This is a genomic window from Alloacidobacterium sp., assembly GCF_035631355.1.
Taxonomy (GTDB): domain Bacteria; phylum Acidobacteriota; class Terriglobia; order Terriglobales; family Acidobacteriaceae; genus Alloacidobacterium.
This window is the reverse complement of the sequence record NZ_DASQIX010000041.1, coordinates 1-57,671: the sequence shown is the minus strand read 5'-3', so window position 1 is coordinate 57,671 and position 57,671 is coordinate 1. Positions and strand designations below refer to the sequence as shown.

Genomic DNA, 57,671 nt, shown 5'->3' with positions numbered 1-57,671 from the left:
CGTCAGGTCGCGTGAGGTTGCGATCCCAACCGAATAGGTCTTCCGGTTCCACTGCGTGTAAGTGAGAACATAAGTCCCATCTTCCGACTCGACAATACGCGGGTCTTCCACGCCGCCTGGCCACTCGCGGTCCTTCTGCGCGTCCTCTGTCGGATAGAAGACCGGCGTTGCGCTTCGCGTGAAGTGGATACCGTCATTGCTCTCGGCCAGTCCCAGGCGCGAGGTGTGCATGCCAATCTGCATCTCGCCTGTATCGTCTTCGGCGCGATACAGCACATACACTTTGCCGTCGCGAACAATGGCCGCTGGATTGAACGTGTGCAGCGCCTCCCAGTGCACCGGAGCGTGACGGATGGGATCGTCGAAGCTCGATGCTGGATTCGGCGTAATGACCGGATTGCCGGAAGACGGACGAGCAAACGGACCAATCACCCAGCTTTGTGAAAATGCGCCAGCGTTGAGAGCACCAAACAGAGCAACTGCAATCCCCAGTTTGCGCAGCAAAAACATTCAGGTCACCTTACCGGATTATGTGCGCGCAGCTCGGCCACAATCTCGGCCGCCGCCTTGCGCGCCACTTCGTTCTTGTCCGGAGGGAAGCTGATCGCGCCAACGCGCGCATGTCCGCCGCCGCCGTAGCGCTCACAGATCGTCGCCAGATTCACCATCTCTTCAGGCGTTGCCTTCGTCCAGGGATTCGAGCCGACAGCAACCTTGGTGCGGAAGCTCGACTTAGAAAGGCCGATGGAATAGGTTGCCTCGGGATGCAGATAGTACGGAATGAATTTGTTATAGCCTTCGAGCTGGTGATCGCTGATATCGAAGAAGATCGTGCCATCCCGCGACTCTGACCGCTCACGGATCAGTTTCAATGCTTCCTGGTGACGTTCGAGCAATGGCGGCAACAGTTCGGCCACGAACGGCTGCTTCAGCACTTCCGCCAGCGACATCTCGGTCAGCAGCGGAATCAATCGCGGAACGAAGGTCGGGTCCTGGGTCGATTCAATAATCAGCGTCAGCTTCATCGCTGGTTCCGCCATCTCGACTGCAGCCTGCGGGCTTTCATACAGCGCGCCGTCCACAATGTCCGCCCACTTCACCAGCTCCGCGACGGGCTTGGCGTCGAAGCCGAAGCGCGTCTCGGCAATATATGACAGAAAGCTGGTGCACGACGTGTAATCCGGATCGTAGAAGCGACGGTTGGCGTAACTGCCGTCAGCCATGCCGTGCAGATAGTCCTGATGGTCTTCCGGCGTAAGGAAGGCGCTGAGATGGTGATCAAACCACCAGGTAATTTTCGGCGAGGCCGAATACTTGAAGTCGACAATGGCGTTCTCATCGCCAACAAAATCAGCCTCGTTGAACAAAGCCCCGGCGCGATGCACCAGCCCGTGGTACGAGTATTCAGCGCCAGCGGTGATGCGCTCGCGGTGAAAGCGGGCGAAGAGCGAAGCCGCACAGGCTCCATCGAAACACTTGTCGTGATAGAAAACGCGTACCTTCAAGGTCTGGGGCGCTCCAAGTTCAAAAAATCAAAGGTATCAGGAATCTATTAGGATTGCCGGGTCTGCCCTTTGTGTCAAGGTGCTGGCCGCACGGGCGACCGCGCTTCGCGCCAAAAAAGCCTTTGCACATGCTCATAAACAGCCGCCCTCAGTTTCTTGTACTCGGTTCGGACCATTTTGCGTACCATAGGTCAACATCAGAGGACTGCATGGCGGAAGAACTCATACAAACCGGTGCGCCGGAAGAGCCAAAACGCGGAGCACACTGGATTTTCATGGGAGATAGCGGCATTCGCGCCGGATGGAGTGTGCTGATCTTCGTTGCCGTCTTCATTGCGCTTGAATTCATTGCCGCGCTTCCCTTCTTCACTTTTATCCATTTCAAGGTCACGCGCGGAGATCCGCAGCCTGCCCATGTCGCGCTGGTTCAGGAGATGGTGCAGGCATTTCTGGTTCTATTAGCTACGTTCATCATGTCCCGGATCGAAAAGCGCCGGTTTGGGGTCTATGGATATGCCGGAAATGCGCGGTTTGTCCGCTTTTTCGGTGGAATTGTTTGCGGTTTTGCCGCCATTTCTCTTCTAGTCGGAGGACTGTGGAAGTCGCACCTGTTGGCGTTTGACGGGTCGCCTCTGGGTGGCTTTATCGCCTGGAAATATGCGATTGCGTGGTCGGTGGCGTTCCTCTTTGTCGGAATCTTCGAGGAATCGCTGCTGCGCGGCTACATGCAATACACGATTGGGCGCGGCATCGGTTTCTGGTGGGCGGCGATCATCCTTTCCACTACGTTTGGGGCCATTCACGGCAACAATCCAGGCGAGTCGCCGGTAGGACTGTTTGCCGCGGCAGCTATCGGGCTGGTCTTCTGCTTGAGCCTCTGGTACACAGGCTCGCTGTGGTGGGCCATTGGTTTCCACGCAGCCTGGGATTGGGGTGAAACCTACTTTTACGGTACTTCCGACAGCGGCATGGTCGCCTCCGGGCACCTGCTGTCCGAACACCCGACCGGCCATCTGCTCTGGACCGGCGGAACAACAGGGCCGGAAGGCAGTTTGCTGATTGTGCCCTTGATTATTGTCATTGCGCTGCTGATGTGGCTCTGGTGGGGACGACGGACTGTGTTTCCTTTCAGCAAACAAGCGAAAATAGCAGCGCAATTGTGAAATTTCCGGCGAAATCAGGCACATTTGCTTCGAATTCGCCGTCAAAGCAAGAGTAGAATTCGAGCAAATCGGCAAAGCGAGAGGAGACCCAGATGAACCGCAGAGAATTCCTCACCGGAGCAGCCGCAGGGCTGGGCGCTGCGTATCTTAAGCCGCAGGCATTTGCCTCTATGCCGGCGAAGTTCAGCGCTACGGATACGGTTGTGCTCGGCAAAACCGGCATCCGCACCAGCCGTCTTGCCATGGGCACGGGAACCATCGGCGGCGGCGGCGCTTCCAACCAGACGCGCACGAATGCTCTGCCTCGCCTGCTGATGAATGGCTACGACAACGGCCTTCTCTTCTTCGATACAGCCGATTCCTACGGCAGCCATCCTGACGTGGCCCAGGCGCTCAAGCAAATTCCGCGCGACAAGGTCGTGGTGATGACGAAGTGCGACGACCGCGACCCGAAGCGGGCCCAGGCCGACCTTTATCGCTACCTGAAAGAGCTGAAAACCGATTACATCGACATCTGCCTCATTCACTGCGTCACGGAAGAGGACTGGACGACCCGTTATCGCGGAGTGATGGACGTCTTCTCCGAAGCCAAGGAGAAAGGCATCATCCGCGCACACGGCTCATCCTGCCATACTCTTGAGGCGTTGCAGGCTGCGGCGGCTTCGCCATGGGTGGAGGTCGACCTGGTGCGCCTCAACCCCATCGGCGCTCACATGGACGCGCAGCCTGCCGTCGTGATCGACGTGATCAAGCAGATGCGCGCGCAGGGTAAGGGCATCGTCGGGATGAAGATTCTCGGACAGGGTGCCATGCGCTCGCGCCAGGATGAAGCCATCAAGTTCGCGCTGCATAGCGGAGTGTTGGACGCCTTCACGATCGGCGCAGAGAATACCAACGAGCAGGCCGATCTGATCCGGCGTATCGCGGCTGCTTAGTTTAGGGGAAGCTGCCCACTCAAGCCAAAAGATGGCTTGAATGGGTCACCCCCTGTTTTTTATAAGTTCTTCTTTCTTAATCTGCTTAGGGGGCGCTTAAGCATCTTGCGGTTCCGGCTTGTTCGGATCCTCGGGAGTCGCTTCACCTTCGGTTCCGCTCGTGCCTACAGCAGTGAGGTGCGACCTTCGGCCTAACTCTTATTCGGTGGGCTAAAGCCCACCGCTTCTACCCTTTCAACCTTCCCGCTGTTTTTTTGTAAGTTCCTCCAAATAAAGGTGGTTGCGTCTATTGAGTTCTTAGGATGAATTGATACCCGCTTCGCGCGGTCCTAAGGCCCACCCATCGACAGGCTCAGGGCAGGATATGAGGCACTCGTTCGCTCCTGCCTCAATTTTCAATGAACAGAGAATCTTTGCCTCTTAGAGGCCCCCGATACATTTCTTCTATATTCTTCTTTGTACAACTACTTGCATAGCTCAATAGAAAAGCCCGCCATGAGCGGGCTTTATGGTCACTTCCTGTATTCAGAGTAGCATCGCTGTCAAGCCTTCGTTCTGCAAGAAATGGCATCAGTTCCGGTTAAAGCTAGATGAAGAAAAGCGTATTTGCGAGGAGCAGTTTGGAAAATTCAGAGTATCGGGCTCTCAATGAGTGCATTGGCCTGTTCTCGCCATTTGAGCTTTCGCTGCCCAGAAGTTAAGAGACGACTTGTACGTTTAGGGCTTCGGATGAGTGACAGGCTGGCCCTCGTTGGGCCTCCGCGATGTGCGTGTAAAAACTGCCCGCCGAGCGTGTTCTTCATATCGACCACCTGTTTGCGCGCATAGATCGTCTTAATCCATACGAAGCAAAGACGAACGACATGACGAGAATCGGATCAAATTTATCCCAGGTACTGCCACCGCCATTCATTTGTGAATAGAACGCGAGTATAAGATCGATCGCGATACCGGCATAAACCCACTCAGTCAATCGAGGCGCATTGGGAATCAGAAGGCCCACGCCACCGAGGATGTGGGTTACGCCAATCAGAGGGATGATATAGAGCGGGTATCCGAGCTGCTGATTGGCGATCCTCCATTCCTCGGGATCGTGAATTAGATATAACCTTCCGAAGTACACCCAGATGAAGGCGACGAGGACGGTTACTACCATCGCGGCTATTTGAGTTGCTCCACCCACCCGCGCGGGTTTATCGATTGTGTGTTCAGCTTTCATACTTAAAGCGATCCTCCTCTTGCGGTCTAAAACGGTTTCAATCGTTCTGCAATAAGTCGGCCATGACCGAACCGAATAGGCAGGAACAGCCGGTCGAACACGAAGCCACAGTGGCCACACGTAGCTGTCCCCGCCCCCAAGTGCGCTGATGCTGCTTGCCCCCGCTCTTAGGCCTTGACGGCATTCCGTGCACCCGCAAACACATCGCGTGCGGACGTCGTACTCGCTACGTGCTCCGTACCCGCGACTCCGAGGACCATCCATCCCGCGTTAATGCTTTCAAACATTTCTTCGGCAGCTCCGGTGTGGCCCTTCGGGACGCCGAACTGCTCGAACGCTTCCGCCCAACCTTCACGCGGGATTGCAAAGGCTTTTACGTCGAGTTTCAGGACTTCACCCAATTGTCCGGCCACTTCATCCGCGCTTACCATCGAACCCAGCTCGATGATGCGACGCCCTGACCACGCCGGCCCGATCAGAAGCCTTGCCACCTCGGCACCGATATCGTCTGACGCAACCATGGTCGATTTTCTGTTTGTAGGGTTGTAGAAGACCGGTAGTGTTCCGCGCTGGGCGACCTGTAAGCCGAAAAGAAAGTTCTCGAAAAAGCCGCCTGCACGGACAAATGCGACCGGAGATGGCAGGTTGCGAAAACCTTGCTCCAGGAGTGATAAGGCCGTGATCATCCCCACCCCGCTTGCTCTATGTGCACCCATCGACGAGAGCGCTACCACCCGCGGGGGCGCTACCTTGGTCAGCGCCTCGACATAGTTCGCAATCACACCCTTTGCTTCTCTGAAATCAGGCGAGGGGGCCCATACCGCCGGCAACATAACAAACGCGCCGTCAACACCTTTGAGCGCCGCCGCTATGGCTGTCGCATCGTTCCAGTCTCCATCCACCAACTCCACGCCCTGATCTGCCCACTTCGCCGCTTTAACGCGATTGCGCACAAGCGCTCGCACCTGTTTGCCTTGCTTCAGCAGATGCCGCGCGGTGGCGCCGCCAACTTTTCCAGTAATGCCCATGACTAAATACATGCTCGTTTTCTCCTTTTACCTCGTATTTGGCCGCCCATCCAAATGCGCGACCTGTCCATTAGAGGCTTTGAAGAACCAAAGGTCGCAAAATAACCAATGGTTAATAACCTCTGGTTGTAAATAAACAAGCGGTCGCCAAAACGTCGAAAGGGACTACGCTATTGAAGTGACATCCACATCACCAAGTCGTCGGGTAGAGCGCAAGGAGAGGTTGCGAGGCGAAATCCTGGCAGCTGCCAGCAAAATGTTTGCCGATCGCGGCTACGAAGCCGTGACGCTTCGCGAGATCGCTAAAGAGATCGGCTATACGCACGCGGTGATTTACCAGCATTTCCCCGACAAATGGCACATACTTGTCGAGTTGAGCAGCGAGACAATCGGGCTGCTGATTCAGAACTTCGACGCGATTGCGGCTGAATATCCTGTACCGAAAGAGCGTCTTTTTGCGACTTCACGCGGCTTGATTCAGTTCTGCACTGCCCATCCACAGCAGTTCCGCAACGTCTTCTTCGGGCCGGAGAACCGCAACGGCATCCGCGCTGGACAATATATCGACAACATTGGCAGGCCCTTGTTCCAGCGTTTCGTACAGCTTTTCTTCGAAGTTGCCAAGGATGAAGGATTACCAAGTAAGGATGACATTGTGGTAGCCCACACCTGGTGGTACACGATCTTCGGCCTCGCCACGCTCATGGTCATCCAAGGGGTTGTGCCTGATCGGCCTGACCAGACTCTCGTGGTCGAGCAAACGATCGCCACGCTTTGGGCGGGCGTTCAGGCTGTTCCGCGATTGCCGAAGAGCGCAATCACTAAGCGATCCGGCCGGTCCAATGCCTCAAAGCGATAACACCTTCTGCCTACTCAGGAGTTGTTGGAGGTATGCCGTGGAGTGCCAGGTGTCAACCCCGTCTATCCAAGGCCGTAGACCTACTGGTGGCACGACAGGCCGGTGGACGTCGAGACTTTGGGCGAAGGAAAGTTCCCTGCCGCCTACCGAAGCCTCCTGAAGTCCATTCCCAAACACCCACCTCAAGGCCAATATCTGGTTTGCCGGATCTGACCCAGCATGGAACACGGCATTTCCTGCGAATGCGCACATCGCCGGGAGAGTTCTCGTTTTGCGCCAAATCGCCCATGCACTCACTGAAGCTAAAACAGTATCCAGAAGACGGCTTTTCGCCAGTCAAGTCATTTGACTGTCTTCTTCATGATCTCGCAGCTTTCTTTTGGGCAAGGAGGAATTGGGATCACAGCCATGCCACACATAGGAACAGCAGATCCTTCCCTTCTTTCAGGATCACAAACTTTTCCACAACCTACGAAGATTTTCGTTGACAACTACGAAATACTTCGTATAGAGTTCCCATTATGAAGTTCAAGCGGCAATCTTTACCGAAACCAACTGAGGCGGAACTTGAGCTGCTTCGCGTATTGTGGGAGAAAGGGCCGGCCACGGTGCGCGAGCTGCATGATGCTATCAATGTGCAGCGGTCGGTCGTCTATACCTCCGTACTCAAGATCCTGCAGATCATGACGGAAAAGGGCCTAGTCGAGCGTGAAGAGTCGGGTAAGGCCCATATCTATCGCGCGGCGGCGAGCCAAGAACAGACGCAGAACCAGTTGCTCCGCGATTTGAGCGAGCGGCTCTTTTCCGGATCAGCGGCGCAACTGGCCATGCACGCGCTGGCCATGCAGCCGGCGAGCGCCGAGGAGCTGGAAGAAATTCGTACCCTGATCGAGCGAAAGAGGCAGACACGATGACACATCATTGGGAAGCCCTGGGCTGGACATTGATCCACTTCTGCTGGCAGGCCGCGGTAATCGCGCTGCTGTATAAGCTTGCCGATCTTGCGATGGCGAAAGAGAAGTTACAGGCACGCTATGTGCTTGCGCTTGCGGCGTTGCTGAGTATGCTGGCGGCTTCCGTAGGCACGCTTGCCTATGAAGAATCGATGTACCGCCAGACGGCGATCCTGACTGCGACCGGAGTTCCGGGAGCAAAGTCTTCCCTGCAAATCATTCCGCGCCCGCTTGCGGTTTTTGACATGCCGGCCGCACCTCGGGAAACGGCCAAGGTGCTGGCCAGCGATGTGATGCGGTATCTCGATTTCTTCTGGCTGGTTGGCGTCGTCTGCCTTTCCGTTAAGACAGTTGGCGGATGGTGGCTGATCCGGCGGCTGCGCCACAGCGCGCTGCAGAAGGCACCGCACACTCTGCGCATCGGGCTTGACCGCATCCGTTTGCAGATGGGCGTGCCGCGCTTTGTTGACCTGCGGCTTTCCAGCCGTATCGCCGGGCCGCTTACCGTGGGCGTGATCCGGCCATTGATTCTTCTGCCGGTCACGGCGCTTACGAGCCTCAGTCCGGAGCAGCTTGAAGTGGTGCTCGCGCATGAACTCGCGCACATCCGGCGCGCGGACTATTTCTGGAACATTCTGCAGACCATGATCGAGACGCTGTTCTTCTTCCATCCCGCGGTCTGGTGGCTCAGCCATCGCCTGCGCGAACAGCGCGAACTGTGCTGCGACGACATTGCCATCGAAACATGCAAGGACCCGGCTGTGTATGCCACCGCGCTGCTGCGTCTGGAAGAGGAGCGGAAGACGCACCTGCATCTTGCGATGGCGCTGGATGGAAACCAGTCGCGCATGAGCCTGCGGGCGCGGATTCTTCGCATCCTGGGCGATCCGGAAGAGCAGCCGCGCGACCTGAAGCCGCTCTCACTGGCGGGAATGGCGGCGCTGCTTGTGCTCTTTATCTGCCCGCTGCCGCAGGTCTTTGCCAGCTTCAAGGCCGCGCCTAAAGTATCGGCGAACATTATCCATGCGGTGCAGAACAAGGTCCGGCCTCATGCCGCGGTGAAGGCGTTCCCGTCAGCACATCCCTCGGCTGCTCCCACGCCAATGGTGAAGGCTGTGATCGCATCTGCCGATGGCGCGATGATTGAAGCCACGGAACAGGCCGCGCCGCCTGCGACACAGGGGAAATCCGACTACATCGACAAGATGCGGGCCGCTGGGTACAACGTTGATCTCGACAAATACATCGCGATGAAGACGCAGGACATTACGCCGGAATATGCCGAACAAATGGTGAAGGCAACCGGAGAGAAGCCCAGCGCAGACGAACTGATCGCGCTCAAAGTGCAGGACGTGACGCCGGATTACATCTCGGCGATGCGCGCCGCCGGTTACAGCGGCGACCTGAAGAAAGTCATCGCGATGAAGGTGCAGGACATCACCCCGCAATATGCCGATCAGATGGCCAAAGCTACGGGCGAGCATCCCAGCATCGATCAGTTGATCGCGTTAAAGGTCCAGGACGTGACGCCTGATTACATGTCGCGCATGAAGGCCGACGGCTACAACGCCGATCTGAACAAAATCATTGCGATGAAAGTTCAGGACGTGACGCCCGAGTATGCGGACGCAATGGCCAAGGTTGGCTTCGGCAAGCCCACTGTAGACGACTTGATTGCGCTCAAGGTGCAGGGAGTGGAGCCGGAGTATGTGGCGAAGCTGCATTCCGAAGGCATTGAAGCTACGAGCTTCCACGACCTCATCTCATATCGCATCTTCAACATCACCCCGGAATTTATAGCCGGAATGAAGGATGCAGGCTTTGGCTCCATCCCTACGAAAAAACTGCTCTCGCTGCGCGTGCAGGGCGTTACACCTGAGTTCGCGAAGGGTGTTAAGGCGCAATTTCCGGATGCGACTGTGGATGACCTGGTGCAGATGAAGATTTTCAACATCAATGGCGATTTCATTGCCTCAGCCAAGCGCCACGGCTTCGAACCGCTCACGATCCAGAAACTGGTGAAGCTGCGAATCTCCGGCATACTTGACGACAACGACAATGCCAACGCTAACGAGAACAAGCAATGAAAACGCGCGTCCTCTTACTCAGCACTCTTCTCGTCGCAGGCTGTTCGTTGCTTTATGCGGATGACCAGCTTCAGCCTCTACATGGAACGTGCAGCATTGCGCCTTCGACCGAAGGCGATCGCGTCCAGTTCAAGCTGGAGCGTGGCGACTGCGGCGAAGGCAAGCACCACTGCAACATGAACGATAGCGACATGCCTCTGAGCAATTTCAGCGGTTTTACGCTGGCCGACCTGAAAAACGACGCCGCGCATGTGGATGCGGTAATTGCCGCGGAAGCGGGCAAGCTGACCTGTTCAGGCACAGTCCATGACCTGACGTTGAGCGGCGATTTCACCTTTGTTCCCGATGCGGCTTTCGTGGCCCACATGGGCAAGATGGGGTTTACCGGCTTCGATTCGGAAAAGCTTGAGGCCTATACGCTCTTCCATGTTGAGACTTCGTGGATCCAGGCGCTGCAGTCTGCCGGAGTAAGCGGCATTACCACGGACAACATTATTGCGCTGCGTATCTTCAAAGTAGACCCGCCTTATGTGAAGAGTATGGCCGACCTCGGCTATGCGAACCTTCCGGCGGAAAAGCTCATCGCCTTCAGAATCCACGGCGTCAATCCGGACGACGTAAAGCAGTACCGCGCGATGGGTTATCAGCCCAACGCCGATGAGCTGATCCAGATGCGCATCTTCAAGGTCACGCCGGACTTCATTAAGCGCATGCAGGCCCGTGGCCTAAACGACCTGACCATTCAAAAGCTCGTGCAGATTCGTATCTTCAAGCTGGCTGATTAGCGCCAGGAGTGGCAGCAAATGCCGCTCGATTCGATCCGGGGTCCCCGGCGCGCGGTGTTCGCGTGCTGGGACGGAATGAGACAATGTCCTCGGGATGACTCTCGGCAGAAGCGTGCAACTGGAAGAAGAAAAGCGCCGGCATCCCGTCCTGCGCTTTTTTGTTGGCTTCATAATTTTGCTCATCATTGCACTAGCCGCAGGCGTGCTGGCGGGAGCGTGGTGGCTTCGTCATGCCATGCGCGATTCCCTGCCACAACTGGACGGAGATTTGCGTCTGCCCGGACTCTCCGCGGCTGTGACCGTGCGCCGCGATCAGCATGGCGTCCCGCATATGGAAGCGGCAACCCTCGACGATCTTTTTGAAGCGCAGGGCTATGTCACCGCGCAGGACCGTCTCTGGCAGATGGACATGGCGCGGCGCTCCGCAGCGGGGGAGCTTGCCGAGTTGTTGGGGAAAAAGCTGGTGGAGCACGACCGCGTGCAGCGCGTTCTGCAGATGCGCGCTACGGCCGAACGCATGACCGCAAGCCTGTCTGAACGCGACCGCCGCTTCTTTGAAGACTATGCGCGCGGCGTGAATGCCTATATCGACTCGCACGGCGAACACCTTCCCGCAGAGTTTCGTCTGCTGATGTATAGGCCAAAACCATGGCAACCAGTCGATTCGGTGCTTATTGGATTGAGCATGGTGCAGACGCTCGACGAGCACTGGCAGGACAAGCTGGGACGGGAAAAAATCGAGGTGCGACTGGGGCCGACGCTTGCTGCCGATCTTTATCCGACCGGCTCATGGCGCGACCATCCCCCGACCGTGACGCCGCCGGACCTGACCGCGCCGCAACAGAATATTCCCGACGTGCCACTCGACGAATCGCAGTCATCGCTGCATGATTTGCGGCATCTGCGCGAAGTGATTCACGGAACGACAGACATCTGCCGCGAATGTATTCCGGGATCGAATGAGTGGGCCATCTCCGGCGCACACACAGCGAGCGGCAAGCCGATTCTGTCAAACGATATGCATCTCGATCACGGTATACCGGACATCTGGTATGAGATCGATCTCAAGTCGGGCAATTTCCATGCTGCGGGAGTGACCATTGCCGGAGTGCCGTTTGTCATCGCCGGCCGCAATGATCACATCGCCTGGGGCTACACGTCGCTCTACGGCGACACGCAGGATGTCTACGTCGAGCAGACTAATAATCAGAACGAATATCTTGGCGCCAGTGGCTGGCATCCGTTTGAGCGCACGACAGAAACCATCCACGTGCGCGGCAGCAGCGATGTAACGGTGGATGTCGAACGAACCGACCACGGAATTGTTCTCAATCCACTCCTTCCGAATGAGAAGCGCACGCTCTCGCTGCGCTGGGTGGCGTACGAGCCACAGGCATACAGCATTCCATTGTTCGATCTGGACAGCGCGACGGACTGGGAGTCTTTTCGACAGGCGATGAGCACATGGTGGGCGCCAACACTGAATGTTATCTACGCGGACGATCAGGGCAATATTGGATATCAGGCGGTCGGCTATATTCCGAATCGGCCCACGGGCATCAAAGGAACACCGATTGCTGACACGCAGCATGAGTGGCAGGGCTTTGTTCCATTCGACCAGATGCCAAGTACGCTCGATCCGGCAAATGGCATCCTGGCCACGGCGAATTCGCGAGTCACTCCAGATAACTATCCGTATCAACTCACGCTGGAATGGGCCAGTCCATACCGCAATGAGCGCATATGGAAATGGCTCTCTGGTAAGGACAAGCTCACGCCGGCAGACATGCTCACCCTTCAAACCGACATCTATTCAGAGCTTGACCAAGAGTTCGCGCAGCGCTTCGCATATGCCATTGACCATGCGCATAAAACCGATGCGCGCTTGCGCCAGGCTGCTGACCTGATGCGCTCATGGGACGGCGTGGTTGGGATAGATTCGGCACCTGCTGCGATTGTCGCAGCGGCCAAGCACGTTTTCTGGCAAATGCTGCTGCAACCAAAACTGGGCAACGACTGGAAGGTTTATGAATGGGCCGAGAGCGCATTCGCGCAGGAAGAAATCATCATGCACGCCCCCGCGCAATGGCTTCCGAAAGAGTATGCGACGTGGGATGATTTTCTGGCGGCGTGCGTGAGTCGCGGGTTTGTGGATGGCCGTGCGCCATCCGACCTGCGTGAGTGGCGCTACGGCTACGCGCATCCAGTAGACATTGAGCATCCGCTTTACGGGCTGCTGCCATGGTTCAAGAAATGGACAGGCACCCGCGCACAGCCACAGTCCGGCGACACGAGCACAGTGAAGCAGGTGGGCCGCACCTTCGGACCGTCGCAGCGCTTCACTATGGATTGGAGCAACATCGACGGCTCGACAGAGAACATTGTGATGGGCGAGTCGGGCGATCCAGTCAGCCCGTACTACCGCGACCAATGGACGTACTGGTACAGCGGAACAACATTCCCTCTGCCCTTTACGGACGAGTCGGTTGAGGCTTCCACTATGCATACGCTGCGCCTGTTACCGTGAAGATTTCGTTTCGTTTCCCACATAGCTTGTCAAGCAACACTACGCGGAGTCATCGGCGCAGATCACTGATTCTTGCCTGCGCGGCAATCGCTGTGCTGCCGCTTGCATGGCGCGGGACTTCTTGCGGTCATGACTTTGATTTTCATCTGCAGTCGTGGCTGGAAGTTATTCACCACTGGCGCGAAGGCGTTCTTTACCCACATTGGGCTGCGTCAGCCAACTACGGGGCAGGCGAGCCGCGTTTTGTCTTTTATCCGCCGGCGACTTGGCTCCTGGGAGCCCTGTTAGGCGTGGTGCTGCCCTGGACGTGGACGCCCGTTGCCTTCACGCTGATCGCTTTTATAGGTTGTGGTCTCAGCTTCTACACGATGGCGCGCGAGTGGATGGCAGATGATGCTGCCGCTGTTGCCGCCTGCGTGTATCTGCTCAATCCGTATATGATGTTCGTGGCATACGAGCGTACGGCGTATGGCGAGCTGCTTTCGGCCATTCTGCTGCCCGTCCTCGTGCTCTACGGATTGCGCAAGAAGCCGGCGCTTCTGCCGTTGTCTCTGATCGTTGCGGCGCTGTGGCTGACCAATGCGCCGTCAGCGGTCATGGGCTGCTATCTGCTGGCACTCATTGTTCTGGTTGCCGCAATTCGAGACCGCAGTTTTGCGCTTCTCCTGCGCGCTGCCGGCGGGACCGCCCTGGGACTGGGTCTGGCTACTTTTTATATTGTGCCTGCGGCTTATGAAGAGCGCTGGGTCGAGATCGCGAGGGCCATCGGGCCGGACATGCGCGTGGAAGACAGCTTTCTCTTCGGACGAACGGGGGCCGTCTTCCACGATCAGGTACTGCGCACAGCGTCGTGGATTGCAGTTGCCATGTTGATCACATGCGTCATTACTGTTGTTTTCTCCTTGCGAATCAAACAACCCAATCGTCTGCGCGCACCGTTCATCGCAACACTGATTGTCATTTGCATTCTGCTGTTGCCGTTCAGTAACGCGATCTGGACACACGCGCCCGAGTTACGGTTCCTGCAATTTCCGTGGCGCTGGCTGCTGGTGCTGGGAATCATCATGGCAATGCTGATTGGACTTGCCTTGCGCGGCAGCTTTCTTGAAGCGAAGACACGGAAGACTATCCTCATCCGCGCTGTAAGTATGCTCGCGCTTGCGGCCATCATGTCTTCGCTGGCCGCATTTGTCTTTTGGCAGCCCTGCGATGATGAGGACAACATCGCCGCGCAGCGCGCCACATTCAGCGACAGCGGCTTTGAAGGCACTGATGAGTACACGCCGGCGAATGCCGACAATGGCGCGATTCAAGAAGACCTCCCGGAGGTGCGTGTGCTTCCATTGGCGGATGCTGACCAAGCGGACAGCTCGATTGAGCTAAATCCGGAGTGGGACGACAGCAGATCCGGCGAAATAAACGCGCCGGTAACGGTCCGCAGCTGGACAAGTGAAAAGAAGGAAGTGCAGCTAAACCTGAATGCGCCCGCATACGCCGTTTTCCGGCTTATGGATTATCCGGCATGGCAAGTCGTAGTGAACGGCAGGCCAATTCCAACAAGGCCTCATCGTAATGATGGTCTCCTCACGGTGCTGCTACGTTCGGGACCATCTGTTATTACCGTTCGCTATACCGCGACGCGCGATGTCGAATTTGGACGCACCCTTTCTCTGCTGGCGCTGTGCATAGCGGTTGCACTCGTCACCCAATCAAAAAGACGACAGAATTCTCAGTTATCATGAAGTGAATGCAAGCCGAAGTAAAAGACCTGCTGCTCTCCGGCCAGGAAATGGCCGATGGGGCCCTCGAACGCCTGTTACCTCCTGAAACACAAGTCCCGGCTTCCATTCATAAGGCGATGAGGCACAGCACTTTCGCTGGTGGCAAGCGGCTGCGCCCTGTGCTCGCAATGGAAGCAGCACGCATGATTCGCGGCGACAGCGGCCTGCCTGAAGGCATTGCAGATCTCGGCGCGGCGATTGAAATGCTGCACACCTATTCGCTCATTCACGATGATTTGCCTGCTCTCGACAATGATGACCTGCGACGAGGCAAGCCAACCTGCCATGTCGTCTTCGGTGAAGCCATTGCGATTCTCGCCGGCGATGCGCTGCAGACGCGCGCCTATGAAGTGCTGGCCAACTTGCGCTGCCCCGCTCCGGCAACTGTTGAAATCATTCGGCTCATCGCCCAAGCTACAGGCACAGTTGAAGGCATGATCGGCGGACAGGTGCTCGACCTGGAGGGCGAAGCCACGAAGCCTACGGCCGCATCCGTTGACGCCATTCACCGCGCAAAAACGGGAGCGCTCATTCGCGTCAGCGTAGTCACGGGAGGCATCTATGCCGGCGCAATACCGGAAGATGTGCATCGCCTGACTGAGTTCGGACGCAAAGCCGGACTCGCCTTCCAGATAGTCGATGACGTGCTCGACGTAACCCAGGATTCTGCGCAACTCGGCAAAACCGCAGGCAAGGACATTGCCAGCGACAAAGCAACGTGGCCCGCAGTCTTCGGTATTGAGGCTTCCCGCCAGCATGCAAGTAAGCTCATTGGCGAAGCTTTCGCCGAGCTTGCGCCTTACGGTTCAGCCGCTGATGGTCTCAAATCCGTCGCGCGCTATCTGGTCGAGCGCACGCATTAAGGATCTCCCCGCGACTGCGCAGCCGTGGGTGTTTGCGGGCGTCAACCTCCGATGGAAGAACCCGTTGCAGCCGGAGACACGGCAAACTGTAATTCCGTCCCGGTTGAGAGCTTGACGTTTCTTCCATTCGCGCTCAACGTTCCCGAATTTGCGCCTTCAACATTGCTGGTCAGACGAAGTCCGTGAGAACGGGAAGGCTCCTGTAGAGTCTGCAGCGCCGGGTTAAGCTGCGGTGTTGTTAGCATGGTTCCCGCCGGATAGATGCCTACAAGAGTAGCTTTGATCGGCATCTGTTTTCCATCTTCCAGCCGCGCCTGATCAACGCTGCGGATCGAAATCTGTCATAAGGGGCATATTGGTTGCATGTGAACTCCGGGGTAAAAGATGAATAATCTTCGTCGCTTGCGAAGTTATGAAAGCAAGTTGCGGAGGCTGCTGGCGGCAATACACTTTTGGGCGCTATGAGGTTTTCGATAAACTAGAGAGAAGATGCCTTTAACTGAAAATGACATCCTTACCGCACTGCGTGATGTCTACGACCCGGAAATTCCGGTCAATATCGTCGATCTTGGACTCGTCTATCGCGTTGTCGTCACACCTGATGCGGATGCACCGGGATTAATTCCCAAACACCGTGTGGAAGTAGATATGTCGATGACCTCTCCCGGATGCCCTGCGCACGGCACGATCATGGACAATGTCAGCAACCGGCTTGCCTGCCTGCAGGAAGTTGGAGAGACGCAGGTGAATCTGGTATGGGAGCCAACCTGGGGACCCGAACGCATCAGCGAAGCTGCGCGTAAACAGCTTGGTATTGGCTAGCCAATCGAATTGCGCAGCTTGTTGCCTTGCCTGGCTACTTCGTTCATGAAGTCTTCCACGCGCACCAGCACATCCTGGCCCTTGCGGAGATACTGCGGCAGAGCTTCCCATAATTCACGCGCGGATTCTGGATGCTCAAGCAAACCTACTGCCGCTCCCGCCGCAGCCACAGCCAGCGCCGCTTTGCGGCGGCCTGAAAGAAACAGGCAAGCTCCCGCGATCAGCGATCCGGCGGCAAGAGCGCGCTGCCAGCTGAATTCCGGCATATTGTCGGGAAGCCTATCTTGAATTTCATGCGAAAGCTTTGTCAGGCCCATCAGTGCTCCTCAAATCTCAGATGCGGGTGCGAGCGCCGCAGGTCTAAAAAACGACCTGGGAATATTCAATCCAGATCAAAATCACGCAATGGCTTGCCGGTATCGGGTGTTTCTTTTGCCTTGCGCAGCGCCTCGGCAAACTTCTTCTCCATCAGATCATCCTTGTTTTTCTCTGCGTCCACGGCCTGGCGAAAGAGGCTTTCCTTTCTCTCATCCTGCTCACGCATGGCGCGCGCCGCTGTTTCAAAATCTTCGAAAGTCCGCTTGCGCGGAGCGGGTGTATGTGCGATTACGGCGCGCGTTGCAGGGTCAATCTTGAGCATGGCGCCGCAATCCGGACACGCTACTTCAAATGCGGGTTGTTGCTTCGACGGCATATTCAAGATGAGATTGTAGGACAGTGATGGCAGCTTTTGCCAGCCAGGCAGTTATAGATAGATCCCCTTGTGTCCGGGACACTCTTGCGCTGCATTCTCAATCAGGAGATCAATCAATCCATCGCCATATCGCGACAAGAAGAATGCGGCTCCCACAACGCGTTCCTGTGGGTGATTGTCAGGGCAAAGAGCCAGAAAGAGCGCATCCACATGGCGCTGGATACTCGCTTCTTTCTGAAGCTGGAAATTCGCGGACAGCTGCCGGAGACGATTCATCTGGTAGCGCATCTTTGATGCGGCAACGTCTGCCGAGCGCCCCAGTCCGGCATCGACAGCGTGCATCCACTCCGTGAGCGTTTTCAGCTCCGCATCGAGCGCATTTCCCGCTGATGCCAGTTTTCTCTTGCCTTCAACCGGCATCGACCGCGCACCCAGTTTGTGCGCGAGTTCATCGGGACGCGAGGGAAGCAGATCGGTAAGGGCAATTTCGTGCTGCGCCATCACTTCGGCAATTGCGGGTTCAACTAATGTAGCGCTCAGTCGGGGCAGAATCGGCGTGACGCGCCCAAGAACCTTTTTGTAGACCACCTGTGATTGTGCGAAATATGCGACCTCTGAAGGTCCGCCAATATACGTCGATGTCGGCAGAATGAAATCCTGAAAGACAGCGCGGAGCAAAGCGTTGGGGCTGAGGCGTTCCGGTTCCGTGTCAAGAATCGCCAGCAATTCATTCGTGCTGTAAGCCCGCTTCCCTGCCGTCCATTCATGGCCGTTTTTGCGGCGCAGCGGGAGACGCGCCTTTGTATCCGCATCAATGAGAAACAGGAGGCTGCTTTGCGGCCCAACCAGCACCTGCGAGTGATATCCGGCGTCGGCCAAATCTCTGTCGCGCTGTATTAATGCCTCGTGTAGCTCGTCGGCCTTTAGAATCGCCTTGCGGAGTACGGGAGCGCCAAGCGCATGGACCTCACGTCCGGCTGCGTCAATCACAATTAATCCATGCGCGATGAATATACGCGAAATCAGCTTGCCAAAGGCTTGCGCAAACGTGGCGTCGGGCGTGTAGCACTCTTCCAGCGCATCGAGCAGTGGGCCTGGGCCGAGCAGCTCCATCGCCTGGTCCAGAACGGCGCGCACGCCATCGCCAAGCTTCAATTCACCAACGGAAGCATGGTATCCACTGTTTTCGAGCGCCAGTTTCAGCGTATGCAGTTCGCGCCGCGAAGGCAGCGCCACATGGTCGGCCTCTTCGAGGTCGTGGTCCTCTGTCGCCAGCCAGAAAATCGGCACATGTGGATGGCCCGCCGCGGTCGCATCCTGCGCCTTGCGAATGACTGTCGCGGCCTTCAGAAGCGTGAACAGCGGCCCGCCAAACAGAGTTACCTGTTGGCCGGTGACAACCGCATCCGCACCATCCTGTAGATGCTTAATGTTGGCGAATGTCTTTTCGCCCGCCCCAAAACTGCGGTTCTGTTCAAGAAGCAGATCAGCAGTGGATTCGCGGACCGCCGGATCAATTGAAGAAGGCCGCGAAGCCCATTCCTGTGAGTAAGGACTCAGCGCATAATAGGGCAGCGCGGCGTGGCTCTCCGCATAGTCGGTAAACAGGCGCGAGAGATGCGGCAACACGGTAATTGGAAAACAGTCTGTGTGCAAAGTCGCTCGTTCTCCAGCGGGGTACCCGGTAATGCTCAGTGTCTCATGCCCAATCGCTCATCATCCGCCTGCTAAACAGCAATCGAAGTTCGTTCTTCCGCTCCACCGACAGGGTTTCAATCGCGTGCCGGGCAAGCGAACGGTAAACGTCCGTGACCATCGGATGCTTGGCCAGCGTCCGAAGATGCAGTCTTATTGTCGCTGTGTCGCCGCGTGCAAACGGCCCGCTGAAGCTCTGCGCCTCCCCATGCTCGAAAACATTCCGTACTGTCGCTTGCGCCAGCGCGCCGATAAGATTTCGCGCTTCGACAGCGGAAAGGCCTGCCAGCCGCGCTGTGGCCATCGCTGCCGAAAGCTCGCTCACCAGCAATGGCGAGGCCAGAGTACCCGCAGCGTGGTACAGCGCCTTCCTGCCCGACTGTATGGCAAAGGGCCTGCCGCCAATTTTGCGGATCAACCCGTAAAGCGTGCGCTTTATCACTTTCTCCGGCGCTTCGACACCAAACATCACGTCATGCGAAGGCACAATCCGCCGCGTCGGGAAGCTCATCACCGGATGCACCGAAGCCACTGCCGCGCCAGCCTTGCGGGCTGCGTCCAGGGCGGCAACAGTCAGCGCACCACTCGAATGCACCACAATCTGGTCAGTCAGATTGCCTCGCCGTTCCACAATCTTCGTTGCCACTTCGGCAATGGCGCCATCCGGCACGCATAGCCACAAAATTCGGCCATTTAATTGCGCGTTTTGCAGCGTTTTTGCACCATTTTTTCGCGTTTTAGCGACAATTTCGCGCACTGGAATTCCGGCCCGCTGCAAAGCCGCGATTAGAGAGCTTCCCCAGTTCCCGGGACCGATTACCGTGACATCGGTTTTCATCGTTGATTCGGATGATACGGTAAAGAAAACGCTGCAAAAGAAAAGGTGAACGATGCCGTCAAAAAAGATAGCCGCAAAACCGGCTCTCAAATACAAAAAAGCGCAGGTTGAAGTCCTTTCCTCGGAAATTGCATTTGACGGTCCGCTTTTTCGCGTTATGCGTGAAGAGGTGCGCGAGCCGGGCAACAAAATATCGCGCCGCGACATCATCCGCCACAACGGGTCGGTCGTGATTCTAGCTGTTGACGATTCATCAAAAAAAGATCCGCTCATCATAATGGAGCGCCAGTACCGCCACGCCGCCGGGCAATATCTCTGGGAGGTTCCGGCGGGGAAAATGGACGAGGGTGAAGATCGTCTCGCCGCCGCCAAACGCGAGCTGAAAGAGGAAACCGGCTATCGCGCAAAGAAGTGGACACAGCTTGTGCGGTACTTCGCCAGCCCAGGATTTCTTGGCGAATGGATGCAGGTCTTTCTCGCAGAAGAACTCGTGGCCGGCGAAGCAGAGCCGGAAGAAGATGAGTTGCTCGAAGTTGTGCTCGTCCCGCTCTCCGAGGTGCTGGGCATGATCGACGCGGGAAAGATTCTCGACGGCAAGACGCTGGTTGCCGCGCAACTCTACGCGCGGCATTGCGCAAAAAAGAAGCAGCGCTAAGTGACTGATTTTCTGTAAAGCAAAATTCTTCTCCATCAAGTAGGAAAACCAAAGCAGCCTGAACTGCGTCTTTATCTTCAAGCAGGTTGGTGTTCCCAACCGCGCCGCAATCTGCTTAAGGAAGGTTAAAGGCTCGTGGCAACATACAAAGGCAAAGTGAAGTGGTTTAACAACGCAAAGGGTTATGGATTCATTGGCCGCGATGATGGGCCGGATGTCTTCGTTCATTACAGCGCGATACAGCTTGACGGCTACAAGAGCCTGAAAGAAGGTGACGAAGTCGAATTCGACATTGTCCAGGGCCAGAAGGGCCCACAGGCCGATCAGGTAATCCGCGCGCGCGAAGTTGCCTGACAGGAGAAGCGGCAAGACCTACTTCTGCTTCATTTTCAATCTTGAAATCAGCTTGCGCACAAGCATCGCTTTAAGTGTGCAAGCCTGAAAAGCAACCCAGCTGCGAGGTGCGTAGCTGGGTTTTTGTACTTTCAGCGCGCTGAGAGATAATCGTCTCTCGAATGGACAATCGCTCAATCGCGCAGCTTCTCTCTGAAACCGCCGACCTGCTGGAAATCAGCGCCGGCGACCCTTTTCGCATCCGCTCCTACCGCCGCGCCGCCGAGGCCGTGGAATCAAGCACCGTCCAACTCAGCGAAATTGCCAACGACACGAAGAAGCTGCTGGAAATCCCCGGCATCGGCAAGGGGATGGCCGCGAATATCCAGGAGATGGAGAAGACCGGCACGCTGCCGCTGCGCGAAGAGCTACTGGCAAAGTACAGGGTGTCGATGCTCGACCTCCTGAGGCTTCCTGGAATGGGGCCCAAGTCGGTCGCGCTTTTCTGGGAAGCGCTGCAGGTCGCTTCTATTCCCGACCTTGAGGCGGCCATCGCCGCAGGCAAGCTGGAGACGCTGCCGCGCATGGGCGCAAAACAAATCGAGAAGCTGAAAAAAGGCATTGAGGAACAAAAGAAGAACAGCGGACGCTTCCTGATTGATGAAGCCGAGCTTGCCGCCGAAAAACTCATCGATTATCTACGAAAATTTGATGGCATCGAAACCATTACGCCTGCGGGTTCACTGCGGCGTGGGCGCGAGACCGTCGGCGACCTCGACATTCTCGCTACCGGTCCCGCGTGCGCCAAAGACAAAGTGCAACCGGCTGTCGAATACACAGCCTCTTACCCTCCCATTGCCGACCTCATCGCAAAGGGCGAGAACAAGGTCAGCTTTCGTCTGCGCAGCGGCCTGCAGGTTGATGTACGCCTCTTACCCGAAGCCTCCTACGGCGCCGCACTGCAATACTTCTCCGGCTCGAAGATGCATAACGTCACCGTTCGCCAGCGCGCGCTCAAACTCGGCTACACGCTCAACGAATACGCGCTCGCCCGCCTGGAAGACGGTTCGGTTGTGGCCGGAGCAACGGAACAGGAAATCTACGCCGCGCTGGGTCTCAACTGGATTCCGCCTGAGCTGCGCGAAAACAACGGCGAGATCGAGGCCGCCGAGCAGCACCGCCTGCCTACATTGATCGAGCAGCGCGACATTCGCGGCGACGTGCACATGCACACTGACGCCACCGACGGGAAGAACACGATCCGCGAAATGGCCGAGGCTGCGGCGTCACGCGGCTACGAGTACATCGCCATCACCGACCACTCAAAGAACCTGGCCATGACTTTCGGCCTCGATGACGAACGCGCTCTTGAGCACATCAAGCACATTCGCGAAGTGAATGACGAGATGGAAGGCCGCATTCGCATCTTCACCGGCATCGAAGTGGACATTCTCCATGACGGCCAGCTTGATCTTTCCGACGAAGTTCTCGCGCGGACGGACGTCGTCATTGCCAGCGTGCATTCACTCTTCAATCAGCCTGAGGAGCAGATGACTGAGCGCGTCCTGCGCGCCATCGAGAACCCGAACACGCGCATTCTCGGCCATCCCACGGGACGACTGCTGCTGCGCCGTGAGGGCTTCAAGATTAATCTGCAGCAGATTCTCCGCCGCGCGGCAGAATTAGGCGTTGCTGTTGAGCACAATGCCTATCCCGACCGACTCGACCTTTGCGACCGCGATCTCCGCATGGCAAAAGAGCTGGGCTGCAAAATCTCTATCAATACCGATTCGCATCACACCAGCCACATGGAAAAGATGAGCTATGGCGTACGCCAACTGCGACGCGCCTGGCTCGCCAAACAGGATGTACTGAATACTTTGCCAGCGAATGAGTTTCTAGCGGCATTGCGCCCGCGAGTTGGTTGAAACCAGACGTCAAATATGTTTCAGGTGCTCGATCAGCCGATTTCTTACCAGCCTTATGTGTTCGCGCATGGCGGCCTGCGCTGCCCTGGTGTTGTTTGCGCGAAGCGCGTCGAGGATGGCCCTGTGCGCGGCGGGCGCCGTTGTTGAGGAGAGGCGGTAGGTCTTACATCGGAAGAGCCAAATCTGGTTCTGTATATTGGCGAGAACACGACAGAGTTCCCGGTTGCCGCTGGCACTGGCGATGGCGCCATGAAAGCGCGTGTCTTCTTCGATGTGCCGCAGCTTGTCCCCCGCCTTTAGCCATTTTTTCGTGTGAATGATGCTGCCCTCAAGCCAGGCGATTAACTCGGGGGTTACTTTTGCCGCAGTCACGGCGTGCACTTCCAGCGCTTCACGAACGTCGTAAAGATCCTGCACTTCTTTAATGGTGAAGCGTCTAAGATAAGCGCCTCGCCGGGGCTCGATGCGAATGAGTCCCTCGCCTTGCAGGGTGTTGAGCGCTTCGCGCACAGGCGATTTGCTTATCCCAAGCTGCCCGGAGAAGAAATCCTCGGTCAAACGCGAACCTTCGTCGAGTTCACCCTCAAGGATGTATCGCTTGATGCTCGCATACGCAAGTGTAGTGAGATTTTGCGGCGGCGCCAGTTTTTCTATGACAGACATTCGGAGTTCGATATTCCCGGATTTTTCTTTGTTTTAAATGCCGCGTTCCTGCAGATCTCATGTCTGAAATGCAATGAGAATTGGCATAATTTACCTCAGTCAATGGCCTTCAGGACAACGGCGTTTCTGTTTCGTGCTTAATTCATTGATTCCCCAAAAGTGTTCCAACCGAATCATTGCCAACAACAACTGCTACGAACGGCTGTCAAACGCGGTTCCGATCATACATGACAGGCGAGGTTTCGCATCCACCATCCTCTAGCGAATCTGCTGCAATCCAGTTGTTTTGTAACTAAAACTAGACAAATTTTTTGGCACGAGGTTCTTTGATATCTGATATATTACAGCCCAACGACAATCACTTTGCCAGCACTTTTATGGTTCGCAGTTTGAAATTGTGTTGAGCAATGTAGTCTCTGTAGCCGCTGTTAAAGATAGAAAACAGTTGTCGAGGAGGTTTCATTGAAGCGCTTTCTTCAGGCCATGTTCGTCGCAACTCTCATGATTTCGGGCGTCCGCGTTGCACGCGCCCAATCCACAGCTACTGTTTCCGGCACAGTCACCGATCCTTCTGGCGCACTTGTTCCGAATGCGCAGATCACTCTGCGTGGCAATGCCACCGGCATCACCAGAATTGTTTCTTCCGACAAAGACGGCAACTACACGATCCCGTCTATCGACCCCGGCGACTACAGCATCGAGGCTTCAGCCGCCGGATTCAGCCGTTATGTCATCAAAAGCATCGTTCTTGAGGTCGACCAGAAATCGACGATCAACATTCAGCTTGCGATTGCCGCCGCCGGTGAGGTAGTGCAAGTGCAGAGCACCGCCCCCGTCATCGATTCGCAGACAGCAACAGTCGGCCAGGTGATCGACAAGGTGACCGTGCAACAGATTCCGCTCAATGGACGGCACTTTCTCGACCTGACGCAGCTTGTGCCCGGCTCTGTGGTGCCGCCGGTCACGGGCAATCTTACATCCGCCAGCCGCGGACTGGGATCGAACTCGTACATTACGGCCGGCAGCCGTGAAGATTCCGCGAACTTCATGATCAATGGAATCAATCTCAACGACATGTCGCAGAACCAGATCACGTTTCAGCCGTCGATCAACACGACGGCGGAGTTTAAGATTTCGAACTCGACTTACAGCGCTGAATATGGACGGAGTTCCGGTTCGATTGTGAACGTGGCCACGCGTTCCGGTACGAACGGCTTCCACGGTGAAGCATTCGACTACATTCGCAACAACTACTTTGACGCGCGCAATTACTTCAACCGCAAGCCGAACCCGATGAATACGCTGCGGCGCAACAACTTCGGCGGAGCATTCAGCGGGCCCATCTGGAAAGACCGCACGTTTTTCTTCCTGAGCTATGAAGGACTGCGCCAGTCGCAGGACATCCTGCTGCGCAGCAACGTGCTGACGCCGGCACAGCGCACAGCATTTTCAAACAGCCCTGCGGGACCGGCCTATGCCGGCCTGCTCACCTTTATTCCGCCGGGAAATAACAGCAACGGCAGTGTGTTCGCTGGATCCTCTCCGGGACCGGTGAAGGTCGATCAGTTCAGCGGTGATCTTTCTCACAAGATTTCAGACGCGGACAGCCTTCACCTGTACTATGCCTGGCAGCAGGACGCCCGCACGGAGCCGAACCTGCAGGGCAATACGATTCCTGGATTCGGCGACCATCGCACGGCCCATCGCCAGATTGGCACCATCAATGAAGTACATGTGTTCTCATCGAACACAGTCAACGAGGCGCGTTTCGGGTTCAACCGCATTGCCATCTCATTTTCGCCGAACACTCCAGTCGATGCTGCGAGCTACGGAATACAGAATGGCGTCGTCAACCCCATCGGACTGCCCCAGATTACCGTCTCCGACATAGGACTTAATTTTGGCGGCCCATCCGGATTTCCCCAGGGGCGTTTTGATACGACGCTGGCCTTCTCCGACACGCTGACCAAGATCGTTGGCAATCACACCTTCAAAACGGGAGGCGATTTCCGCCGCTTTATCGGCAGCAGCTTCGCCCAGACACCCGGCACTCTGACCTTTACCACTACGAACAACTTTATTGCCGGTCAGGCAAACTCCTTTACCGTCACCCCGACCAACGTCACGAGCCGTGTCTTCATCTCCTCTGTCGACGCCTTTGTTTCCGACAACTGGAAGCTCACGCCCCGTCTGATTGCCGAGATCGGTTTCCGCTTTGAGTGGAACGGAACGCCTGCGGAAGGCGGTCAACGCTTCGTCAATTTCCTTGCCGACTCAAGCACGTTGCAGCATGTCGATCAGCCCTATAACCAGAACTACAACTATGAGCCGCGTGTCGGCTTCATATGGGACGCGTTCGGCAACAGCAAAACAGTCCTGCGCGCCGGCTTTGGACTGCTTGCCGACCAGCCCACTTCCAATGCAGTCACCGGACTGGCCAGCAATCCTCCGAATGCCAATCCTGTAAGCCTGACCGCGGCGGGCGCTGGTCTCCCTGTGGGAACGCTTTATAGCAGCGCATCGGCGACAGGTCTCGCGCCAGCGGCGGTGAACCCGTTGTACAGCAATGGCTATTCCGAGTCCTACAATCTGAACCTGCAGCAGGACATCGGCTGGGGCACTGTGATGGAGATGGGGTATATCGGCTCCGTGGGCCGTCACCTGCGCATTCAGCGGAACCTCAACCAATTTATCTATCCCAACGGCAAGCAGTCGCGTCCCTTCCCCACCGTATCGACGGCAAGCGGAATCAAGCCTGGTTCGGCCCTCGGCAACATCGCTTATCAGGATTCCGATTCGTATTCCGACTACAACGCGCTCTGGTTTACGGTGCGGAAAGCGTTGTCGCACGGAATCCAGGTGAACTCGACCTATACCTGGTCCAAGTCGATGGATGTGAACTCACTTGGATCCCAGGGAACGTACGGTCTGCAGAACAATTTCGATCCGCATGGAAACTATGGTTTGTCCGATTTCGATGTGCGCAATCACTTCGTCTTCAGCGGGACGTGGGAGCTTCCATTCCGGGGCAATCGTTTAAAGGAAGGCTGGCTGCTTGCCAACATCACCCAGTTGCAAGGCGGCAATCCTCTGAACGTCACCACCACCTCAACTTACAACGGCGTCACGAACACAATCCGTCCAACTGTGATTGGGCCATTCTCGACCAGTCGGAGCGCGGTCCTTGCTTCGGGCAATGTTCCGTACATCCATGGTTCAGCATGCACCACAATCATTGCTGGATGCTCCTTCTATGCGCAGCCGGCGGGCTTCGGGAACCTGGCGCGCAATGGTCTTACCGGACCCGGTTTCGCGGATACCGACCTTTCGCTTCAGAAAACCACCAGACTTCTCGAGTCTGTCTCGCTCGTCCTGCGCGTGGATTCCTTCGATCTTCTCAACCATGTAAATTTCGGCAATCCGAACCTGTCAGCGACAGGCGCAAGCACGAGCACATTCGGTCAGATCACAGCAACCAGAAACATTGTTGGCGATGCCGGCTCTTCGCGGCAGCTACAGTTCGCGGGCAAGATAGTTTTCTGAACTGGACGATTATTGACTTAAAAGGCCCGGCGGTTTGAAACTGCTGGGTCAAATCTTTTTGAGAAGACGATGAGATTGTCGCGCTACCTTAGGCGCTAAAATCCGTTTTTGGTATTGCTGCGATCTCATAAAGAATTGTCATTCCGACCGAAGTCATTGCGCAGCAATGACGTAGTGGAGGGACCCTGCAGTTTTCTTCAACTGAACTATCCCTACATCTGCTCTAACTGCTAATTCAAGCCGTGGTCTAACCACTATGGCTTTACTAACTGTCCGGCAGGCTATTTTGCCGCTTCAGACGCAAGAAGTGACCCGGCCCCATCTTACCTGTAACTTAGCTCCGTTTCGGCGCCATCTAAGCATCCATGCCAAATCATGGATATGACCGTTATATGAGGCCCGATCATTGCTGATAGAACGATTGAGCAGGACCCGGCGTTCTTCTGGATCTCATCTTGTGGGGCCGGACTCCCGCCGCTGCTTCTTTGTCTGTCCCGCCAGGCGCCGAAAAACGCCGCAGATTTCTATTGACAGTCCTGCGCCTTCTTCACAACACTATTCTCGCCCTTAAGTGGTCGGACCTCATATCGTTTTTTCACGGCCACCATATTGTACGGGGACAAGGGCACGGAACTATTCGACCAATAAAGCCGCCGAAGCTACATAACAGGGCATCAGAACGCGGCGACAAGTAAATGTACAGATCGATCTTGGAGGCGTAAATGCACATACAGCGCATGACTAGAGTCTCGCCAGGAGGTATACGCGCGGCCTGCATCATGATGGTTGCCACACTCGTTTTCGCCATAACAGGAAACGCCCAAATTGCCGGTGCAGGCAGCATTCAGGGCACAATCGAGGACCAGACCGGGGCAGTTTTTCAAAACGCCGCAGTCACAATCACCGACACTGCTACCGGTGTACAACGCAAGGCTGTAAGCGGCTCTGACGGCCTCTACAGCTTTCCGAATATTCCAGTCGGTGTGTACAACCTGGACGTGGTAGCCCCGGGCTTTCAGCACTATACGCAGGCCCAGATTGTTCTTGAGGTGGGCAGCAGCATCAGCGTCAACGTGAATCTGACCGTCGGCGCTACCAGCCAGAAAGTCGAAGTTCAGGCCAACGGAATCGCGCTGCAGACCGAGGACGCCACCTTCAAGCAGACCATTGACCAGCGCGCTATCACGGAAATGCCGCTTAATGGCCGGCAGATGACCAACCTGATCACCCTTTCGGGCGGATCGACGGCCGCGCCCGGCGGCGACTTTACTGGCAGCAAGTACTCCTATCAGACGATTGCCGTCTCCATCGCCGGAGGCATGGGCAACACAACCATGTGGCGTCTGGACGGTGGCGACAACAACGACTACATGGCCAATGGAAACCTGCCATTTCCCTTCCCTGACGCGGTCGGGCAGTTCAGCGTGGAGTCCGCGGCTTTGAGCGCGCAGAACGGCATGCATACCGGCGGCATGGTCAACGTGGTCACCCGCTCGGGCACCAACCAATATCACGGGTCGGCCTTTGAGTTCATCCGCAACAATTTCATCGACGCTACGAATTTCTTCTCCACCAGCAAGGACACGCTGCATCAAAACCAGTTCGGCGGCACCTTCGGCGGACCGATTCTGAGGGACAAGCTCTTTGCCTTCGCCGGGTACCAGCGGACTGTGGCAAAACAATCGCAAGCTTCAACGCAGGCCACAGTGCCAACCGCTGCCAATCTTGCAGGCGATTGGTCCAACACCGATCCTCCTCCGGGCGCCGCGCTGACGCCGTGCATCACTAAAGCGAGCCAAGAAGTCCAGCTATTGGATCCATTCAGCGGTGCAAAGCTGACGGGAAATAAATATCCGAGTCAGCCGACATATAACGCGCAGTCGCTCGCTCTCGAAAAATATCTCCCCGCGATCAATCCGGCCTTCGACATCAACAACTGCGGGCAGGTTTCCTATGCGATCCCGTCGCAAACTTCTGACAATCAGTTTGTTACCCGCGTGGATTACACCATCAACCCGAAGAACAATCTCTATGCGCGCTACTTCCTCGATGGCTATCAGGCGCCTGCCTTCTTTTTCCCCGACAATATCCTTGTCACCACTCAATCTGGAAACTCGCAGCGGGTGCAGACCTTCACCATAGGCGAGGCGTACACGATCAGCGCCAATACTGTAAATTCCGCCCACCTCAGCATCTCGCGGCGCCGCAATAATCGCGGATACGCGAACAACGACATCAATGCCGCCACACTCGGCGTGAATCTCTATCAGGCCGAGCCAAACGGTCTGCAAATGACCATTAGCAACAAATTCAACATCGGCGGCGGAACGAATTCGGTTTCCCACTTTAATGACAACACTCTGGCCGTGGACGATGACATCACCATGCTGCGCGGCAAGCACCAGTTCGTATTCGGCGGGCAGTGGGTGCAGAACCAGCTCAACATTTCCAACGCATATGAATCGAACGGCACCTTTACGTTTGATGGCCGCTACGGCCTGCATGGGCCGAATGGCGGGACGGCAGGCGGCGAGCCGCTTCTTGACCTGCTTATGGGCGCAATGAGTGCCTTTCAACAGAGCAAGTTTCAGCAGAATGCGCTGCGCGCTCCCATTCCGAGCCTCTATGCTCAGGACACGTATCACGCCACCACGCAACTGACCATTACCGCCGGTTTGCGCTGGAGCCCTGAATACATGCCCATCGATTACTTCAATCGCGGCACGGTCTTTAATATGGACGCATTCCTGGCGAACACGGTCAGCTCGGTGTATCCGAATGCGCCTGCGGGCACGTTCTATTACGGAGACAAGGGTGTTCCCCGTCAGTTCACAAAGAGCTCGCCGTGGCAGTTCTCTCCGAACGTCGGCCTGTCGTTTGATCCTTTCGGCAATGGCAAAACAGTGGTGCGCGCGGGGGTGGCTGTCGGCTATGATCAGGTCAATTTCTTTACCGGGCAGCGCACGCAGCAGAATCCGCCTTTTGCCACCGCCATCAGCCAGACCCAGACCACGACCTCTGGCCCTATAAGCTTCAGCGACCCGTGGTCCGCCGGGCAGATCACAACCAGCCCTTTTCCTCAGCCCAGTGTTCCGACTCCGAGCCAGGCACAGTTTTTCCCTCAATCCCAGTACATTGTGCTGCCCACGCAGTTTCATCCGTCTTACACCGAGCAATGGACAGCCAGTGTCCAGCGTGACATGGGCCGGGGATGGCAGCTTCAGGTGCAGTACATCGGGAGCCATACTGTCCACGCGCCCTCAGGTACGCCTCTCAGCCCAGCTGTCTTTGTGCCCGGAGTATGGGGCGCGAACGGCGCTGGCTGCCCCGGCGTCGTCCTCTCTGGGCCTGCCGGAAAGCCCGCTGGAAAACCGGGGACACCATGCTCGACGACGGCGAACCAGTCGCAGCGCTTTGCTCTGACTGCGGCGAATCCCGCGCAGGGCAACCAATACCTGGGCGGCGGCGGCGGCTCCGTACTGGTAAATTCTTTCGCCATGGCCAATTACAACGGCCTGATTACTAGCGTCCAGCATAGAATGTCGTCCACCTTCAGTCTGCTGGCGAATTACACCTGGTCAAAATGCCTGAATCAGGTGGACGCACAAGGAGACTACGCCGCAACAAACGTCCAGAATCCTTACAACCCGGGACTGGATTATGGCCCGTGCGGGTCGGATTATCGAAATGTCGAAAACATAGTCCTGGTGACCAGAAGCCAGTTTTCCTCTCTTCCCCGCGTTGCGTCGGCTTTCCTCAACAACTGGGAATTCGCGCCGCTAGCGCATATTGTTAGTGGCGCTCCATTCACGGTGACGGCTGGTCAGGACAATTCCTATACGGATATTGGCAATGATCGTCCAAATCTGTTACCCGGAGTTCCCATTTATCTTCACCATGCAATCCGGTCCCTGCCTGGCGCGGCGAATCGCGGATATCTGAACCCGTCCGCCTTCGCACAGGTCTGTCCGACGGGTGCCACACCATTAACATGTTCCGCGTATGGAACGTATGGAAACATCAGCAGAAATTCTTTCCGCGGCCCTACGGCGTATCAGTTTGACGCCCAAATTTCACGCATCTTTCCGATCCATGAAAGACTGAGCGCGACTTTCCGGCTGGAAGCATTCAATGTGTTAAATCATCCGAATTTCAACCTCCCAACCGGCAATACGACGGGAACACTCGGCGGAACAACAGGACAAGCCGGAGTCTTGACCTCGTCAACTTTTGGTCAGGTCTCAACAACGCAAAATCAAGCCAGAATCTTTCAGGGATCAGTAAAGCTCAACTTCTAAATCAGCGCAGTTGGGCTGAAGCCAGAATGCTCCTACTCGTTCAACACGGATAGGAGCGGTAACCAGCGCATCAGGTAACTCGGTTTGACATGCTAGGTGTCCGTATCCTTATATCGATCTAATAACCAATTCACGGAGTGAGTAATGACAGTAGACGGCAGTAACCGCAGAGACTTCCTGAAGATGGGGGGGGCAGCGCTGGCAGGAGCGGCGGTCTCATGGAACGCAAAGAGCTATGCGCGAGTGATTGGAGCCAATGACCGTGTCGGCGTCGGCGTTATTGGCTGCGGCGACCGCATGAAAGGCGCTTTGATTCCCGCCTTCCATCTCAATGCCAAGGACATGAATTTTGAGTTCGTTGCGGTCTCAGATATCTGGAACCGCCAGCGCGAGGAGGGCGCCGCCTATATTCAAAAAGTATGCGGCTGCACTGCTGATCCAGTGCGTAATAACGATGAATTGTATGCCCGCAAAGATGTCGATGCCGTTCTGATCGCGACCGCCGACTTTCAGCATGCGCTCCATGGCGTGGAGGCCGTGAAGGCCGGACGTGACGCCTATGTCGAGAAACCCACGGCGCACACCATGGCTGATGCGAAAGCCTTCCGCAATGCCGTCAAAGAAACAGGCAAGATCGTGCAGGTAGGCACACAGCGCCGCAGCACACCGAGCTATCAGAGGGCAGCCGAATACATCAAGTCTGGTAAATTCGGCTACATCGTCATGGTCGAGATGACCTGGAACGTCAACCAGCCGGGCCGCTGGCGGCGTCCGAACCTGGTACCTCTTTTAAAGGAGCAGGACACAGACTGGAAGCGCTATCTGATGAACCGGCCTTACGAGCCGTTCAATGCTCGAAAGTATCTTGAATTCCGTCTCTTCTGGCCATACTCCTCCGGCATTCCCGACCAGTGGTTGGTCCACCAGATTGATACGGTGCACTGGTTCACGGGATATCCTCATCCGCGCAGCGTTGTTGCGAACGGCGGTATCTACGCGTGGAAGGACGGTCGAAAAAACTGGGACACGATGACTGCGGTCTTTGACTACGGCCCGCTCGATGATCCCTCCAAAGGGTTTCAGGTTCTGTACACCTCGCGGCAGACGAATTCGGCAGGCGGCGTGAAAGAGCTCTACTACTCCGTCGGCGGAATGCTCGACATGGATAAGCAGTGTGTAAGCCCTGAAGGCGGCCTCAAAGCGAAGGCAGCCGCTGAGATGGGTATGAAGGAAGACCTGCTGCCCAGCTTCTCTCTGGGCGAGGCGCAAAAGGCGGAAACATCCGCGAACACCGGCGCCGACCCCATGACCTCAGCCAATGTGCGTAACTGGATGGAGTGTGTCCGCTCGCGCAAGACACCAAATGCCAACATCGATGCGGGTTACAGCCACTCCGTTGCGCTTTGTATGAACGTGGCCGCAATTCAGACGGGCGAGAAAGTCACCTTCGACGACAAAACGGAGCAGGTGCTGGTCGGGGGAAAGCCCTATGCCGGCTAGAAACTCCGTGTTTGTTCTGTGTCTGTTTTTGGCATTCAGTGGAGCCATTCTGGCAAAGCAATCAGAAAAAGGAGTGCAGGTAACACCGAATGAGGCGCAGCGGCGCGTCGACATAACCATCGATGGCCAGCCGTTCACTTCGTATGTATGGCCCACTTCGCTCAAGAAGCCTGTTCTGTTTCCTCTTATCGCTTCGGGCGGAATTGAAGTGACGCGCGGCTATCCGCTCAATCCTCATGCGGGTGAGCGCGTCGACCACCCGCACCATGCCGGAATGTGGTTCAACTACGGCAATGTCAATGGCTTCGATTTCTGGAACAACTCCGATGCCATCAAGCCGGAGAACCGCGGCAAGATGGGTTCCATCTATCAGGAAAAGATTCTTTCAACCAAAAGCGGACGCGACCGGGGAGAGCTCGTCGTCCAGTCAGTGTGGGTTGCCGGATCAGGTGAAAAGCTTCTCGACGACACCACGCGCTACATCTTCTCAACACAAGGGGGCGCGCGCGTCATCGATCAGATCACGACACTGAACGCGCTCGACCACATCGTCTTCAATGACGACAAAGAAGGTCTGCTCGGCATACGCGTAGCAAGCTGGCTTGAATCGCCAACGGAAAAAGGAGGCGTCTTCACCGACGCGAGCGGAAATCCCACCAAAGTCGCCAACGCCGGCTCTCCGGGAGCGAGCGGAATCTATTTGACCAGCGAAGGCAAGCGCGGCGACCAGGCATGGGGAACACACGGACGCTGGTGTACGCTGACCGGCTCCAAAGACGATAAGACTGTCACCATCGCCATCATCGACAATCCTGATAATCCCGGCTATCCAACCTACTGGCATGCGCGCGGCTACGGGCTGTTCGCCGCAAATCCTCTGGGCCGAAAGATTTTCGATCCAACCCAGACAACTTTCGACTACAGCATCGACAAAGGCCAAAGCGTGACATTCCGGTATCGGGTAATTCTGTATCCGCGTACCGTAACACCCGACGAAATTAACCGCGAGGCCGACAGTTTCGCAACAGCCTATCATTAGGCAATGCCAGGTTTCTTTACGGGACCACGCTTAGTCATCCTGCTAATTGCTTGCTCCGGAGTAGCCCCGTTACTTAACGCCCAGAATCGCAAGGAATTAGCAACCAGCGACACTCATTTAGAAGTGACAGCCGGACCGACCGCGCCGCAAGTGTCTTCGGTCAGAGGACGTGACGGGGCCGTATGGAATAACGGAACACCGGAACACCTGCCAGCCTATGTGGAGGCAGATGGCGCGCGAATACCCCTTGTATGGCGCTTTCAACAAGCGACGGGCGGGACAGAACCGATTCGTGTCACTTTTGTCTACGAAACCAGCGAGCCGCATCTTCGGCTCACATGGGAGTGGGATGCGCGGGCCGCATTCGGTCCTCTGGAGCACCACGTCACGATTGAGAATTTGAGCAGCCGCGAACTATGGCTGCCTATCATCGCCAGTCTCCAGATGGATTGGAAGGTCGCCTCTTCGATTCCACTTCAACATCTCTTCATTGAGAAAGGCGCCGGCTCTCCTTCTCCTGTAGGCACGCATCGAGTAAATGTTGCGCCGGGATACCGCTGGACAGGCTGGTCCAGTACGTATGCGCTGCCGCTCCCTGACGGAGGCCGCGAGATCATTCCGTTTGAAATTATTACCCAGCAGGACGCAGCACAAACCGGCTGGTACGCGGGCATTGAGTTCAGCGGTCGCACGCGAATCACGCTTGACCGGACAGAGTCCGATCTAAGCAGCTTGTTAGGGCTTAATCCAGATCCCGGCCCAGCCGTAACACGCCTTGTTCCAGGCGGAAGCTTTGAAACTCCGACTGTTTTTCTGGGAACTTATGCGGGCGGCCCTGATGGAGTAGGCAATCAGTTGCGTCCCTGGGTGCGAGCAGTTCTCAATTCTCCTGGCACATGGCGCGATCCCAAATATCCGCTCCTCGTGAACAACAGTTGGGGCAGCGGAATGCAGGTAGATGAGGCATTGGCGAAGCAAATGATTGCCAACTCTGCTGCACTGGGACTGGAGATGTTTCATCTCGACGCGGGCTGGTTCCGCGGCGTTGGTGACTGGTATCCCGATCCAAAGAAGTTTCCGCATGGGCTGGCAGTGCTTGCCGATGATGCTCACAGCCATGGACTGCGCTTCGGCTTATGGGTGGATTGGACCCAGGCTGCGCTCGATACTGAACCCGGCGCGTTGAACGTGCGCGATCCGAAAGTGCGCGACTGGCTGGTGGCCGACGTTCCTCCGGGATGGAAACCGGAAGAGTTTAAGGGACAGACTATCGACATCGGTGTTCCCGCAGCGCGTGACTATGCCGGTCGCGAGGTAAAGCGGATCGTTGAGGATTACCACCTCGACATGCTGGAACATGATGGTTATCTCGTGCCACAAGGCTGCACTCGGGACGACCACCCTCACGCACCTCCGGACCGCTCACACATGACGGTCACGCATACATACGGCGGCGATTTCGTATTCAGTTCCAACTCAACTGATGTCAGCTACCACGCCGTGCGATCTTACTATGCAATCTACGAGCAGTTGCGCCGCGAGCACCCGGGACTGTTGCTGGAAATCTGCAACGATGGTGGACGCATGGTTGATTTTGGCAGCGCTGCTCACGGCGATTATTTCTCAATCACCGACACGTATGATCCTTTGTCAAACCGCCGCGCCTTCTATGACACGAGCTTTGCTCTGCCGCCGGCAATGCTTGAAAGCTATATCGAAAAATGGCCTACGCCCAATCTGGCAAACTTCCTGTACATGCTGCGCAGCGGCATGATGGGATGGACCACGATCATGCAGGACACCAATGCGTGGACTGCGGAACAACAATCCACTGCACGCCAGGCATTTCAACTCTATAAGAGCAGCTTGCGTCCGTTGATTCGCGATGCGGAACTGTTTCATATATCCGACCGGCCAGATGGCATTCACTGGGACGGGATGGAGTACTGGGACCCAGCGCGAAAGAAAGGCGTCGTCTTTGCCTTCCATGGCACAGACCCAAGTGAACCCGAACATCGCTTTCGCGTGGAAGGGCTTCAGCCGCAGAAACAGTACAGCTTACATTTTCAGGATGGCAGCTCAACCGACAGCGTTTTAGGCGGTCAGGAGCTTATGAGCATAGGGCTGTCGGTGCATCTGCCACTGCCGCAAAGCTCTGAGCTGATCTTTATTGAAGAGAGATAACCCCCAACATGAAATGAGACGGTTCCCCCGAAGTGTAGGGTGAACATAAAAATCCGTGGGAGCTTTCGCCCCCACGGCAGGAGTACCGCATCGTTCAAAGCAGGGAGGGTTAGAAGTCGACGTTGAAGCGCAATTCAATGGCGCGTGGTGAGCTCTGTTCGGTGCCCGTGCCAAAGCTGTTGCTCTGAATGTTTCCGTTGTAATACCACCCTAAGATGCCGCCATTGCCAAAGAAAGGATGGTTCCACGCATTCAGGAACTCGCCCTGGAACCTGACGCGGATGTCCTCGGTAATGGGAAAGTTCTTTGTGATCGACACATCATCCGCGAACGTGTGCGGCTGATAGAGATACTGAATGCGGCCAATCGTTCCCGGCGTCGTGTTCGGCGCAATGTATGCAGGATTGGCCCCGCCCGTTGGACTCGCCAGATATTTTGAATCCACGAGATCAACGAACGTAGCCGTGCTGCCTCCATTCTGATCCGGAGTAAGATGATGCGTGCCGATGGAACTCTGTAACTGCGATGACGTGACGCCGTTCAACACGATGCCGCCGTCGCCGTAGTCGTTGAAGGTGCTATAGCCGCCGATCAACCGCCACGGCGCTCCGCTCTGGAAGGTGAGGATCGTTCCCGCCGTCCAGTTGCCCAGCACTTTACTCATGAAGTTCCCCGAGTTCAGGAACTGCTTGCCTGTGCCGAACGGCAAATCGTAGGTTCCGCTCAGGTGAAGCACATTATGCAGATCGAAGATCGAGGGTCCATAGCTTTTCGCCAGATCGCGGAGCGTATATGCGGCGAAGTTGCTCTGCCAGTCATTAGTAGTGGCTACTCCAAGCGAGTGGCTCCAGGTATAGTTGGCGTCAAACTGCAGTCCAGCCCATGCGTTCTGGCGGAAGTCGATCTGCAGCGCGTTGTAGTTGGAGTACCCGGCCGCCGTCAAATAGCCGGTGGTTGATCCTGCGGCAAATGGGTTGGCCTGGAAGAAGTTGATGGGATAGCCAGCGCCCCCGCCCGTATATCCAGCATTGTTCACGCACGGAGCAAAGCTCGAACCTACAAGATTGCAGAAGTACGGAACTGTGCCATTGACGCCCGCCAGGACATTGGCCATGGCTCCGGCCTGCCCGGTCTGCAGATAGGTGATGAACTGGCTGTTTGCGTAGTCTTGCAGCGGCGCACCCGGCCCTCCTGAAGATTCGCCCGCAAACGCCGCATCAAAAATCGGCAACGGTTTTTGCCCGGCAATGCCGTTATCTGCGAAGGACGTTCCGCCATTGAGTTGAAGGTTCGTCTGCGCGTTCTTGAATTCGTTCAGGAAGCCGTTCTCAAAGATGTTGACTTCGTTCGGATTTAGATTGATCCACTGGTGAATGGTGCGGTTGCCGTTATAGCGAATCTCGATAGCGCGGGAATTCCCGATCTGACGCTGGATGCCGAAATTCCACGCCTCACTGTATGGCTGATTGATCTTGGGATTGATGCCGTTCGTTCCAACGGAATTCTGGAAGGTGAAGTCCGCCAGGGATTCTGATTTCTGATAAGTTGCCGGCGCCAGACCGTAGGGAGGCAGACTGTCTCCCAGCGAAAGGCTGCCGGGTGCATATGTGCCGGACGCCCCGGTGTTGTTCGCATTCAGGAAGAAGCTCTGGTAGAAGAAGGCTGCATAGTCCGAGGCAGCATCCCAGAAATACTGGTACGGCTCGGTGAAGCGGCGCAGGTTGAAGCCGCCGCGAATGACGGTCTTGCCGTCACCGAAAAGCTTGCCTAGCGCGCCTTCACCTATCTTCGGGTTCCAGGCGAATCCTATTGCGGGTTGCGGAGATACATTCCATGGGTTGTAGGCGTGTGGCTGCGTCGTAATCTGCGGGTCCATGTCTCCCTGCAGCGAGCCGGGATTGAAGAGATTGCCGACTCCTGAAGGCCCGAAGATGCCGCTGGGTGAAACCGAGTGATAAGCGCCGGTCAAATCATGATTGTCACCGGTAAAGTCCCAGCGCAGGCCGTAATTGAGGGTGAAGGTCGGTCTTACACGCCACGAATCCTCAAAGAACAACCCCCAGGCTTTGGAGAGCTCGTCGAGGTTGTATGCGCCAATTCCATTGAAGTAGGAGCCGGTCTTGGGGTTGTAGGCAAAAGTGCCATTGACATTGGATATTCTTCCCGTAAGCACGGCGTAGAGTTGTCCAGCCTCACCCTGCGTCCTGGTGTTAGAGCCGGGCAGTGTGGAAGCGTTGAAGGCCTGCAATGCGGGATCGCCTGTGGCAAGTCCGAGATTGTAAGTGGGGAAGCCCAGCGGGCCGTTCCAGTAATGGTCCTGCTCGCGGTACCAGGAGAAGCCGAAATCAAATGTGTGCGGTCCATGCTGCCAGGTGATCGAGTCCGATGCGTTGAACACCGGGTAGTAGGGGCCAATCGGTGTGTTGTAGCACTGGCCCGACATGCCGTTGCCGAAACAGGTGGAACTGTTAGCGCCATAATTGTTGAAGTTCCAGGAAACGCTTGGCTCCGTGGCATAAAGGGGCGCCGAGTTGTAGCCGAACTTGGTTGCGTTATAGAGAAAACCCGCCTTGAACTGGTTAATCAGTGCCGGCGAAAAGATATAGTTCAGCCCGTAGGACGCGATGTAGCTCCGCGTCCAGTTCCCGGCAACCTGGTTGCTGAAGTCCGAACCGGGAAAATTTGGGGGATTGACGGTCGGCTGAGTCTCCTGCGTCATGTTCCACGCCATATACATGCGCAGCTTTTGCGACACGTCGTAATCCACGCGCGCCGTCGGGAAATAGTAGGTGGTTGGCGACGTCACATTCCAGCGGACAGTATTGAAGTTCGGATCAGAACTCGAAGAAACGCTGCCGTGTTGCAGTGAGTTGTTGATGGTCTGGAGCTGTGACGCCACTGCCTGGTTCTCTGAAGTTGGCAGGCTGGGATTGGTCTGCTGCGCAAGCTGGTACACGTTCACCGTGTGGCTTTGCCCGTCGCTTCCGATGTAGGTAAAGTCGCCCGACTGCGCGCCCTGTGTGAATACGTCATTGAAAGCCGTAATGGTAGCCGGCTCCTTGGTAAACGCAAAGCTGCCGAAGAAGAACAGCTTATTGTGGAGAATCGGACCGCCGACGCTGCCTCCAAAGCTGTTCTTGATGAACTTGTTCCTGCGGACGTCCGCGGCATTGTTCGTCCAACTGTTCGCGTTCAGTCCTGAGTTCTGGAAGTCGCCGAAGGCACTGCCGTGATAGCGGTTGGTTCCGCGCTTGGTCACAAAGTTGATCTGCATGCTGGATTGGCCAAAGCCGGAGTTCAGGCCAAGCTGGTCCGTCTGGATCGTCATCTCTTCAATATCTTCAAGCCGGGGAGTAATGGCGGGAGCATCGTTGCCGCCGAACTTCATGCGCGAGGGGCTGCCCATGATGCCGTCGATGTTGCTGCCCTGGTCAATGGAGGGCAAACCGTTATAGGTGCCGCTGTATCCCGCGGTCAGATGCGATAGCGAAGACAGATCGCGGTCGGCCACTGGGAGATCCTGAATTTGTTTCAAGTCCACAACCGTGCCAATGGCGTTCGACGAAGTTTGCAGGACAGGCGTCTCGCTCTCTGAAACCTGGACCGTCTGGCTTGCCTGTCCGATTTTCAGCGAGGCGTTGACGTTCGTGACTTGTCCCGCATGAACAATCACGGATTCAAATGTCTGCTGGGAGAAGCCGCTCTTCGTGACCGTAAGCCGGTAAGCGCCGATGTTCAGATTGACAAACGTATAGCTGCCCCGGTCCTGTGTCACGGCCATGCGGGCGTCATTGGTAGAGAGATCCACCAACTCAAGCTGCGCCGCCTGCACTACGTCTCCGCTCGGATCCTGAACGGTTATGGCGACGCTGCCCTGCGACCCGCTTTGTGCGTAGGCCGCGCCGCTTATCAGCAAACCTGCTGTTGCCGCGCAGACGGCACTCAATAGCCTTCGCCAGGATTTCCTCTGCTTCATAAATGCCTCCTTCAAATGCGTGCGTTGCTTGATCGATCTGTCTTCATTCCCGTTTGGAAGGTCACTTCCATCGGAGCAAGGCGACGGCGAGATCTTCTCAATCGGCATATTTGGCGGGATAACGTATTCTCGAAACCGCGTAAAAATTAGACGACTGAAATTATGTATTCATTTTTGCATTTATTTCAAGACCTAATTTTGTATTTTTAGTTTCATGTCTTGGAAACGGCAGAATCTGGCAGGAAATCGAGATTTGGAGAGATGCTTAAGCCGAATTGCAGACCCTGCGCGAAAACGGCTCTTTTTGCATCAAAAATGCGCTTATTTCTGCACTAACTGGCCCAGAATGGCCAGCATTTCCCGCGCCTTTTGCTTTTCACCAAGCCGCTGGTAAGCATTTGCTAAATGACTGTAAACAGAGGCGTTCCGCGGCTCCAGACGGCGCCCAACCTCGAGATGAGTCACGGCGTCGTTCAGCTTGCCAACCATGAGATATAAATTCCCCAGCGCAATCTGCGCAGTTGAATAATCAGGCCGCTCGGCTACGGCCGCTTCCAGCGATTTCCTCGCTTCAGCAAATTCAGGTTGGCCGGGAACCGCGCCTGCATGGAGCAGCACAGTCCCCAGCAGCGACAGCAGAACATAGTCGCCGTGCCCTGACGCAATGCCCGCGCGCGCGAAACGCTCGGCATCGGCAAACCTGTCCTCGTAAAGCGCTTCCTGCACCATCGCAAGATAGGCGACATCGCTCTCGGGCTGGAGTTTCGCCGCCTGATCAAATTCAGGCTTGGCTTCTTCATAGCGGTCCATCTGGGCGAGAAACATGGCGCGTTCGTAATGGAGCCGGGACGACTGAGGAAGCTCAGTCAGCCCAAGATTGACGACCTGCAGGCCGAGATCATATTCCTTGTAGTCCGTGCACGCATCCGCGACGTGGGCGTAGAGCTTTTCGTCTTTCGGCGTCTGCGCCGCCGCTGCTCGCAGCGCATCGAGAGCGGCGCGCGGATTTTTTTCCCCAACATATGCCTGCGCTAAAAGATTGTTCATGGCGGCAGTGTTGTGGCCGCTCGCGCGAAGACCGTTCAACACAGAGACGGCTGCATCAAGCTGGCCCGTTCCCACATAGCACAGCGCCAGATTGAACTCCGCCGCATATTCGTCTTTTACATGCCCGGCTGCGGCCTTCAGATGCGGAATGGCTTGCTCCAGCTTACCGGCACGGGAAAGATCAATGCCTGCGCGCAGCTCTGACTCAGGATCCGTGATTGTTTGCTGGGTGGGAGAAGCGGTAGTAGAAAGCTGTGCTATCAACAGGCTTGAGTGCGGCACGATAGCAGTCACAAGAGCGCATAGAATAAGAGAAAAATCTTTGCCGCAAGCGCGCCCGAAGGACATTCTTACCAGCTTCCGCGTTCTCCAAAGAGCTCGATGACATGGGCCAGCCGTTCTGAGCCGTTCTTCCAGTTCGTTTGCAGTCCGCGCTCAGTCCGGTCCGCGTCGCCCTCATCGATGGCACTGATGATCTCGTCGTGCTCGGCCACTGAAAGATGGAGATCATTGATGATCGAGCTGGCATACAGCCGCCAGTATCTCTCCGTTTGCGGTTCGATGGCCTTGTGCAGCGCAAGCAAACGCGGACCTGCGCCAGCTTCAACAATCGCCCGATGAAAATTGCGATCCAGGTCAAATATCCCGGCAGCGCGCGCCGGTTTTGTCGCAACAATGTTGCGCAGCTGCTCATTGAACAATCTCAATTGTCCGACGATCTGCATCCGCTTGACTTCAGGAAGGGCAACCGTCTGCCGCCCGGCGAGACCTTCCACATGCCCGATGATCGAATACAATTCGCTCGCGTCCTCTTTCGTGAGGGGAGCAACGACCATACGGGATTTGCTGACGTTCTTATGCTCGATGACATAGCCTTCGCGCTGCAGCCAGTGAATGGCGCTGCGCACAGGCGTGCGGCTCATCCCAAGATGGTCAGCCAGATCGGCCTCGACAATCCATGCGCCAGGAGAAAGCTTTCCGTGGACGATCAGCTCGCGGATCTCCTGGAAAGCCGTTCGGAGGCTGTTGCCATGCTCAACGTTTTGCCGCGAAGACGAGCGCTTTTTCTTGACGGAGACACTTACCATTGTTTCAGCATACCCAACACGAGTTACATTTGAACATCGTGCAGTCTGGAAGCTCCAGGGCCTGCAAAATAAGAATGATAGCAGTGTATCGTGTGGTATAAACGGAAGAGTATTCAAAATTGTAGACAATAATGTGGCGGAAGCTTTGTGACTTCTCCTGACATCAAGGTCGTCGATTCTCATACGGCTGGCGAGCCCACCCGGGTTGTGCTCGAAGGAGGTCCCGGTCTGGGCAGCGGGCCGTTGGCCGAACGCCGCAATTGCTTCGCGCAGCATCATGACCATTTTCGCTCCGCCATTATCAACGAACCTCGCGGCTCCGATGTCCTGGTCGGCGCTCTTCTTTGCCCGCCCGTAGACCAAGCCTGTATTGCCGGGGTCATCTTCTTTAATAATGTCGGCTATCTGGGAATGTGTGGCCACGGGATGATTGGACTGGTCACGACGCTCGCCTATCTCGGTCGGATCACTGCGGGCGAGCATAAGATTGAGACTCCCGTGGGGGTCGTTAAGGCCATTCTGCACTCTTCCGGAAAAGTCACGATAGAGAATGTTCCCAGCTACCGGGCCCGGTCGGCTATTTCAGTAAATGTTTCCGGTTTTGGCGAGGTCAAGGGTGATGTCGCATGGGGCGGCAATTGGTTCTATCTGGTAGATAAGCACCCTTTCCAGGAATTATCGCTGAAAAATGTGGAGGTTCTCACGGAATTCACCTGGGCCATGCGTACCGCTTTGAACGTGAACGGAATCTCGGGCAGCGACGGCAAAGAGATTGACCACATTGAACTGTTCTCTCCCTCTCAGACGCCGGGAGCGGACAGCAGAAATTTCGTGCTCTGCCCAGGGAAAGCGTATGACCGCTCTCCCTGCGGAACTGGAACGAGCGCGAAGATGGCCTGTCTTTATGCCGACAACAAGCTGGCGCCGGGCCAGATATGGGTGCAGGAAGGCATACTGGGCACGATCTTTGAAGGCCAGATTCAGCTTCACGATGATCTCGTCATTCCGAGTATTACGGGATCCGCTTATGTGACCTCCGAAAGCCGGCTGCTCTTTTCGCCCGAAGACCCGTTTCTTCATGGGATACGCCTGTGAGTTCAACCTATGACGTTGTCGTGATCGGCGCAGGAATTGTCGGGACGGCATGTGCGCTTGAGTGCGCTAACAGGGGATTGAAGACAGCAGTCGTTGAACGCGACATAATCGGCGGTGGCGCGACGGCCGCCGGGATGGGCCACATCGTTGTCATGGATGACTCGCCCGCCCAATTTGCACTGACGCGATACTCGCAAATGTTATGGGCAGAATTGTCAGAGGTTTTGCCTGCCGAAGTTGAATACGATGCCTGCGGCACACTGTGGATCGCGCGGGATGACGAGGAGATGGTTTTGGTCAGGCGAAAACGCGCATCCTATCTGGCTGTCGGTGTGCGTGCGGAGATTCTGGACGCAAAAGCACTGGCCGAGGCTGAGCCTAATCTTGTCCAGCCACTGGCAGGCGCTTTACTCGTTCCTTCTGACGCGGTTCTCTATCCTCCATGCGCCGCCGGATATCTGATGCGCGAAGCAATGAACTGGGAAGTAGCTTTTTACTCTGGTCGAACGGTAACGCAGGCGGGCACGGGCCGCGTAGCGCTGGATGATGGCACAGAACTCCACGCCGGACACATAGTGAATGCCTGCGGAGCGGACTCACCGGATTTGGGAGGCGACCTTCCTATCAGAAAACGTAAGGGTCACCTGGTGATTACGGAGCGCTATCCCGGATTTATTCACCACCAGATGGTCGAGCTCGGTTATCTGAAGAGCGCTCATTCGACGCAGGCGGACTCGGTTGCCTTTAACGTGCAGCCACGAAAAACTGGACAGGTTCTCATTGGGTCATCGCGGCAATTTGATGTCGAAGATTCCGGCGTAAATCATGGTCTTCTTGAAGACATGGTCGAGCGGGCCGTCTCATATCTTCCCGGACTGTCTTCGCTCTCGGCCATTCGAGTTTGGTCTGGATTTCGCGCAGCGACCCCCGATAAGCTTCCTTTGATAGGGCCATCATCGCACGATCCCACTGTTTTTCTGGCGACCGGACATGAAGGGTTGGGCATCACCACATCGCTCGCCACTGCCCGGCTGCTCGCCGACGAGTTGATGGGATGTGATTCACAGATTCCTATCGAGCCGTATCTCCCGGAACGTTTCGCGAAGAGTTATCAATATGCCTGAGCGGACTTCCACAGTTTCGATCACTCTGAATGGAGATGAGATTCAGGTTCCGGATGGCGCTATCGTCGCCGCTGTCATCCTCAACGCGCAAGCGTATCCGCACTCGCTGGTCACGGGCGAGCCGCGCGCGCCGTTATGTGGCATGGGCATCTGCTTTGAATGCCGCGCGACGGTGAATGGAAGACCTTATCAGCGGACTTGCCAGATCGTGTGTGAAGACGGCATGGATGTGCGAACGCAATGAGCTTCAGTTACGACACTCTTGTTGTTGGCTCAGGGCCATCCGGGATCGCGGCGGCAATCGCGGCTGCGCGTGGGAAAAAGGCCGTTGGTCTGGTCGATGACAATCCAGCGCCGGGCGGCCAGATATGGAGACGAGATTTGTCCCGACCCCGTCATCCGGATGCCGAAAAACAGCTTGCTCAACTCAACTTTACGTCGGTCGATCGCCTGCAGGGCTGCCGTGTCTTTGACCATCCTGCCAATGGCGTACTGCACGCAGAATGCGATGGCGTAGCCATTACGCTCCGTTATAAAAAGCTGATCCTGGCAACGGGAGCGCGGGAGCGCTTTCTTCCTTTCCCCGGATGGACGCTACCCAATGTAATGGGCGCGGGCGCTCTCGATGCGCTGGTGAGAGGCGGACTGCCCATCGCCGGCAAAACGGTGGTCGTAGCCGGGACTGGCCCGCTTCTTCTTGCGGTTGCGGCGCATCTGGCGGAACACGGCGCGCGCATCGCGGCCGTCTGCGAACAAGCTACAAAGGGCCAAATTCTTCCGTTCCTCACAGCGCTGCTGGGAGAGCCAGCCAAGGTCAAGCAGGTACTGGGTTATCGCGTGAAAATACGCGGTGCCAATTTTCACACAGGCTGCTGGCCTGTCGCCGCGCGCGGCGGAGGGCAGATCGAAGCAGTCATTGTCAGCAACGGACGCCGCCAATGGGAGATTGCATGCGACTATCTCGCCTGCGGCTTCCACCTGATACCAAATGTTGAATTGCCTGTGTTAGTCGGATGCCGGTTGCAGGATGGCTTTGTTGCCGTTGATGATTTGCAGAGGACCTCAGTCGAAAATGTCTTTTGTGCAGGCGAACCTACCGGAATTGGAGGCGTTGACAAGGCGTTGATCGAAGGCGAGATTGCCGGACTCGCATGTGCGGGCGCTCTCGATGAAGCCAGACATCTCGCCCGTCACATGAAAAGTAGGCGGCGTTTTGCGCGCGCCATGCAGAAGGCTTTCGCTCTGCGTACTGAGCTTAAAGCGCTCGCGTCTGAAGACACCATCATATGCCGCTGCGAAGACGTGCCTTTCGGCAGGTTGCACAGTTGCACGTCATGGCGTGAAGCAAAACTGCATACCCGCTGCGGCATGGGCCCTTGCCAGGGACGCATCTGCGGCGCGGCCACTGCATTTCTTTTTGGATGGGGCGCGGACTCGGTCCGCCCGCCTGTCTTTCCCGCTCTTCTTTCCAGTCTCGTATCCGCGAGCCAATCTGACGATATTCCCACGGAGGCGCAATGAAGTGGCAAGGTGTAATGCCTGCAATGACAACCTGCTTTGATGAACAGCTTAGGATCGACCACGATTTCATGGCCCGGCACGCCCACTGGATGCTTGACAGCGGCTGCACGGGAATCATCTCGCTCGGTTCGCTTGGAGAAGCGGCCACGCTGTCTCTCGAAGAAAAGAACTCGATCCTGCGAAACATGGTTAAGGCGGCAACGGGGCGCGCGCCTGTGGTTGCGGCCATCTCCGCACTCTCGACCGCTGAGGCGGTTACGGCCGCCAAATCTGCCGAGGATGCGGGTTGTTCCGGGTTAATGGTCTTGCCGCCCTATGTCTATCGCGGCGACTGGCGTGAGATGAAAGCCCATGTCGAGGCAGTGTTTCGCGCGACGCCTCTGCCTTGCATGCTGTACAACAATCCTGTTTCGTATGGTACGGACTTTCTTCCGGAACAGATCGAAGAGCTTGCAGCGAAGCATGAGAACCTCGCAGCGGTGAAGGAATCCAGCACAGACGTGCGCCGCGTGACCGCCATTCGCGCGCTTGTTGGGGACCGTCTGCGGCTTTTTGTTGGCGTTGACGATGCCATCGTCGAAGGAATTGCAGCAGGCGCGGTGGGCTGGGTGGCTGGTTTGGTTAGCGCTTTTCCTCACGAATCGGTTCTGCTTTTCAACTACGCGATGGAAGGAAAGACGGAAGAGTGCCTGAACCTGTATCGCTGGTTTCTGCCTCTGCTGCGCATGGACACGGTGCCAAAATTCATCCAGCTCATCAAACTGGTGCAGCAGTTGACGGGTACTGGCAATGCGCGCGTCCGCCCGCCGCGACTTGAACTCGGTGGCGATGAGCTCAAGTCCGCGAGCAAGATTGTGGAGCAGGCGTTGAAGACGCGTGTAGTGCCTGCGGGCATACCTTTTCCGCAATGAGCATTATTACGCGCTGGCAGTATTTTTCAGATAGACGGAATAGCGCTCATCCATGATTTGATACAGCGGGACGAGGGTATGCACGATGCCCTCTCCCTTGGCGTGAAAGATGAGCGGATATTCGCGGGTCGCTTCCGCGCGTTCCAGCCATGTTCCGGAGGTGGCAACTTCCGGCATCGGCATTCTGAATTCGCGTCCGTCCGGCCCTGAATCGCCGTAAATCATCGATGTGGACAATCCGTCGATGCCGAGACGCGCAGCCAGAACAATCGGGCCGTAAAGCGCGGCCTGTACTTGCTTGTTGTCCGGCGCGGGAGAGATATGCAAAGACATTGGCAGGTCGACCTCGATGGTATCGCCGTTTGCCCAGTTCTGGTCCAACACAAGATAGCTCGATGGCGTGGCGCTGACTTGCTGCCTCTGACCATTAATTTTCACCGTCACGCCCTGCGTTGCCCAGTAAGGAACGCGCACCTTCAGCGCCGTCTTCCGTTTGGGAGCACCTTGGATCGTCAGAGTGGTTTTTTCCTCAAGAGGAAATGCTGTTTTCTGAATCAACTGTATGCCCCGCTCTTTCCAGTCGAGTCTGGAAGCAATGAAGAGATTCACATACAGCGAATCTTCATCGTGAAAGTAAATTGAGTCGGTCAGCTTTGAGTATTCTTCCGAGCCTGTGCCGGTGCAGCACCAGAATGCGTCGAACGGAGTTCCGAAAGTTTTGTAAAGCCCTGGAGCCAGCGGGACGTAATACATCAGCATCCCATTGCGGTCCTGCGTTCCCAGCCGCACGTTGAAGAGCATGCGCTCGTAGTAATCCATGATTTTCGCATCGGGTTCCTGGCCGAACAGGTGACGCGACAGCTTCATCATGTTGTAGCTGCAGCAGCATTCTTCCGCCGCGCCGCCAAGCTGCGAAGCAATGGCGTCAGGCTCATGCCAGAACTCTCCATTACTGGTGCCTCCGGTGCAGTAGCTGTGGTGTTCTACAACTTCATTCCAGAAGGTGTGGCTTATCTGGTTATAGCGCTCGTCACCGGTCAACTCGTATCCGCGCACCGCGCCAATCACCTTGGGGATGTTTGTATTTGCATGGTTGCCACCCAGCTTGTCCTCGCCAGCAGCCAAGGGATCGAAGAACTTCTTGTGCTCGAAGCGGTACCCAAGGTCGCGATATTTCGTCTCGCCGGTAATTCCATACAGGTTGAAGGCAGACTCCATCATGCCGCCCTGTTCGACGAGCAGAATCTTCTGCCAGTGCTCTTCGTCGAGCGGTTTTGTCCAGGCAATCGCCCAATCCGCCATGTTGGTCGCCGTATCGAGCGCCTGCTTGTTGCCGCATAGCTGATACATGTCGAGATGGCCGGCCAGGATTTTGTGGTAGGTGTAGAAAGGCGCCCAGACCCTCTGACCATTGCGCAGACGATCATAGAACGTCTCCGGATAAGCGCCGAGATAGCCATTCTTCTGCTGGCACTGGGCCAGCATGACCACAAGCGCATTTGCCTTATCTCGAATCACAGTGTCGCCGGTGCTCGCGTGCATCAGGGCGCACGATGAAAGATAGTGGCCCACATAATGTCCGCGCAGCTCGCAATCCGGGGCTTCCCATCCGCCAAGCGGAGCGGCGTCCGATGGCAGTCCAGCTGTCACGCGGAAATTGTGAGCCAGCCGCTCGTTCGGAAGGGAATAGAGCCAGCTGCGGTTCAGTTCCATCACCTCTGTCCACATTCCCGGCAACAGGCGCACGTCCTGCATCGGGAAAGGCTGGGCTTTCCACTTGATCTTGTCTTCGATGGCAGGCGCAGGCGTTTCCACATTCGCAGACGCGGAATGGTCCAGAATGGCGCGCGCCGGCCGGGTGAGAAGCGCAGTCCCGCCAGCCGCCGCAACGCTTGAAAGAAATCCTCTGCGCGTGAAATTACCGTTGTTCATCGTTAGCCCCTTTTCCATTGTTTCCACTTGCGGTTTCCGGTTTGGTGGTCTCGTTAAAGTTCGGCGGTTCCTGGCCCTGAAGCGTGTGCACAAAGAACTCCAGCAGCCGCCTTCGTCCGTATTCACCACCTGCGCCGTGACCACCACCCGGCACATAGAGCAGATCGAAATCTTTCTGCGCTTTGATCAGCGCATTCACGACCTGCATTGTCGATGAAGGATCGACGTTCTTGTCCATCTCTCCCAGCACCAGCATCAACCGCCCCTGCAAGCGATACGCATTGTCTACATTCGAGGATGCTGCATATTCGGGGCCGACGGGCCAGCCCATCCACAGCTCATTCCACCAGATCTTGTCCATGCGGTTGTCGTGACTGCCGCTGTTGGCTACCGCGGCCTTGTAAAACTCCGGATGGAAAAGCAGCGCGCCCATCGCGCTTTGCCCGCCTGCCGATGTTCCGAAGATGCCCACTTTGGAAATGTCATACCAGGGATACTTGGCCGCGGCTGCTCTATGCCACAGAATGCGGTCTGCGAATCCCGCATCCTTCAGGTTTTTCCAGATCACGTCATGAAAAGCCTTGGAGCGATTGTTCGTGCCCATGCCGTCTATCCGCGCCACCACAAAGCCGAGAGCGGTGAGCGGCTCGGCACGCGTGGTAAATGACTTCGGCACGAACGAGCCTTGCGGCCCTGCGTAAATGTCCTCTATTACAGGATAGTGTTTTGACGGATCAAAATTTGTGGGCTTGTAAATCAGTCCCCAAATGTCGGCCTTGCCGTCGCGGCCCTTTGCGACGAAGACCTCAGGCGGATTCCATCCAGCGGCGCGCAAGCCGGTCAGGTCTCCCTGCGAAACCGTGGCGATTACTTTGCGGTCTTCCGTCCGCTTGAGCACAAGCACCGGCGCAAGATCAACGCGCGACCACTCATCGACGTAATACTTGCCATCACTCGAGTACGAAATGTGATGCGTGGCTGGAGCAACGGTCATGGGAACCATGTCCGAGCCGTCGAAGTTAATGCGGTAGCCCTGGACAAAATACGGATCGAGCTTTGGATCAACGCCGCTGGCTTCAAAATAAATCTGCCGATGCTCCTCATCGACGCGGTCTACGCCGCGGACAACCCAGTCTCCATGCGTGACCTGGTTTTCTACTCCGCCCGTGGCTTCGTTATAGAGATAAAGATGCGCCCATCCGTCGCGCTCCGAGAGCCAGAGAATTTCTTTGCCGTTTTCAAGATCGTGGCGATAAAACTTGCCTGTTTCCGTCGGCTCCGGATTCAGCGGAGTGTATTCAATAAATGTTTTGCTCGTTTCCCGAATCACTTCGCGCACAGCCCCGGTCGCCGCATCCACTGAAAGCACGCTCAGAACCTGGTGGCCGCGCTGGTTGTAGACGAAGGTGAAAGCCGAGCTGTCTTTGCGCCAGGCAAAATCTGTCAGCTCATACGGATTGGGGAAGAGCGAAGAATCGATGACTTTCTCCTGCCGCGTATCAATGTCAAACAGGACAGGTTGTTCACGGTCGAGCACATCTCCCGGTTTCGGATAGTACATCTCGGAAATCTTGGGCTGCAGTTGATCGGTAGGCGATGACTCGACATAATGCACCATGCGTCGCATTCCCGGCACAACGCGACGCGCCAGAAGATAGCGCGAGTCCGGCGACCACGCCAACATGCTTCGCTGATAGTAGTTACCTTCAGAGCCGTCGGTGCTCAATGGAGAAGCGTGTTCGTGGTCTCCGGCCTTTTGTAAAAAGACGTTGAAGTTCTGAATGGTCGCTTCCCACTTTCCGTCGGGCGAGGCCACCGCCTTGAGCGGGTCGTTGCCCTCGAATTGCGGCATCGGGTCCCAGTCATCATCGCTGCGAACATCATGCGATTCGCACACATAGCCGGGCAGCGTACAGTGCCAGCGGAATTTCGCCGTGCGAAATTCAAAGCCGGCCACTTTGCTGTCGAAGTGCAGCCTGCGGAGTGCAAAAGGTTCGTCTGTTGGCGGCTTGCCTTCTTTCGCGGTTACCTGGGCGGCAATCTTCGCCAAATCAAGTTCTGAGCGTTGCAGCGTCGCTGCGTCATACAGAATGTAGTGGTGCGCCGGCCCATCCGTCTCGTCAAACCAGAACGTTGAGGATTGGTCGATCCAAGTAGCCGTCCCAGGCATTTTGCCGGCAGCCTTGTGATACGTCTCACCCAGCTTTAGCGCGCGCTCATAATCGGCGCGGGTGTATTGGGCAAATAAGGGAAGAGCGAACAACGAGAATCCGGCAATCCATACGAGCTTTCGACAGAACACGGTACTCCTTGTGAATATGCTGGTCAGACCGTTGTGAGTGAACGAAGAGGCCAGAGCAGATGGTATACAAATACTAATCTATCTAAATATACAATTTTGGATTTACAATCTACCATGCTGCGGCCCTGACAAACAAATGATAAATAACAAGAAATGCGGATATCTGGCTTTTGCGGTAATCCTTTTCTCATTTACAGGTGTTTTCGCACAGCCGTCGAAACGGCCGATTCTGCCTCCGGGGCCGATGCTCGACGAGGGATCCGTAACCCTGCAAGCCCCAGATCTCAAGCTGACACTGCTCCGCTCTTCGGAAACCGTGGCGTCTCTGAATCCTGTCGTTTCTCCACAATTTGATTACACTCCGGGAGACCTGCTCAAGGAACGCTCCGCCGACAGCTACTACCATCTTGGAGACCTCGATCTTCGCCTGCGCAGCAGCGATGAAACGGAGTGGAAGGACTTCTCAACCGCGCATCAGAGGATGCCAGTGCGTGTCCTCTCATCCGGTAACACAGAATTTTCCGCAGACCTCGCGCCGACTCTGCGGTCCGATATTCCTCTCTCAGTTGTCCGCACCTGGTCAGTGCGAGGCGGCGAGCTCGTTCTCCACTTTCAGTTGACCAATCGCAGCGACAAACCTGTACATATCGGCGGCCTGGGGATTCCCATGATCTTCAATAACATCATGAATGGACGAACTCTGGAACAGGCGTATGCAAAGTGCAGTTTCTACGACCCGTATATCGGTGAAGATGCAGGCTACCTGCAAGTCGTTCCTCTCACAGGCACAGGGCCAGTGCTGCTCGTCGTTCCTGATGGCCACACGCCGTTTGAAGCCTACAAGCCAATCCTCGATCATCGCTCGCCTGATGGTAAGGGTCTTCTGTTGAACGATCCCACCCCTCGAGGCATTACATTCGAAGGCTTCTACGACTGGATGGTCCATTCAGCAGGCTTTACCGAGATGGAATGGAAGGGCGTGGAAGAATGGAACCCCGGAACTGAGGCGGTCCTGCAGCCGAGCCAGAGCCTGGGATATGGATTGCGCTTTCTTGTGGCTCCCTCAGTGCGCGAAATTGAAACTACCCTCGCGGCGCATCACAGGCCAGTCGCAGTCGGCATTCCCGGATATATTTTGCCCACGGACATTGAGGGCCGCCTGTTTCTGCGCTATAACTCTGCCGTGCGCTCCATTACGAGCGAGCCTTCCGGAGCGATCGCAATCCACAAAGACGAAGAAAGCTCGAAGGGCTGGCATTTTTACACCCTGCGCGGAGAGCAATGGGGCCGCGCGCGCGTCGTCATCACCTATGCCGACGGGACTATCCAGTCCATCGGCTATCGCGCCATCAAGCCTGAAACACAAGCGGTTGCTGACATGGGCCACTTCCTCTTTCACGAGCAGTGGTTTGATGATCCCAATGACCCATTCCACCGCTCGCCTTCGGTCATCAGCTATGACGATCAGGCAGGCACGCAGGTCCGGCAGGACCCACGTGTCTGGATCGCTGGACTCAGCGACGAAGCCGGCGCAGGATCATGGCTGGCTGCGGCCATGAAGGAGTTTGTTGAGCCTAACCAAGCCGAGATCGCGAAGTTTGAAAGCTTTGTCGATGGCGTGCTCTGGGGCCATTTGCAGGAAAGCTCAGGCGATGGCAAGTATGGCGTTCACAAGAGCCTCTTCTACTACCAGCCTGACGCCATGCCCGCTGGCTATTACAATCCCAAATTCGATTGGAAGAGCTGGACCAGTTGGAACCGCAAAGACGCAGCCGACCTGGGCCGCACTTATAACTATCCCCATGTGGTCGCCGCTTACTGGGCCATGTATCGCATCGCGCGCAACAATCAGGGGCTGGTCACCCACCATCCGTGGCAGTGGTATCTCGATCAGGCATATCAAACGACCCTGGCCATGCGCACACATGCGCCGTACTACACACGTTTCGGCCTGATGGAGGGCACCGTCTTCCTGCGCCTGCTCGAAGACCTGAAGCGCGAAGGCTGGACGGAACAGGCAACAAAGCTCGAAGACACGATGCGCCAGCGCGCCGCCATCTGGCGAACGGAACCCTATCCATTTGGCAGCGAAATGCCCTGGGATTCAACCGGGCAGGAAGAGGTGTATGACTGGACGCGCTACTTCGGCTACAACGACAAGGCCGAAGTCACCCTGAATGCAATTCTTGCCTACACTCCCGTCGTCCCTAGCTGGGGGTACAACGGCAGCGCGCGGCGTTATTGGGACTTTCTCTATGGAGGCAAGTTTCAGCGCATCGAGCGCCAACTGCATCACTACGGTTCGGGCCTGAATGCCATCCCGTTGCTTGCTGAATATCGTAGCCATCCTGACGATCTTTACCTGCTACGCGCAGGCTACGGAGGGGTGATGGGGCCGCTGGCCAATATTGACCAGAAGGGATTTGCCTCTGCTGCATTTCATTCTTTCCCCGACAAAATGGCGTACGACCCCTACACCGGAGACTACGGACCGAATTTCTTTGGTCACGCACTCAACACGGCAACTTATCTGACACATGATCCCGCCCTGGGTTGGCTCTGCTTTGGCGGCAATGTCGAGGAAAAGCACGGAGTTGTCAGCTTTACCACGCTCGATTCTCTTCGCCGGCGCGTCTTCATTGCTGCTGTAGGCCTGTGGCTGACTCTCGATGCCGGGCAATTCACAAGCGTAGACTTCGATGCCCGGCACAACACGGTCCGCCTGCATCTCGCTCCCGCAAATGAAAGCGTTCAAACAGCGCCGCTGCGCATAACGCAGACCGGTTCCGGAGCAGGTATAGCGCGTTATGAAGCTCCCGGCGATTGGAAGCTGGAAAGGGGCGCATATCTTGTGCCCCTGAAAGCTACGGAGACCATAGTTACGCTGCGCGGAAGAAAGTAAGCAGCGTATCAACATACCTGCTGACCTCAGCACAAATAGGAGAAATCATGGACAGGCGTCGATTCATTCAGGGAATGGCCGCGGCTACCGCGGCAATAAAGGGGCTTCCTGCGGCAGCAAACGAAACTATGAGCGCGAGTCCGTCGGCCCAGGCGCGGAAATATACTCCAGGCTCGCTCTCTACTGAGAACATCGACGTTACTGGCTACACATTCCTCTGCAATGTCCAAAAAGAAGGGAAAACTTGGAAGGTTTATGAGGACCTAAGAGTTCGTGACGGCGCCATTGTCTTTCTTTCCGGCAAATCAACTGGACTGGTCCTGAGCAAGAGCGCAGAAGCTGCTTTTGCCGATAGCAATCCGCCTTATCTCGGACTCAACATCCGCGACATCGGTTTATCAGGTCCGGACCTACTGGCCGATCGCCTGCTGAAAAATGGCGATCCGGATCCGGAAGAAGTTCGCTCCGCTGCTCCGCCGCTCGGATCAGCTCCGCTCAGGGAGCCATGGGAGCGGCGGTCGTGGGAAACAATCGTCGGGACGAGGGAATGTCTCGACACGATGCCCGTTTACCCCAGCGGCAACACGCGGACTTATCATCCGGTTCAGTCATTCCCTGAATTAAATGCCGCGCTCGCAGCAAAACGCTTTGATGGATTATTGGGAGGCTGGCTGCCCGCTGTCCGTAAGGTCATGCCTTCAAGTGAGAACGCGCACTATGAGGTCATAGTCTTTGGTGATGTGTTGGCCAGAGACCAGTTCATCGTGCAGACATGGCATCGAACAGTCCGCATCGAAAATGCCGCAATCACGAAGGCGGAATATGGCTACAGCTATCCGCCTTTTCCTCCTCGGCGGCAAAATCCTGCGCCAGAATCGTTTTATGCCGGCCTGCTAGAGTTTTGTCTTTACTGGGAAGACCTGACTAGGGACATCGCTTCGGCTTCGCTTCCACACAAGATGTGGATTGACATGGCGAAGTATGCCTTTGTCAAGGAGCAGATCGTACGGCCGGGTGGAGTCTACCCCAAGTACGGCGCGGTCGATCGCGATTACTACGGCCCGGAATATGACGGCTTTCAGGACATCTTCACCAGCTCTCTCTATAGCAATCTTGAGTGGGGCCGCTTCGATATGGCCGGGAAGGTCCTCGACAACTGCTACTCAGACTTCGTTGACTCGAAAGGCATGATCAACATGCGCGGCCCGGAGACCGCACAGTTTGGTCTTACGCTCTCGTTGATTGCCCGCTACTACAACTACACCGGCGACAAAGCTTTGCTGATGAAGCATCGCGAAAAGATCGAAGCGACTGCGGCGGTATTGACGGAGCTTCACGACGAGAGCCTTCGACTTTCTCCATCCGATAACGGCTATGGATTGATCCACGGCTGGAATGAATCTGACTCATGTCTTGCGCCGACGCCGATGACATGGTGGCAGCCTTATTTCGCAAACAGCGCATGGGCCGTGCGAGGACTGCGCGATATCGCGCATGTCTGGAGCGGCTTTAATACAGTTGACGCGCAGATGAAGAAACTGGCAACTAACTGGAGTGGCCATAGCAGCACGATCTCTGAAGCATTAGTGCAAAGCGTGCGCAAGAACGTTCGCAATGATATGAATCCGCCGTACATCGGCCCTTTGCCGGGAACCAAACTCACCTTCAGGGAATCCATGCAGCAGGAACATCCCAGCCCGCAACAATGGCCGCATCGGGCTTATGCCGAATTATTGCAGGCAGACGTTCTTCCTCCAGACCTGGCCAATCTTGTGATTGACTGTATGCGCGCTTACGGCGCAACAACACTCGGTGTCGTTGCCAACGTAGGCCGCCCGAACACTCAAGACCGTGACATTCTCGGGTTCATTTCCTACGGCTACGCACAGATGCTTCTGCGTCTGGATCGGATTGAAGAGTTTCTCCTGTTTCTGTACTCTCATCGTTTTCACGATCACACGCGCGGAAGCTGGACTGCGGGAGAAGTAGCCGGAATCGACGGTGGAACCGCGCTCTTTTGTATCCCGGCACAATTGACGATCCCCATGCTGGTGCGCTGGATGATGGTCTTTGAAGACTCGGACGAAAATCGCCTCTATTTCGGCAAAGGCCTGCCTTATGATTGGGTTGTTTCCGGGCAGGAAATTCGTATCGACCAGGCGCCCACGCGATGGGGCCGTGTGGACTTCCGAATGAAAGCAACTGGATCAGATCAAATCAACTCAACCGTAGTGCTGCCGGAGAAAACTTCGACGACGACGGAGTTGCAGATCAAATTTCGTTTGCCTAAATCCAAGAAGCTTGGACCTGTCACCGTTAACGGCCAACAGGCAGAAATAATTGGGCGATATAGAGACACGGTCTCTATACCTGTCATGGGCGAGAAGCGATATGAGGCCACAGCCCGTTTCAGTTGAATCTACCTGTAGTCATCCGACCGTAATGGCCGCTACTTCGTAGTCTTCCAGAGAGGCTACAGTAAACTGCAGCACCTGATTCTGGAACCTAAATGAAGGGCTTTGCTCCGATTTAAGAAGTTCAACCGACTTCACCTTGACTTCCGGCGGCAGCTTCATCGCCACCTTCTGCGGACCGGGAGGGACAACCGACCGCAACCAGCCATGCTGTGCATTGGAATTCGTGTAGTTGAGCAGGTGAACGGCATAACCTGGCGAAGTTTCCCAGCAAAACATTTCGATCAACCCCTTACCTTCTACATCGATCACTCGCTCATCGTGGCTGACCCAGCGAATGGCATTGTGCAGCAGACGCAGAAGATCACCATGTCCGGTAAGCCAATAGGTGCGCTCGATGTCTCCCGGGAACCAGACCGTACGGCTTGCTCCAGACTCGTGCAACACAACAGCGGGTTCATTGGTATGCGGCTGTATTGGGTAAGCCAGTTCCGGAGGATAGCGCACGAAACCTGGAACGACTGTGACCAGTGGATTATCAATAGACTTGAGCGGAACACGGTTCTGCGCGCCAGCAATCCAGGTTGTCTTGCTGAAGCCATCAAGGATGGCGTGCGCCTGGCTTCCATTCGCTGCTTCGATGCGCGCCGAATACGCATTGCCATTGGTTCCGATTGCATCGCCGGCCTTGCTTGCGCCCATCAGATCTGCAAGGCCGAAGTCAGCACGCGGCTTTAAATCTTCGTCATATAGGCCGGTCTCGAAGCTGGCCATCAGTGATCCGCCTGAATGCACATACTCGCGCAACTGCTGACACTGGCTGTCACTGAGCATGGCAACGTTGGGAAGCAACAACGCGCGGTACTTCGCCAGCCGTTCCGGATCGAGACGGTCTTCATGCACAAAATCGAAGGCAAATCGCCCTTGTATCAATGCGTCATAGATGCCCTGTGTTGTTTCGTGCATATAGGCGCGGGAGCGGGCCGAGCTGGGACCGGGATAAAGAAGCTGCGTGCTCTGCCCGAACACCACTCCAATGTTTGCGATGGAGCGTCGTGTCTTCAGGTGCGCATCATACCGCGTCGTCCAGCGAAAGTAGTCTGCGCAAACTTCCTGCCAACGGCGATCTTCGTCGAACCCGTTTTCCGCGCCGACAAAGTGGCAGTACGGCGCCATGCCACTGGCCAGCGTTTCGTTGAACCACATCTTCGTTTCAAGAGGGCTCTTCGAAACGTTGCGCCAACCCGGATTTCCCGTTGAGTAAGCAGCCGTGACATTCGCGGCAATCTTGCCATCGAGCACGGCATTGCAGACGCGTCCTTGCAGACTGCATCCCCAGACCGCTGGATCCTCATAGGTGCGGCCCTGGTTGTCTGCCTGGAACCACGCGGCAATTTTGCCGAGTTGGTCGAGATTCGGTCCGCCGCGTACATTGCCGCCTGAATTGGCAAAGAAGAAGCTG

The 57,671-nt window shown here is 56.1% G+C and carries 41 protein-coding genes (1 of these 41 running past the window's edge); 25 read left to right on the top strand and 16 right to left on the bottom strand.

Going from position 1 to position 57,671, the window contains the following annotated elements:
* Both VEV40_RS07465 and VEV40_RS07460 read right to left on the bottom strand, forming a co-directional pair.
* Window positions 1-510 carry the start of a glycoside hydrolase family 130 protein gene (locus tag VEV40_RS07465; RefSeq protein WP_324831267.1) on the bottom strand. Its footprint begins 600 nt before the window's first position, so 510 of the gene's 1,110 nt are visible here — the first part of the coding sequence; it begins with the start codon at window positions 508-510; the stop codon falls past the left edge of the window.
* Between the two features lie 5 nt (window positions 511-515).
* Window positions 516-1,505: a phosphoesterase gene (locus VEV40_RS07460; protein ID WP_324831266.1), complete on the bottom strand. Its 990-nt coding sequence runs from the start codon at window positions 1,503-1,505 to the stop codon at window positions 516-518.
* A gap of 209 nt (window positions 1,506-1,714) precedes the next feature.
* On the opposite strand from VEV40_RS07460, the gene VEV40_RS07455 reads away from it, so the two are divergent.
* Window positions 1,715-2,668, top strand: coding sequence for a type II CAAX endopeptidase family protein (locus VEV40_RS07455; protein WP_324831265.1), 954 nt, complete (start codon window positions 1,715-1,717; stop codon window positions 2,666-2,668).
* A gap of 92 nt (window positions 2,669-2,760) precedes the next feature.
* Window positions 2,761-3,603 (top strand): aldo/keto reductase, encoded by an 843-nt coding sequence (locus VEV40_RS07450; protein WP_324831264.1) that lies wholly within the window; start codon window positions 2,761-2,763, stop codon window positions 3,601-3,603.
* A gap of 799 nt (window positions 3,604-4,402) precedes the next feature.
* Here the strand turns inward: VEV40_RS07450 and VEV40_RS07445 are convergent.
* Together VEV40_RS07445 and VEV40_RS07440 are read right to left on the bottom strand one after the other, a co-directional pair.
* Window positions 4,403-4,822: a DoxX family protein gene (locus VEV40_RS07445; RefSeq protein WP_324831262.1), complete on the bottom strand. Its 420-nt coding sequence runs from the start codon at window positions 4,820-4,822 to the stop codon at window positions 4,403-4,405.
* Between the two features lie 167 nt (window positions 4,823-4,989).
* Window positions 4,990-5,862: an NmrA family NAD(P)-binding protein gene (locus VEV40_RS07440; protein ID WP_324831260.1), complete on the bottom strand. Its 873-nt coding sequence runs from the start codon at window positions 5,860-5,862 to the stop codon at window positions 4,990-4,992.
* A gap of 211 nt (window positions 5,863-6,073) precedes the next feature.
* Between VEV40_RS07440 and VEV40_RS07435 the strand changes: the two genes are divergently transcribed.
* The 7 genes from VEV40_RS07435 to VEV40_RS07405 all read left to right on the top strand — a co-directional run bounded on the left by VEV40_RS07435 (window position 6,074) and on the right by VEV40_RS07405 (window position 15,705).
* Complete coding sequence (locus tag VEV40_RS07435) at window positions 6,074-6,709, top strand: TetR/AcrR family transcriptional regulator (protein WP_324831258.1); 636 nt, start codon at window positions 6,074-6,076, stop codon at window positions 6,707-6,709.
* 521 nt (window positions 6,710-7,230) lie between these two features.
* A complete protein-coding gene (locus VEV40_RS07430) occupies window positions 7,231-7,623 on the top strand; it encodes a BlaI/MecI/CopY family transcriptional regulator (RefSeq protein WP_324831256.1) in 393 nt (130 codons plus the stop codon).
* Window positions 7,620-9,749: a M56 family metallopeptidase gene (locus tag VEV40_RS07425; protein ID WP_324831254.1), complete on the top strand. Its 2,130-nt coding sequence runs from the start codon at window positions 7,620-7,622 to the stop codon at window positions 9,747-9,749. The genes VEV40_RS07430 and VEV40_RS07425 overlap by 4 nt, the downstream gene beginning before the upstream one ends.
* Window positions 9,746-10,534, top strand: a complete 789-nt coding sequence (locus VEV40_RS07420; RefSeq protein ID WP_324831252.1) for a hypothetical protein — start codon at window positions 9,746-9,748, stop codon at window positions 10,532-10,534. Before VEV40_RS07425 ends, VEV40_RS07420 begins: the two co-directional genes overlap by 4 nt.
* Window positions 10,535-10,628: 94 nt before the next feature.
* Complete coding sequence (locus VEV40_RS07415; RefSeq protein WP_324831251.1) at window positions 10,629-13,061, top strand: penicillin acylase family protein; 2,433 nt, start codon at window positions 10,629-10,631, stop codon at window positions 13,059-13,061.
* Window positions 13,062-13,153: 92 nt separating this feature from the next.
* Window positions 13,154-14,803, top strand: coding sequence for a 6-pyruvoyl-tetrahydropterin synthase-related protein (locus tag VEV40_RS07410; protein ID WP_324831249.1), 1,650 nt, complete (start codon window positions 13,154-13,156; stop codon window positions 14,801-14,803).
* 5 nt (window positions 14,804-14,808) lie between these two features.
* The gene (locus tag VEV40_RS07405; protein ID WP_324831248.1) at window positions 14,809-15,705 is read left to right on the top strand and encodes a farnesyl diphosphate synthase; all 897 of its coding nucleotides are present in this window, start codon (window positions 14,809-14,811) and stop codon (window positions 15,703-15,705) included.
* A 41-nt stretch (window positions 15,706-15,746) separates the two neighbouring features.
* Here VEV40_RS07405 and VEV40_RS07400 read toward each other — a convergent pair whose 3' ends face one another.
* On the bottom strand, window positions 15,747-15,995 hold the full coding sequence (locus VEV40_RS07400; RefSeq protein WP_324831246.1) for a hypothetical protein: 249 nt from the start codon (window positions 15,993-15,995) through the stop codon (window positions 15,747-15,749).
* A gap of 199 nt (window positions 15,996-16,194) precedes the next feature.
* On the opposite strand from VEV40_RS07400, the gene VEV40_RS07395 reads away from it, so the two are divergent.
* Window positions 16,195-16,527 carry a metal-sulfur cluster assembly factor gene (locus VEV40_RS07395; RefSeq protein ID WP_324831244.1) on the top strand — a complete coding sequence of 111 codons (333 nt, stop codon included), beginning with the start codon at window positions 16,195-16,197 and terminating at the stop codon, window positions 16,525-16,527.
* On the opposite strand, the gene VEV40_RS07390 is transcribed toward VEV40_RS07395, so the two are convergent.
* The 4 genes from VEV40_RS07390 to VEV40_RS07375 form a co-directional block, all read right to left on the bottom strand.
* Window positions 16,524-16,844, bottom strand: coding sequence for a hypothetical protein (locus VEV40_RS07390; protein ID WP_324831243.1), 321 nt, complete (start codon window positions 16,842-16,844; stop codon window positions 16,524-16,526). The genes VEV40_RS07395 and VEV40_RS07390 overlap by 4 nt on opposite strands.
* A gap of 65 nt (window positions 16,845-16,909) precedes the next feature.
* Window positions 16,910-17,221: a hypothetical protein gene (locus VEV40_RS07385; RefSeq protein WP_324831242.1), complete on the bottom strand. Its 312-nt coding sequence runs from the start codon at window positions 17,219-17,221 to the stop codon at window positions 16,910-16,912.
* Window positions 17,222-17,272: 51 nt separating this feature from the next.
* The gene (bshC, locus tag VEV40_RS07380) at window positions 17,273-18,877 is read right to left on the bottom strand and encodes a bacillithiol biosynthesis cysteine-adding enzyme BshC (protein WP_324831241.1); all 1,605 of its coding nucleotides are present in this window, start codon (window positions 18,875-18,877) and stop codon (window positions 17,273-17,275) included.
* Window positions 18,878-18,920: 43 nt separating this feature from the next.
* Window positions 18,921-19,754: a Rossmann-like and DUF2520 domain-containing protein gene (locus VEV40_RS07375; protein WP_324831239.1), complete on the bottom strand. Its 834-nt coding sequence runs from the start codon at window positions 19,752-19,754 to the stop codon at window positions 18,921-18,923.
* Between the two features lie 52 nt (window positions 19,755-19,806).
* Between VEV40_RS07375 and VEV40_RS07370 the strand changes: the two genes are divergently transcribed.
* The 3 genes from VEV40_RS07370 to polX all read left to right on the top strand — a co-directional run bounded on the left by VEV40_RS07370 (window position 19,807) and on the right by polX (window position 22,670).
* Window positions 19,807-20,409: an NUDIX hydrolase gene (locus VEV40_RS07370; protein ID WP_324831238.1), complete on the top strand. Its 603-nt coding sequence runs from the start codon at window positions 19,807-19,809 to the stop codon at window positions 20,407-20,409.
* 135 nt (window positions 20,410-20,544) lie between these two features.
* Complete coding sequence (locus VEV40_RS07365; protein WP_324831236.1) at window positions 20,545-20,763, top strand: cold-shock protein; 219 nt, start codon at window positions 20,545-20,547, stop codon at window positions 20,761-20,763.
* Between the two features lie 161 nt (window positions 20,764-20,924).
* Entirely contained in the window at window positions 20,925-22,670 is a 1,746-nt protein-coding gene (polX, locus tag VEV40_RS07360; protein WP_324831234.1) for a DNA polymerase/3'-5' exonuclease PolX, read from the top strand.
* A 9-nt stretch (window positions 22,671-22,679) separates the two neighbouring features.
* On the opposite strand, the gene VEV40_RS07355 is transcribed toward polX, so the two are convergent.
* Entirely contained in the window at window positions 22,680-23,333 is a 654-nt protein-coding gene (locus VEV40_RS07355) for a GntR family transcriptional regulator (RefSeq protein ID WP_324831232.1), read from the bottom strand.
* 462 nt (window positions 23,334-23,795) lie between these two features.
* Between VEV40_RS07355 and VEV40_RS07350 the strand changes: the two genes are divergently transcribed.
* From VEV40_RS07350 to VEV40_RS07330, 5 genes are all read left to right on the top strand, one after another.
* Window positions 23,796-26,876 (top strand): TonB-dependent receptor, encoded by a 3,081-nt coding sequence (locus VEV40_RS07350; protein WP_324831230.1) that lies wholly within the window; start codon window positions 23,796-23,798, stop codon window positions 26,874-26,876.
* A 722-nt stretch (window positions 26,877-27,598) separates the two neighbouring features.
* On the top strand, window positions 27,599-31,174 hold the full coding sequence (locus VEV40_RS07345) for a TonB-dependent receptor (RefSeq protein WP_324831228.1): 3,576 nt from the start codon (window positions 27,599-27,601) through the stop codon (window positions 31,172-31,174).
* A gap of 144 nt (window positions 31,175-31,318) precedes the next feature.
* Window positions 31,319-32,674, top strand: a complete 1,356-nt coding sequence (locus VEV40_RS07340) for a Gfo/Idh/MocA family oxidoreductase (RefSeq protein WP_324831226.1) — start codon at window positions 31,319-31,321, stop codon at window positions 32,672-32,674.
* A complete protein-coding gene (locus VEV40_RS07335; RefSeq protein ID WP_324831224.1) occupies window positions 32,664-33,713 on the top strand; it encodes a PmoA family protein in 1,050 nt (349 codons plus the stop codon). Before VEV40_RS07340 ends, VEV40_RS07335 begins: the two co-directional genes overlap by 11 nt.
* Before the next feature lie 150 nt (window positions 33,714-33,863).
* Window positions 33,864-35,897, top strand: a complete 2,034-nt coding sequence (locus VEV40_RS07330; protein WP_324831223.1) for an alpha-galactosidase — start codon at window positions 33,864-33,866, stop codon at window positions 35,895-35,897.
* Window positions 35,898-36,006: 109 nt separating this feature from the next.
* Here the strand turns inward: VEV40_RS07330 and VEV40_RS07325 are convergent, their stop codons facing one another.
* The 3 genes from VEV40_RS07325 to VEV40_RS07315 form a co-directional block, all read right to left on the bottom strand.
* Window positions 36,007-39,873, bottom strand: a complete 3,867-nt coding sequence (locus VEV40_RS07325; protein ID WP_324831222.1) for a carboxypeptidase-like regulatory domain-containing protein — start codon at window positions 39,871-39,873, stop codon at window positions 36,007-36,009.
* Window positions 39,874-40,194: 321 nt separating this feature from the next.
* Window positions 40,195-41,214: a tetratricopeptide repeat protein gene (locus tag VEV40_RS07320; protein WP_324831221.1), complete on the bottom strand. Its 1,020-nt coding sequence runs from the start codon at window positions 41,212-41,214 to the stop codon at window positions 40,195-40,197.
* 56 nt (window positions 41,215-41,270) lie between these two features.
* Window positions 41,271-42,008 carry a GntR family transcriptional regulator gene (locus VEV40_RS07315; RefSeq protein ID WP_324831219.1) on the bottom strand — a complete coding sequence of 246 codons (738 nt, stop codon included), beginning with the start codon at window positions 42,006-42,008 and terminating at the stop codon, window positions 41,271-41,273.
* 147 nt (window positions 42,009-42,155) lie between these two features.
* On the opposite strand from VEV40_RS07315, the gene VEV40_RS07310 reads away from it, so the two are divergent.
* Genes VEV40_RS07310 through VEV40_RS07290 form a run of 5 tightly spaced genes read left to right on the top strand, consistent with a single transcriptional unit; the run spans window position 42,156 to window position 46,659 of the window.
* On the top strand, window positions 42,156-43,103 hold the full coding sequence (locus VEV40_RS07310; protein ID WP_324831217.1) for a proline racemase family protein: 948 nt from the start codon (window positions 42,156-42,158) through the stop codon (window positions 43,101-43,103).
* Window positions 43,100-44,227: an FAD-dependent oxidoreductase gene (locus VEV40_RS07305; RefSeq protein ID WP_324831215.1), complete on the top strand. Its 1,128-nt coding sequence runs from the start codon at window positions 43,100-43,102 to the stop codon at window positions 44,225-44,227. The genes VEV40_RS07310 and VEV40_RS07305 overlap by 4 nt, the downstream gene beginning before the upstream one ends.
* On the top strand, window positions 44,220-44,471 hold the full coding sequence (locus VEV40_RS07300) for a (2Fe-2S)-binding protein (RefSeq protein WP_324831213.1): 252 nt from the start codon (window positions 44,220-44,222) through the stop codon (window positions 44,469-44,471). The genes VEV40_RS07305 and VEV40_RS07300 overlap by 8 nt, the downstream gene beginning before the upstream one ends.
* Window positions 44,468-45,748, top strand: coding sequence for an FAD/NAD(P)-binding oxidoreductase (locus tag VEV40_RS07295; RefSeq protein WP_324831212.1), 1,281 nt, complete (start codon window positions 44,468-44,470; stop codon window positions 45,746-45,748). The genes VEV40_RS07300 and VEV40_RS07295 overlap by 4 nt, the downstream gene beginning before the upstream one ends.
* Window positions 45,745-46,659 carry a dihydrodipicolinate synthase family protein gene (locus tag VEV40_RS07290; RefSeq protein WP_324831211.1) on the top strand — a complete coding sequence of 305 codons (915 nt, stop codon included), beginning with the start codon at window positions 45,745-45,747 and terminating at the stop codon, window positions 46,657-46,659. Before VEV40_RS07295 ends, VEV40_RS07290 begins: the two co-directional genes overlap by 4 nt.
* A gap of 6 nt (window positions 46,660-46,665) precedes the next feature.
* On the opposite strand, the gene VEV40_RS07285 is transcribed toward VEV40_RS07290, so the two are convergent.
* Together VEV40_RS07285 and VEV40_RS07280 are read right to left on the bottom strand one after the other, a co-directional pair.
* Window positions 46,666-48,591: a glycoside hydrolase family 127 protein gene (locus VEV40_RS07285; protein ID WP_324831210.1), complete on the bottom strand. Its 1,926-nt coding sequence runs from the start codon at window positions 48,589-48,591 to the stop codon at window positions 46,666-46,668.
* Window positions 48,578-50,893, bottom strand: a complete 2,316-nt coding sequence (locus VEV40_RS07280; RefSeq protein ID WP_324831209.1) for a prolyl oligopeptidase family serine peptidase — start codon at window positions 50,891-50,893, stop codon at window positions 48,578-48,580. The genes VEV40_RS07285 and VEV40_RS07280 overlap by 14 nt, the downstream gene beginning before the upstream one ends.
* 136 nt (window positions 50,894-51,029) lie before the next feature.
* Between VEV40_RS07280 and VEV40_RS07275 the strand changes: the two genes are divergently transcribed.
* Both VEV40_RS07275 and VEV40_RS07270 read left to right on the top strand, forming a co-directional pair.
* On the top strand, window positions 51,030-53,795 hold the full coding sequence (locus tag VEV40_RS07275) for a DUF5695 domain-containing protein (RefSeq protein ID WP_324831208.1): 2,766 nt from the start codon (window positions 51,030-51,032) through the stop codon (window positions 53,793-53,795).
* Window positions 53,796-53,842: 47 nt separating this feature from the next.
* Entirely contained in the window at window positions 53,843-56,212 is a 2,370-nt protein-coding gene (locus VEV40_RS07270) for a Tat pathway signal protein (protein ID WP_324831206.1), read from the top strand.
* 12 nt (window positions 56,213-56,224) lie between these two features.
* On the opposite strand, the gene VEV40_RS07265 is transcribed toward VEV40_RS07270, so the two are convergent.
* Window positions 56,225-57,671 (bottom strand): beta-galactosidase trimerization domain-containing protein (locus VEV40_RS07265; protein ID WP_324831205.1); only part of this gene is annotated, 1,447 nt, incomplete at its 5' end.

Coding starts and splice junctions, on each gene's coding strand:
- VEV40_RS07455 (WP_324831265.1), top strand. CDS start 1,715: ATGGCGGAAGAACTCATACAAACCGGTGCGCCGGAAGAGCCAAAACGC.
- VEV40_RS07450 (WP_324831264.1), top strand. CDS start 2,761: ATGAACCGCAGAGAATTCCTCACCGGAGCAGCCGCAGGGCTGGGCGCT.
- VEV40_RS07445 (WP_324831262.1), bottom strand. CDS start 4,822: ATGAAAGCTGAACACACAATCGATAAACCCGCGCGGGTGGGTGGAGCA.
- VEV40_RS07440 (WP_324831260.1), bottom strand. CDS start 5,862: ATGTATTTAGTCATGGGCATTACTGGAAAAGTTGGCGGCGCCACCGCG.
- VEV40_RS07430 (WP_324831256.1), top strand. CDS start 7,231: ATGAAGTTCAAGCGGCAATCTTTACCGAAACCAACTGAGGCGGAACTT.
- VEV40_RS07425 (WP_324831254.1), top strand. CDS start 7,620: ATGACACATCATTGGGAAGCCCTGGGCTGGACATTGATCCACTTCTGC.
- VEV40_RS07420 (WP_324831252.1), top strand. CDS start 9,746: ATGAAAACGCGCGTCCTCTTACTCAGCACTCTTCTCGTCGCAGGCTGT.
- VEV40_RS07415 (WP_324831251.1), top strand. CDS start 10,629: ATGACTCTCGGCAGAAGCGTGCAACTGGAAGAAGAAAAGCGCCGGCAT.
- VEV40_RS07405 (WP_324831248.1), top strand. CDS start 14,809: ATGCAAGCCGAAGTAAAAGACCTGCTGCTCTCCGGCCAGGAAATGGCC.
- VEV40_RS07400 (WP_324831246.1), bottom strand. CDS start 15,995: ATGCCGATCAAAGCTACTCTTGTAGGCATCTATCCGGCGGGAACCATG.
- VEV40_RS07395 (WP_324831244.1), top strand. CDS start 16,195: ATGCCTTTAACTGAAAATGACATCCTTACCGCACTGCGTGATGTCTAC.
- VEV40_RS07390 (WP_324831243.1), bottom strand. CDS start 16,844: ATGGGCCTGACAAAGCTTTCGCATGAAATTCAAGATAGGCTTCCCGAC.
- VEV40_RS07385 (WP_324831242.1), bottom strand. CDS start 17,221: ATGCCGTCGAAGCAACAACCCGCATTTGAAGTAGCGTGTCCGGATTGC.
- VEV40_RS07375 (WP_324831239.1), bottom strand. CDS start 19,754: ATGAAAACCGATGTCACGGTAATCGGTCCCGGGAACTGGGGAAGCTCT.
- VEV40_RS07370 (WP_324831238.1), top strand. CDS start 19,807: ATGCCGTCAAAAAAGATAGCCGCAAAACCGGCTCTCAAATACAAAAAA.
- polX (WP_324831234.1), top strand. CDS start 20,925: ATGGACAATCGCTCAATCGCGCAGCTTCTCTCTGAAACCGCCGACCTG.
- VEV40_RS07355 (WP_324831232.1), bottom strand. CDS start 23,333: ATGTCTGTCATAGAAAAACTGGCGCCGCCGCAAAATCTCACTACACTT.
- VEV40_RS07345 (WP_324831228.1), top strand. CDS start 27,599: ATGCACATACAGCGCATGACTAGAGTCTCGCCAGGAGGTATACGCGCG.
- VEV40_RS07340 (WP_324831226.1), top strand. CDS start 31,319: ATGACAGTAGACGGCAGTAACCGCAGAGACTTCCTGAAGATGGGGGGG.
- VEV40_RS07335 (WP_324831224.1), top strand. CDS start 32,664: ATGCCGGCTAGAAACTCCGTGTTTGTTCTGTGTCTGTTTTTGGCATTC.
- VEV40_RS07325 (WP_324831222.1), bottom strand. CDS start 39,873: ATGAAGCAGAGGAAATCCTGGCGAAGGCTATTGAGTGCCGTCTGCGCG.
- VEV40_RS07315 (WP_324831219.1), bottom strand. CDS start 42,008: ATGGTAAGTGTCTCCGTCAAGAAAAAGCGCTCGTCTTCGCGGCAAAAC.
- VEV40_RS07300 (WP_324831213.1), top strand. CDS start 44,220: ATGCCTGAGCGGACTTCCACAGTTTCGATCACTCTGAATGGAGATGAG.
- VEV40_RS07295 (WP_324831212.1), top strand. CDS start 44,468: ATGAGCTTCAGTTACGACACTCTTGTTGTTGGCTCAGGGCCATCCGGG.
- VEV40_RS07290 (WP_324831211.1), top strand. CDS start 45,745: ATGAAGTGGCAAGGTGTAATGCCTGCAATGACAACCTGCTTTGATGAA.
- VEV40_RS07285 (WP_324831210.1), bottom strand. CDS start 48,591: ATGAACAACGGTAATTTCACGCGCAGAGGATTTCTTTCAAGCGTTGCG.
- VEV40_RS07275 (WP_324831208.1), top strand. CDS start 51,030: ATGATAAATAACAAGAAATGCGGATATCTGGCTTTTGCGGTAATCCTT.
- VEV40_RS07270 (WP_324831206.1), top strand. CDS start 53,843: ATGGACAGGCGTCGATTCATTCAGGGAATGGCCGCGGCTACCGCGGCA.